The organism is Fluviicola sp. (assembly GCF_039596355.1).
Classification (GTDB): Bacteria; Bacteroidota; Bacteroidia; order Flavobacteriales_D; family Crocinitomicaceae; genus Fluviicola.
In genome coordinates, this window is sequence record NZ_JBCNJW010000007.1 from 173015 (window position 1) to 214466 (window position 41452).

Genomic DNA, 41452 nt, shown 5'->3' on the forward strand with positions numbered 1-41452 from the left:
GTCTCGACAGCACCCGCATCATCGGGGAAGCCATTGAAGAGTGTGTGGTCAAGCCCACTTGCTGGATCAACGCCGCAAGTGCCACGATTTACGAGCACAGCCTGGAGCGTCCGAACACGGAAACAGACGGAATCATCGGGAAAGGATTTTCTGTCAATGTCTGCAAAGCCTGGGAAAAGCAGTTTTTTGCGTTCAAAGACCTTCCTCTTCGTCAAATCCTGCTTCGAACCACTATCGTTTTGGGAAAAGAAGGTGGTGTGTACCCGGTATTGAAGAAACTGGCACGTTTCGGTCTGGGAGGCAAAATGGGCAAAGGAAATCAACAAATCAGCTGGATTCACGTCACCGATTTTTGTGAAGCACTGTGGTTTCTCTTTCAAAACAACCGGGCGAACGGTATTTACAACGTGGGCAGTCCGAATCCCGTAACCAACAGCAACTTTCAACGCGAACTCCGGAAAAGTCTCGGAATTTCCTTTTACCTCAATCAGCCCGAATGGATGCTGACTGCCGGGGCAATTTTTATCGGGACAGAAAAAGAATTAATTTTAAAAAGCAGGTTTATCCAACCCGAAAAATTGACCGGTCTTGGTTTCCGGTTTCAATTCCCTTCCATTGAGTTATGTTTGAGTGATTTACAGAAATAAGCTCTGCTTCTCCCAGTGTTTCCGGCTTTTTAACAAATGCTATAAAATTCATTATATTTTAATTCCTTTTTCATATTACGCCAACATTTTTTCAAAATAGTTCTACCTTCATGCAACGTATAAATTAATTATTTCGTTTCATTTAAAAGAATCAAATTTTGAGATTTATGAAATCACATGTTTCAGTCAAATTAACACTATTCCTGATTGGTTTTTTCCTATTCGCGGGACGGTCTTTCTCCCAGGAAAGAATTCCGGCAGAATCCATTACCTCCGAATGGACTTTCTTCAAAGAAGTCAAAGGAGTTAAGTTCTACCTGAAAGAAGAAAAAGCAACAGTTTATGAAGGTAAAGAACCTTTTACGTTTGTTTTGGTGAAGTTGGAAAATACCAATAACAAACCGGTGAAGCTGCTTTACAACCTGGCAGCTCACTACAACGAGGGCTGTAACAATTGTAACAACGCTCAGGAAGCACGCAAACCTGTTGAAGTCCCTGCAAATCAAACCGTGGAGGGAAGATACGATTCGGGAAATTGCCCGACATCGATCATGGTGTACAACCCGAACAACAAATTCACTTCCTGGAAACTGACTTCAATAGCTATCGAAAATTTAATTATCAATTAATCAGATTATGAAGCATTTAGTACGTTCTCTTTTCGTAGCATTAATTGGTTCATTTAGTGCTTTCGGACAAACTAACCTTTGTTCCATTACCATTACGCCGTCAGATACAACGATCTGTCCGGGTGATTCGGTACACGTTGTTGCAACTGCAAACCTGATCAACAGTAACCAGTCTTTTAACTTCAACGGATCGGTATTGCCTCCGGGATGGTCAGCAGGTGGAGCTTCCACGTTCTCTGCTCCATGTGGTGCAAACCCTTCCAATACACCCTATTACTGGGCCTCCACATCTACGGGAGTTCCGAATATCACAACTGCTGCTTTCGATATCAGCTGTGGTGGTTACATTTCATTCGATATGGTTTATTCCGTTCAGGGTGGTGCATCTCCATGTGAAGGACCGGATCAGTTGAACGAAGGAGTTGCTCTTCAATACAGTAACGACGGTGGGGCAACCTGGATCACGATCATTTACTATGTTCCGGACGGAACCACTTCTCCGACGATCCTGACAGGAACAACGAGTGTGGCATTCGGTCCAACGGCTTTCACCACATGGAATACCTATAATATCCAGATTCCTCCGGGCGCTCAGACAAGCAACACCCAATTCCGCTGGTATCAGCCTACTTCTTCGGGAGGATGTTGTGATAACTGGGGATTGGATAACATTTTCATCAACGCATCAGGAGCACCTTGCGGATCTACAGCTGTGCTTGACTGGAGTAACGGAATGGGAGATACCACAAACTACTGGGTAGTTCCTTACGGAGATACAACATTTACGTGTGATGTATACGATACAGCAGGAAACTACCAGTGTACTTCCCTGCCGGTTACCATCCACCTGTACCACGATGTATTGAACTACAACCTGCAGGATTACGCATATTCTTACTGTCCGACAACGAATCCTTCCGTTCAGGTTACAAATATTTCAGGATCAATTCCTCCATACTCTGTAAACTGGACTGATATTCCAAGTACGAATAACCCGCAAAGTTTATCGACCGGAGGTGCAGAACATGATACCATTACCTATCATGTGACCATTAGTGATGGTTGTGGCTTCACCAGACAGGATAGTGTGATTCTCATAGTCAATAAACTCCTCAATATCGACTCGCTCATTCCATACGATGCCAGCGCCTGTCTGAATGATGGTGCGGTAGTGGCTTACGTTTCAGGTATTACGGCTGTAAACAACCAACCGATGTATTCCTGGCATGGTCCGGGTGCAACGAACCCGAGCTTTGTAAACTCTACCGTTTGGACAAACCGTTCACCGGGGTGGTACTACTTCATGGTTTCGGATGATGTATGTACAGACAGAGATAGTGTCCAGATCAATATCAAGAACCCTCCAACAGCCATGATCAGTGCAAATCCATTGGCAGGTTGTGCTCCGTTCAATGTGGCTTTTGAAAACAACAGCCAGAATGCAACACATTACCACTGGGATTTCGGTGACGGAAACACATTAAACGTAAACGATCTGAGTACTCAGAACCATACTTACTCCGGAGACGCACAGATTATGCTGATTGCATATGACGACAGTAACTGTTCAGATACAACCTATGTAAGCGTAACAGTTCAAACATGTGGTTGTACAGACCCGATGGCAGTAAACTACGATCCGAATGCAGTTGCGAACGATGGTTCTTGTAGCTATCCTCAGCCGATCTTTAACGTTCCGAACATCTTTACTCCGAACGGTGACGGTGAAAACGATTTCTTCGAATTCACAGTAACAAATTACTCCAATATCGAGTTCCAGATTGTGAACCGTTGGGGGAACCCGGTATTCAGTGGTTCAGGTTTGAATCCGAAATGGGATGGTAAAGTAAACGGTGTATTATCCGCAGACGGAGTGTACTTTGTGACTTACAAAATCACATCCATCAAAGGAGACAAACAAGTTGAAGGTCAAACATTTGTACATTTGATCCGATAATCTCTCAATAGAAATATGAAAAAGCGCTTGAATAGTTTCAAGCGCTTTTTTTATTTTTGACTTATTCCCATTGATTGAGAAACCGATGTTTTTTATCCTTTCGAAAATTTTGTTGTTTACCATCAGCCCGTTTACGTGGCTACTGGTTGCTTTGTACTTTGCTTTCTTCTCCAAAAAAGCACTCCGGGCAAAAAGGGCAAAGTATGCGGCTATTTTTATTGCATTGTTTTTCAGCAATACGTTTGTTTTCAAGGAATTTTGCAGGCAATGGGAAGTATTCGGAACTCCACCTTCAGCGGTGAAACACCACGATGTAGCCGTTGTTTTAACCGGAATGGCAGAATACAATAACGATTTGAAAGTACTCAGTGCACGAAGAGGGATTGACCGCATCTGGCAAACGATCTCACTCTACAAAGCAGGAAAGATCAACCGGATCCTGATTACCGGAGACCACGGCTACCTGATCGACAAGGGCCTTCACGAAGCAACTCAGCTGAAAGAAGTATTGGTTCACTGGGGAATTCCGGAACACGTGATCATTACCGAAACGAAATCGAAAAACACCTACGAAAACGCCGTTGAATCGAAAAAAATCCTGGATAAACTCTTTCCCGGATCACACTCCATTCTGCTGGTTACATCCGGGAAACACATGCGCCGTTCGCGTGCGTGCTTTGAGAAACTAGGAATCACGTGCGACACCTACTCCACCGACTTGTATACCGGTCCGAAACGTTCCTATACGTTTGATGAAATGCTGATTCCGGATGTGAGTACCATGACCGAGTGGCACGGGCTTCTGAAAGAAATGATTGGTTACGTGGCTTATGACATTACAGGAAAAATCTAGCCTACTGCGTTACTTTGGGTTTCGATTCAGGGGTCATTAATTCCAGTTCGGCTGCCTGCATAGCTTCTTTCATTTTCGCATACTTGTTGTATTTAGCCGCATTACAAACTCCAATAATTGCCGGAGCAGGAAAAGCAATCCAGCCGGTGTAATCAAACCATTTGGCTTTTACCTTTAATCCGTCTACATGCTTTCGATCAATCGAATCCCGGTAGTTCAGGTATTGAAACGCGCTATGTCCGTTGATGGTTGTTTTTCGCACTCCGATTGTATCCGGAAACGGGTTATACAGGAAATCCCAGCCTTTTTTATCGTAATACGCCGAATCATTCTGGAATGACGGGCTGATGTGATTGAAATACAGGAAAGCTTCCCTGTTGCAGTCCACTTCCACCGGGTGTTCATCGTGGTTTCCCTTGCTCATGATGGCAGGAAGTCCTACGCGAACCAGGTAAGCAAATCCCATACGTCTGCTTTGCAGGTAATGACCGTATTCATGTTGAAAAATGCGGTTGTCCGGATCAGGAGCACTGGATTTTTTGGTCAGGATGTAATTCCCGAAGCAAATTCCCGTCCAGCGTACATTCATATTCAGAAGCGTACTCCCATTGGGGTAGCTCACGGAATTCACCCGGCACAACACCGTGTTGTAGAAATGTGCCATGAAAAAACCGATTCCCGTTTGAGGTCCCTGGTAGGTAAACCGCGACCCGACTTCCAGGAAACGCTTCCCGGATGTCTGGTTGGTATCGGAAACAAACAAACCACCCCAGATTCTCAGGTCATTTTTTGCACTTTGATTCGCACGTTTCCAGGCATTTTTCCAGCGTTTTTCCTTGTTTTTCGCCAAACCGGAAATAAAACCGCTTACCCAGGAATCGAGAATAAAGAAATCAGCCTGCTCGTTTCCTGCATAGGAAGGAACAAACATCACTGTGCAAAGGAGTACCAGAAAAAACGATCTGACCTGTTTTATCATTCCATTCTAACGTTTGAAGTGTTATTTTATGATATCCGACTTAAAAATAATGTTATTTTAGTTTGAAGTTAACGACAGATCCATGAAACAGTTACTCTACAGCATTTTGATCGCTTTTCTCTGCTTCTCGTGCGGTGGTTCGAACACCCCTGAAAATCAGTCCGGAGACTCCGGAAAGAAGGAAAATTCTGAAGATCCGGCTGTAACAAAAGAAACACCCGAAGTTCCTGCCGATACGGTTAAACACAACGGCGTGGTGTATCCGTTGACAGCTCCACAGATCGCTAAACTGTCGAAACTCCTTCCGAAGAAAACGGTGAACCAAATCAAGGCATACGTGGATGCACTGGCTTCTGTTAAAACAGACAACGATTTTGCGCGCGTTTATCACAACGGAAAACCATTGTTTGAAACCATCGAAAACGACCTCTATACCAAATTCCCGGATGATGCCTACAACGCGATGGAAGCCATGCGTTTTATCGATAAGACCTTTGCCCTGCGTGCTTCCTGCGAAGCCGAATGCTCCGAATTTGTGATGGAATACAGCTTTACCGATCTGCAAAAACTGGCAGCTTACACCAAAGGAAAAGCAGATGATGCGTTCGTGAAACTGAAAATGATGGCTGAAGGAGAAAATGCCCGACACGATCCGTCGTGGCTCAATTTCTTTGAACGCACCTGGGATTATGGCGGCGGTTCACTGCTGGGAGATGGCAACAATGCACTTTTCCTCGAAGAATCGTTCCAGGCGATCCAGCAAAGCAACCTCTTCAAAAAAGACCTGATCCAGCTCCGGGAGCGCGTGATCGAAGATATGAAACACCGCATTTACATGTTCCCGAAAGCTGCAGTAATGGCTGAACTCGACAAAATCCTGAAAGGAAAATACCTCGCATACGATGAAGCACAGGAAATCCTCGATTTACGTCAGAAAATTGACCGGGACAAAGAAGATCCGGCACTTCAATTCAACTGCTCCGATCCGGAACAAAACTGCGACTGGGGAGGATAATCAAAAGCGTTCAAAAAGTTAAACGGGTCAAAGGCCTTTAAACTCAATTTGAACTTTTGAACTTTTGAAATCAATCACAATCCTCCCTTATTTACTGCCGGATATTCTTGATTGGAAGCTGGAATCCCAGTCCGCCGGTTCCCATAAACTGATCCAGTGGGCGCGCATGCCACGGATCCGTCTGATGCATGTACTGACATTCCAGGAAGAAGTAGAAAAACTTGTAAACGTGGTAATTCAGTCCTGCTTTTACCGCAAAAGCCGAGTTGTAAATCCGTTCGCTGCGTTCATTGGTCTGAATCGCTGAAAAACCAACCTGCAAACCAACAAACGGATCCAGTCTTTTGACCGGGAAATAACGCATGAAACCTGCCTGTACCTGTAAATGATCATTCACATACCCCGGCTTCGTCTGAGCACCGATAAACTGGTAAATATCTCCACGAAAACTGTACTTGTCATCCAGGTGATAATTCATATAGCCGCCCAAATACAGGTTCAACCCTTTCGTGTTCAACTGCCGGGAAGGATAAATACTCGCTGTAGCCTGCAGTAATCCTGCACGTTCACCGTCTGCAATGAGCTGTGCCGCTGACAAGAACGAAACAGCAGTAAAAACAAGGATCAATGCACTTATTTTCTTTTTGATTTCCATAGGTCAGCAAGTTTATAGTTCAACGTAAGTGATGTCAGCAAATGCCCTTCCAGCGAGCCACCTTTGTGCTGTTCGAAATGCACGCTTCCGTTTTCTTCCACATGGGAATGAATGTCTGTTCCCAAATGAATCATGTACTGGGAAGAAAGCGACACATCGAAGCGGGGAGTTAAATTGAAATGAACTCCCAAACCACCCTGAACGGCACTGCTCCAGCGGTCAATCTTGTTACTCCGGTTAGCCAGTTCGGTTTGCAATGTCCGGTCGAAGCAATGTCCTGCCAGGATGTATGGCTGTACTTTCGGAGTCGGATTCGGCAACAGGTAGAACATCACGCTCCAACCGATGTGCAAATCATTTCTGCGGGTGTATTGATTGGTTGCCGGCAGATAATCCATGAACCATTCGGTATTTACGCGGTCGGATAACTGGAGGCGAAATTGTCCTCCCAATCCCACTGCGGGGCGTTCATGATCTCCGTTGAATAAACTTAACGTGCTGCGTTGTCCGACAGAAAGCAAACCGCCTCTTCCGCCCCTGATGTTCAGCTCTTGTGCAAATGCCGAACAGGACAAGCTGATCAGTAATAACAGGCATCCTTTTTTCATACTAGGTTATTTCTTGTAGTAACGTTGTAAATGTAGTAATTAGTATGAAACTAAAAAGGGGACGCGATGCTGTATAAACCAAGAGGGGACGCGATGTATCGCGTCCCCTCCTGGTTTTTTATTTTCGTTTTATTTCTTCCGGAAATTAAAGTCCGAATTTCTCCATTACAGCATCGCTGATTCCTGTTGTGGAGTAACCTCCGTCGTGGTACAGGTTCTGCATCGTCACCATACGGGTCAGATCAGAGAACAACGAGATACAGTAGTTTGCACAATCTTCAGCACTTGCGTTTCCAAGCGGAGCGATTGCATCAGCATAGTCGTAGAAATCTCCGAAACCTTTGATTCCTGAACCAGCAGTTGTTTTAGTCGGAGACTGAGATACGGTATTCACACGTACTTTTTTCTCCAAACCATAGTGATATCCGAAACTTCTTGCGATAGACTCCAGCATTGCCTTGATGTCCGCCATATCCGTGTAGAACGGATAAGTTCTCTGAGCAGCTGCATACGTCAGCGCTACCACACTTCCCCACTCGTTGATTGCATCCATGTTCTTAGCAACTGAAAGCATTTTATGCAGAGACAAAGCGGAAACATCGATTCCTTTTTGGTAGAAATCGTAGTTCAGGTCCTGATACGGGATTTTTTTACGGATATTCACGCTCATTCCGATGGAATGCAGTACAAAGTCGATTTTACCACCTAACACTTCCTGAGCCTCTGTAAACAGTTTTTTCAGGTCGTCCATATTTGTAGCATCGGCAGGAATAATCTTTGAACTTGTTTTTTCAGCCAATTCATTTATTTCTCCCATTCGCATAGCGATCGGAGCATTCGTTAAAACAAAAGTAGCACCGTGTTCATGCGCTTTTTCAGCAACTTTCCAGGCAATTGAATTCTGATCCAATGCTCCGGTAATGATCCCACGTTTTCCTTCCAATAATTTTGACATAATCATTTGATTTGAGGACAAATTTAGAATTTAATTTCAAGCTTCCAAGGAATATTTCCGCGCCAGTACTGAAATCTGTTGAAAGACAAAAGAATAAGGGTTTCCCCTTCAAAGCGATTTAATCCCGGAAATTCAGTTTCAGTCCGTCATACGCTGCAAAAACGTTCGGAGGCAGTTCTTTTTCAATCTCTTCGTGTGTTCCGAACAGGTGTGAAATGTGTGTCAAATACGCTTTTTCGGGCTTCACTTCGCGGATAAAATCCAGTGCTTCTTCCAGGTTGAAATGCGAAATATGCGGTTCTTTCCGCAAGGCATTCACGATCAACACTTTTACGCCTTTCAGTTTTGCAATTTCCTCCGAACTGACCGTCTTGGCATCCGTGATATAGGCAAAATCAGCGATCCGGAAACCGAACACCGGCATGAAATAATGCATCACTTCAACCGGAGTGACAGGAATATCTCCCGAAACGCGGAACGGCTTGTTTTCGATATGAATCAGGTTCAGCTGTGGAATTCCGGGATATTTTTCTTCTGAGAAAGCATAATGATATTCTCTTCTCAGAGCCGTTTCTACCGCCGTGGAACAGTAAATATCCATGTCGCGGTTATCGATGAAATTGAACGCACGCACGTCATCCAGACCTGCCATGTGATCCTTGTGTTCGTGTGTAAACAATACTGCTTCCAGGCTTTTCACTTTAAAACGCAGCATCTGCTGACGGAAATCCGGGCCGGCATCAATCACCAGGTTGCGTCCCCCGATCTCGATCAGAACCGAACAACGCAAACGGTTGTCTTTCGGATCCGGAGAAGTACACACATGGCAATCACAGGCAATCACAGGAATCCCCTGAGACGTTCCCGACCCAAGCACTGTAACGGAAAAATTCATGACGGACGGTATCTGATTACACGGATTAATACTAAAATCCAGGCGATGATCATCAAGGTACCCCCGATTGGAGTAACCGGGCCAAAAGCCTTTTTCAATGATTCAAACCCGTGGATTTTACACGCTGTAAGTCCGTAGATACTTCCGGAAAAAAAGATGGTACCCAGAATCATCAGCAAAAAAATGGTTTTGCTCTGAATCTTGAAACGCGTATTGATTGATGGAATGATGAGGAATCCAAGTCCCTGGAAAAACTGGTATTTGGTTGCCGTATCAAAAGATGCAAGAATATCCTGACGTTGTTCTGTCATGTCTGAGGATCCAAAAACAACGTGATGATTCAACAATGTTTTCAATCCGTGTGCTCCGAAAGCTCCAAATACAATTGCCAGAATAATCAGAATTAATCCGGTAATGATCCATTTCCTCTCCATAAATTTAAAGATAGGGAAAAAGTCGTTCCTATTCCTTGATTTTGGAAATAATTTGAACCAATGAGTATTTAAAACGATCCGATCCCGTCTTGCCTTCCTGGAATTCGATCTTTACAATCAGATCATAGGTATAACCTGCTTCGAAGTGAAATCCTTCAATTTCCTGCTGCAATACTTCCCAGCTGTCCATCCCGATGGTTGCACCTTTCTGCACGGAATAACATTTTTTGGTTTCCTGTGCATTTTGAGAACAATTCACCAACTGCCCGCTCACGCGCATTTTGATCGTTTCGCCCGATCTGGCAGCAGTCACCTGTTGTTCCGCCTGAATTGTTTCTGTTCCTGTATACGAACCGGTCAACGAAATGGCTAAGCACAAAATCTTGAACATAATCTCTGAATTTATCTGATAAAGATACGGAAAGAAAGGTTGAAGGTTGTTTGTTTGTTAGATAATTAACTAAAATGGAACATTGAGAATGTATAATTGAGAAGAGTGAACTGAAAAGTTAAAAGGGATAAAGTGAGAAATTCCTGTCTTTTCAATTCTCCATTATTAATTCTCAATTAGTTGTATAGCAGAAGAACGCGCCAAATCGGTTACCTGTTCACCGGAAATGAGTTTGGCAAGTGCTTCGATCCGTTGTGCTTCATTCAACTGTTCAATGCGGGAAATTGTCTGACTGTTTTCGTGCGATTTTGAAACTTCGAAATGGAAATCTCCTTTCGCAGCCACTTGCGGCAAATGTGTAATCGCAAATACTTGCAAATGCTTCCCCATTTCCTTCAGCAGTTTTCCCATTCTCAGGGCCACTTCTCCGGAAACTCCCGTATCGATTTCGTCCAAAATCAAAGTCGGCAGGGATTTTTTTTCGCTCATCACCAGCTGGATTGCCAGCATGACGCGTGATAGCTCCCCCCCGCTCGCCGCACGTTCAATCGGTTTCAACTCCAATCCTTTGTTGGCTGAGAACAGGATCTGGATCGTCATTCCACCGTTAGCATCTGCTTTCTCCAGTTTGTTCAGCACAATCTGGAAACGGGAATGCTCCATTTTCATCTCACTCAACAGATTGAGCAGGTAAACTTCCAGTTTAGGAATCACCTTCGAACGCTTGTTATACAATTCATCCGAAAGCTGTTTCAATTCTTTTTCCTTCGCTTCAATTTCCAACGTGAGTTCGGCAATGCGTTCGTCGGAGAATGTAAAAGCATTCACTTTTTCACTCAGGGAATCGCGGTAAATGATCAATTCGTCCTGGGTTGAAACGTGGTGTTTTCCTAAAATTTTATTGTATTCATCCAGCGATTGAGTCAGGCGAAAAAGGGTTTCCGGATCTCCCTCCAACAGGTTCAACTGCCTGTCCGAATCACGGGAAATATCACCCAATTCGACAATCACGTCGTTCAGGCGCGTGGAAATCGTTTCCAGATCGGGATCTGCACTTTTCCATTTATCGATATGCGACTTCAGTCTTCTAAGAATATCCGTTGCCCCGTTTTCCTGGTCGATTGCCGCCATGACGGAAGCATAGGCTTCTTTCAGATCATCAATCCGTGAAAGTTTCGAAAAATCCTGCTCCAGGCTTTCGTAATTCACTTTATCGAGATCGAGTTGTTCCAGTTCATTCAGCTGGAAACGGATATAATCCAACTCCTGCAACTGCCCGGACTTGGCCTGCTCCATTTGTTCCCTGGAAACGCGCAAACGCTGAATCTGCTGGAAAAGGCGCGACACCTTGCCTGCCAGTTCCAATCCATCGCCGTAGGCATCCAGTAAATCAAACTGGAATTTCGTTTTTTTGATTTCCAGCGTTTCGTGCTGGGAGTGAATGTATACCAATTGTTCGGTGAGTTCCTTCAGCTGGCTCAATTGAACAGGCGTGTCGTTGATAAACGAGCGGGATTTTCCCTGGCTGGTAATTTCTCTGCGGATCACCGTTTCCGTTTCCCAGTCGATATCTTGTTCTCCAAACCATTCTTTGAAATGGGCATTCAGTTCAAAAACAGCTTCTACCACCGTTTTCTTTTCCGGGTTACGGATCACGGAAAAATCCGATCGCTCTCCCAAAATCAGGTTCAAGGCTCCCAGTAAAATGGATTTCCCGGAACCGGTTTCACCCGTAATCACATGCAGTCCCTTATGAAAATCCAGGGAAACATGCTCAATTAATGCAAAATTTTGAACAGAAAGAGATTTCAGCATCAGTTCAGGATTTCCTCGTATTTGCTGGAATTTGCAGGATCTAACTTCTTCAGAACAGTAACGATCTGCGTTTTTTCTTCAGGCTTCGCCGTTGCATATAAGTTCTTCAACTCATTCATTTTACAGTATGCAAAATTGATGATATTGATCGAGTTCGGTCGTGCAGAAGCAATTTTAGACAATTTATCCAAAGCGGTGTAAATGGCTTGTTTTGCCACGTCTGGCTTATCGTACAAGTGATCCATCCCCAAACGGTGATATTCATAATAGCATTCTCTCAGCGGCTCAAACAACTGTTGCATGGCATTTTCCACCAGCCAGTATCGGTTTTTCTTTCCTGTTTCGCTGGATTTCCATCCTTTCCCGGAAGAAGTCTGTGCGTTGGATACAATCTGCTGCGCTTCCTGGAAATACTTCGTTCCCCCCTGAAGCGAGAATGAATCGAAATCCAATGCAATGATGTAATAGGCGTAAAATGCCAATATCGACGATAAATTATCCCTGAACTGATTTTTTGCATACAATACAACCGTGTTACGCGAATAGGTAAATTCGAGGTTATCGTCCTGGAAATTAAACAAGGTCGTGTTGTAGGAAGAGTTATACACCGGGCGGCTCGACTGCACCTGGATGGAACCGGTAAAATCTCCGTTGTTGATGGTATTGATCTGCAGCTGCAACTGGCAGTTGATACGTTCTTCCACCTTGAATTTCTCTTCGGTCCATTTCGTGTTGTTCATCAAATCGGTTACCACCTGCTTGATTTGGTCAAACAATTCCTTTTCAGCCGAAGTAACCTCCGTTTTAATGTTCGTCACGATCGTAACCTGGCAGTTCAATTCCTGTGAGTAGCCTTTGGTTAAGAGCATTAAAAATAAAAGAGACAGAATTTTATTCATATAAATTATTCATCAATTCATTCAACAACGAGAAAGCCAGTTCTTGTTTTGACTGTAACTCAAAGCTACGTATTTTATTGCTTTTAAAGATTAATTTAACTGAATTCGTGTCGGTTCCGAAGCCTACCCCCGGTTCGCCCATTTCATTGAGTACGATTGCATCCAGTTTCTTCTTTTCAAGCTTCCCCTGCGCATATTCCAGTCCGTTCTGGGTTTCCAGCGCAAATCCGACTACTTTCTGTGCCGTTCTGTTTGCCGAAGCCCAGGAGAGAATGTCCGGGTTTTTCTCCAGGTCGATGTGCAGGGTTTCTGCTGTTTTCTTTATTTTTTGATCGGCTGCCACTGTTGGCCGGTAATCTGCAACAGCAGAGGCAAAAATTCCCCAATCAACCTGATCCCAATGGTGTTGAACCGCCTCCAGCATCTGCAACGCCGAAGTCACACGAACTACACGAATCTTTTCATGGGATGTTTTCAAATGAGTCGGTCCGCTCACCAAAATCACTTCTGCTCCTTTCGATGCAGCGGCTTCAGCCAGTGAAAAGCCCATTTTCCCTGAAGAATGATTCCCGATAAAGCGCACCGGATCGATGGCTTCGTAGGTTGGCCCCGCGGTAATCACGATTGTTTTTCCGGAAAAACGCGCATCGTACTGAAAGTGATCCTGCAGGTATCGCAGCAATACTTCCGGTTCAGCCATTCTTCCCTGCCCTTCCAGTCCGCTGGCAAGGAAACCGCTTTCAGCCGGGATCACCGTGTAGCCGAAAGATTCCAAACGATCGAGATTTGCTTTGGTAGTCGGGTGCTGATACATATCCAAATCCATTGCAGGAGCAACAAATACCGGACATTTCGCACTCAGATACGTTGCCATCAGGAAATTATCGGAGAAACCGTGTGCCATTTTAGCGAGGGAACTTGCCGTAACGGGAGCAAAGATCATCACATCTGCCCAGAGCGCCCATTCCACGTGGTTGGTCCATTCGCCTGTTTTCGGGTTGTAGAAGTCTATCCCGACGGGAGATCCGGACAAGGTTGACAGGGTTAGCGGTGTGATAAAATCAGAAGAGGCAGGAGTCATCATACATCTGACTTCTGCCCCTTGTTTCTTTAACAATCTCACGAAGGTCGCCATTTTATAAGCTGCGATTCCGCCAGTTACACCGACCAGAATCCGTTTTCCTTCTAAAGACATAGGAGTTTATTTACTCTTGGTTTTTTCTCGTATAGATTTGTCCTTCTTTCAACTCTTCGATTGCAACCGCAACCGGCTTCGGAAGTTTTTCGTAGAAGCGGGAGATTTCAATCTGCTCGCGGTTTTCAAAAATCTCTTCCAAATTATCTGTTGATGAAGCAAACTCCTGCAATTTAGCAGTCAATTCTTCTTTCATTGAAGAGCTGATTTGATTTGCTCTTTTGGACAATACTACAATTGATTCATAGATATTACCTGTACCTTGTTCCAAATCAATTGTATCACGCGTTACAGTTGAACGCTCAGCATTGTTGTTTTTGAAGCTCATTCTTCTTTTTATTTACTTGTTAGATGCGGGAATATCAATCTTTTTCAATCGTTCCATATACCCTTCGAATTCGCGAAGATAGTCTGAATTTGGAAATTCTACAAGAAAAACATTAAATCGTTCGATCGTTTTATCAATTCGATCTTCGATTTTTGAATCCACACTATTCAGCGCTAAATGAAATGAATTGCGGATCAAAATAACCCAGGCTTCTTCCCGGTAGCTTGAACGCGGATAATTATCGAGGAACGCTTCTGAGCTAACCACTGCCGCACGGTAGTTTTCTGTTTTGGAATACAAGCGTACATTCAGCATCTCTTTCGTTTCCAGCTTATAACGCAGCTTGTCCATGATCGCATTACACGTATCCAGGTAATCGGAGTTCGGATAACGGGAAACGAAGAACTGTAAATCATTCAAAGCAACTTCTGTTTCATGCTGATCCAATGACGCTTCCGGGCTATTCTGAACGGAACACAATGCAGAAAGGAACATCGTTTCTTCTGCTTTCGGGGAATATGGGAATTTGGATTCAAATGCACTCAGGTAATAACTTGCCAAATACCAGTCTTCTACTTCAAAACAAGCTTTCCCTAAACGGTAAAATGCAACTTCTCCCTGTGGCGTTCTCGGACTTCTCTGGTAAACCTGCTCGTAAAGCGCAACACATCTTTCATACTTTTCAGCATCGTAAAGCCGGTTGGCTTCTGTGAATTTCGCTTCGTAATCATCTGATTTCAGAATACGGTTATACGAACCACAGCTCGCAAGTGACAGGATAGTAAGAATTAAGAAAGTCCATTTCATGATGACAAAAATAGGAGAAATAGCATAACGGCAAGCTTACGGAAAATATTGTTTGAGAAATCTTAACAAAATCAAGACTCATTGAGAAGTGAAAATGTAACAGTTAAAAAACAGATGTCTGCCAGTTTTTCAATTGGTCACTATGAATTAGCAAATTAAGAACCTTTTCAATTTTAACTTCTCCCTTTTAACTTGGTCAACTTGATCAAACCAGTTTTCCGGATTTAATTTCCATCAGGTGAAGCAAGCGGTCCATATTCGGCGCTTCGTCTTCAAAATACGTACGGGTCTTCTCTATTTTGGTTTCCATCGAATCATCCCGTTCAAATTCGGGGTTGAACCGGAAGTAGTGCCACTTTTTGTGATTGCGCACCTGCTGCTCGAATTCGAGTCGTGCCTGTTCGGAGAATTGTTGTTCAAGATCAGAATCACTGTGTTTCCCGGAACCGATGCTTACAATAACGACCGAATCTTCCTGGTACAGGCAATCCGCATAGTGCATGGCCTGCAAAATCGGGTTCGGTGCAAACTGACTCGCATTCATCAGGCGTCTGTAGCCCAATTTAATGAATTGCTGCTCGTTCGGATTTCCCATACATGCTTTCAAAACAGAATCCAGTTTGATGGACTGCTGGGTAGGTCTGCTGTCGGAAAACTGGAACAATTCATCCGAATCCACGTCGTAGGTCAGAAACAGGAAATGTTTCCGCAGTGAGAACAAGGTATCGTCTTCATCAAACAAACGGGAAACCATTTCTTTGCTGTAGCCGTTGTTCTGGTATTTCAATAATTTTTCGAGTGCACCCAGTTCCTCAATAAGGGAAATCTGGTGTTTTGCCAGTAAACTTGCCAACAACACACTGTCTCCTGATGCGACTACCAAATCGATCCAATTGTAAAGGGAACGATCGATATCAACGGCGTGAATTCGACGCGAAAGGGCACTTAACCCGACAATCGGGACGAGCAAGGCGTCAGAACCTCCATCAGTGACTAAAACGATTCTATAGTTACAGGACATATAGCAATTTAGACAAATCACTTTGATCCCGCAAATTTTTAACACTCTTAGGGAAAATTTAATACGGTGTTTTTAGTTGATTATGTGGTTTATTGATTTAGATTTAACAAAATGAATATCAATAACTTATATATAAAGTTTAAACACTACTAAAAACCAGAGAGTTTTCTTGTTTCCCGCAGAGGAACGCGGATGCATTGCTTAGATTACATTCTCTACGTGGTCACTAATTTCCCGCAGAACTTTAATGAACCCAATCGAACGAGAGCGCAGATACTCATTGTTTAACACCTTATCGGGTTGCGCTTTTTCGAATGAAGTTGCAATTAATCACTCTTTACGTGCTTTGCACCTTTACGGTTTATTGAGTCTGGCGACTATGTGTTCTATGTATCTATGCGGTTTAATAATTTCACGCGGATTTCGCAGATGAATGATCATTTGGTTACATGTTCCAGGTGTGCGATGTACCTCTGTCGTTTATTCCTTTACCGCATAGAAACAAAAAAGCCCCCTGGAATGCAAGGAGCTTCTCGTCATATTTTTACCGGATGCTTATCTCACGCGGATTTGCCTTCCAACCTGCAAGAGTGTTGTGGGACGGATTCCATTCAGCTTGCACAATCTCGAAACAGTCGTGTTACTCTTGGATGCAATCTGGGAAAGGGTATCTCCGGTTCTGATTTTGTAATACTTTCGTGCGGCTACAGCTTCTGTTCTTGCCTGCACTGCCGCAATCGATTCTCCGGAGATTTCTTCGTCGCTTGGTTTTGCCCCCGGCCTGAACAGGCGTTTGTGCACCAGCAGGTTTTCGTCTTTTAATTCCTTTTTCGCAAAATCAATGACTTCTTCCGGGTTCATTGGTGAATCGTAGAAACGCACTTCGAAGTGTAAGTGTGATCCGAACGAACGACCGGTATTTCCTCCCAAACCAATCGGTTCTCCTGCTTTCACTTCCTGATCCGGTGCTACCAAATGCTTGGAAAGGTGAGCATAGAATGTTTCCAGTCCGTTGTAGTGGCGGATAATCACCAGGTTTCCGAATCCTCCGTCGTTCCACTTGGCGTAACGCACACGTCCTGAAAATGCTGCTTTTACGGTATCTCCGGTACGCAGGTTCAGGTCGATTCCATTGTGGTATCTTCCTTTTCTGTAACCGTAGCGTGACGTCACGATTCCCGGAACCGGTTGTACATATTGTTTATGCAGATCGTCAACCAGACACAACCAAAGCGTGTCGTTCATGCGCGACAAATCATTGGTTCTTTCTGATGTAAAACACATATTATTGTCCCAGGTTTGAACCAGGTTCAGGTTTGTATCTGCCTGAATGAGGTTAAAAAGCGCTTCGTTCATGATTCCGTCGAACTCTTCGTCCATCAGGAATTTCCAGGTTCTGTTGGAGTAAAGAACCATTTTGCCTTTGTCAGTTTCTACGGTGTCGATCGGAGTCTGAGCCAATCCCGAAAATGAAACAAGTAGAAGGAAGAAATAAAGAATTTTGTTCATGTTTTATGCCTTGGTATTTTCTGGGTGTCGCAAAATTAACAAAAAAAAGACAATTTTTACTTGCGAAAAAACGTTAATTCGAACATTTACAAGTTCATATCTTTCAAATTGAAAAGGGAGAATTGAAAATTGAAAAGAATTTCCACTTCTTATTTTACCTTCTCAATTGTCACTTTTCGGGACAGATTTCCCGTCGACGTCCATGATGATGATGTCGTAGAACAAATCTTCGTTCGGTTTTACCAAATCCACATATCCTCTTGATCCGTAGGCTTCTTTGGCAGGAACAATAATGTATAATTTATCATACATCTTGGTATTGAGCAAGCCTTTTCTCAAACCTGGAATCAGGGATGCATCTTTCATCCCGAAACCAAACGGCGTGTTCCGCTGATAGGAATTATCGTATCTCGGATTGGATTTTGTCCCAACGAAATAATGAATCGCCACGTTGGAGTTTTCCCCCACTTTCGCATCCACCCGATCCGGGTTTTCTTCCAGACACCACACTTTTACCCCGTCGACTGTTTTCAGTGGTTTGATTTCCTTTCCGACGCGCAGCATCACGATATTCGGTGCATTGGGCGGGATGACTCCCGGGATTCCTTTTTTCCCACGCGCCAGTTTTCCGGGAATGTACACTTCGACGAAATCCCCTACCCGCAATTCTTTCATTGCCAGGTCAAATCCAGGTGTCTGCATTCCGAAACCGACCATGAACGGAAGCATGTCGCGCTGCAGTTTGTAGTTTCCATCAACTACTTCGCCATTTTCCAGCTTGGTTTTGAAATTGATCTCGTAAACCGATCCTTCTTTCACCTGCTCACCGTCTGATTTCTCAAACCACTGAATGCGGATGCCATTCGGGAACGTTTTCTTATCTGCGATTGTCTTTTTCGGTTCAATCAGCTTTTCAGCTTCTGAAAGTCCGCTTCCGGAATCGCGTGTGGTAGGTGCTTTTACCGTTTCTGCCGTATCTACGCCTGAAGTACATGCCGCAGAGAGCAACAGCACTCCGAGCAAACTAGTTGTTCCTTTCATCTTATTCTATTCCGATTAATTCAATATCTACGACCAGGGGTGAAAGCGGTGGAATTTTATTCAAATCGCCCACCAATCCATGAGCCAGGTGGCTCGGGAAAACCAATTTTGCCTTTTCTCCCACGTGCATCAGTTTGATTCCTTCGTGAATTCCGGATTCCATATCACTTTTATCGATCCGGAACACATCTACCTCATCCGTGGCTGTTTTATACACTTCTGTTCCGTCGAGCAGGCTGATTTTGTATTGCGTTTTTGCATCCATACCCGGTTTCGGCGAAGCACCGTCTGTTTTATTGAAAATCACGTAACGCAATCCCGTTCCGGTTTGTTTCACTTCCCAGTTTTCATGCTGTGCAAAATACAGGTCGATGTCCAGGTCCTGCTCAATGGCCAGTTCCTTATTCATTTCGGTGGATTTTTCCATATTCCAGTTGACCGGCTTGGGCTGTTCTTCCTCTTCTGTGCAGGAACACAACAGCAATACGCAGAAAAACCATTCTTTTTTTATCATACTCGGGGAATGAAATCTTTTACAAATGTTACAAATTTTTCGACTGTCTGTTGCAGGTTCTCGTCTGAAATTCCTCCGGAAGCATAGGCATGTCCACCACCGTTGAAATGGGTTTTCGCCAGTTCGTTGACGAAATAGTCACCTTTTGAACGAAAAGAAATTTTGATTTTCCCGTCTTTTTCTACGAACAAAACGGCCATTTTAATGCCCTGGATTCCCAAAATCTGGTTCACCAATCCTTCCGTATCGCCTTTCTGATAGTTGAAACGTTTCAATTCTTCCTCCGACAGGGAAGCATAGCCCACATGCAGATCGTTCAAACACACCAGTTTCTCCGAAAGCGCAAAACCACGCAACTTGATGCGGTCTACCGTATTCGTATCGTAAACGGATTCGTGGATGAGAAAATGCTTCACTCCTCTTCGAATCAGGTCTCCGATTACTTCGTGGGTAAATGCACTAACCGACGGAAAACGGAACGATCCGGTATCGGTCATGATTCCCAAATAAATTGCCGTTCCGGAGTTTACATCGATGTCGTCTAAACGCCCGATGTCTTTGATCCATTTGTAGACCAGTTCACAGGTTGAAGAAGCAGCTGTTTCGGAAATAACTACTTTACAGAAATCTGCCGGGTGCAGGTGGTGGTCGATCATCACTTTTACAGCGGGAGCTTCCACCAATGCTTTTTCCATCTTTTCGCCTACCCGAGAAGGTTCGTTGTAATCCAGGCAGAAAATCAAATCTGCTGTTCCCAATGCTTTCGCAGCTTCTTCCTGCCGGGTTTCAAAGTCTATGATTGCTTCCTGACCGTTGATCCAGTGCAAAAACACCGGCGCAGGATCCGGGTGTACAACCTGTACATTCTTCCCCCATTTCTTCAACAAATGAAACACCGCCAGGGAACTTCCGATGGAATCTCCATCCGGGGATTTGTGCGATGTAATCACGATTGACTGAGCCTGCTCTACGAGCTCCAGTATTTGATGTGCTGCTTGATCCATTGTGTAAAATTATGGATTATCCGCTCACTTTGAGACACCGGAGCGGCAGGAAGGGGAAAATTTCAAGAATCAGGTCTTTTCACAAGCAGGGAAATTTGGATAAGAAAGCAGGTCCCAGGTAATTTTCAACCAAACCAACACGCACGAAAGCGGCTTCAGAGCAAACGGAATGATTACATTTTCCTGCCATTTTCCGGGGAACAAATCGGTGCTTGCCACTACCGTGAACATAAAAACCAACAGGAGTAGGATCGTATTTTCCAGTTTGAAGTTTTGGGTAAAATACCAGATCGCAACACCACAAACAGCAATAATATAGGTTGGTGATTCTGCTTTGTGATTGAAAATAACGATCCAGATCAAGGTAGAAGCAAGCAAAAGCAGCTTGAATTTTTTCTCCCGGAAATGTTTGTAACGGATCAACGGAAGACAGAATAAGATACTTCCTCCCAGCAGCATGGTCGTTTGTGCTTCCATTCCAAACCAGGTCCCAACCCAGCCGTCCGCGTTCGGAGGATCGTTTTGCAACAGCAGAATCCAGCTTTTATACACTCGTTGCATTTGTTCATATGAAATGACCAGTAAGGGCAAAGCGGCAAGTAGAACAGTCCATCCGAGAGCATACAGAAAAGCCCTGATTTTTCCGGGATAGCAGAGGAACAATACGAAGGCGCAAACTCCAAAGAGCTTAATAAACATGGTTAACACAACACACAGGACAGCCAGCTCCACTTTTCCCCGTTCCAACTGAAGGTAGGCAAAGAGGATCAGCCCTGCGATCAACCCGTTACTCTGTGAATTTTGAATCGAGGTCAGTAATTCAAGCACCAGGAAGAGTAATGCAAACAGGGTTTTCCGGTTGTTCTCAAACGGTAATTTCCAGAATGCAAAAAAGAGTACCAGCACATTCAGCAGGTTCCAGATCAATAAGCCTAAGAAGTCGGGCATCCAGGCCAATAACCCCATAAACAGTGAAAACGTGGGACTGTATTTGTACAAATCCCAGTATTCCTGCGGGTATTGCTGATACAAATCTTTGTTTTCAATCAGGTGAAAGAACGATTGTTTGAAAATGAGGTAGTTGTTGTAGTGTGTGTATTCCATTCCTCCATCCACATATGTTTTGGGAGGCAGCAGCATATTTTGCAACGTGACGATGCAAGCCAACAGCACGCATACGACAGCAACAGAAACCATCGGTTTCTTAAGTGTTTGGAGAAAATTCATGTGTAGTCAGATTTTAGCCGGTTTATTGCAAACCAGGAAGTAATAGTATTGTGATCGACCTTTTTCTAAAAAGCCGAATCAACAAAAACAGGGTGTATTTTCCCACTTGAATGGATTTTCATCCACGTCCAGGGAATACTCGAACAGTGTAAAACAGTCCTGTCCCGATCATTTCGTCCCGGAACAGGAAACTGTTTTTAAGAAACTTGTTTTGAATTAAGGACTCTAATCAATTTCGTTTAAAAGTCCACTTGCCAGTCAATACAGAGTTGGTCAATGGCTCACCATAGACATCTCGCCAGATGACCTCAAAATAACCATCCTCCACAGTATAGGCTCTTCCTTTTTGAGTGTAAGCTCCTTCCAGATAAAGATCTCCATGTTTTCCATCAGCAATCAGATCACCTGAACAGATAAATTTACCGTTTACTTTCAGAAATAAATAATCATTAAACACGGTCGTGTAGACAGCTTTACCATGATACTTTTTCACATTTGCTTCTTTTTCTGTTACGGTACCATAATCTTTCAATACATCACCGTTATTAAACAAAAGTTGTATTTCGTATCTACGCTTTCCATTCTCTTTATGGCATCCTGAAAGAAACAAACAGATTGCAATAAAAGGGATTATTCCACATCTTGACATACTATTATTCTTTTCGTGTTAAAGTAAGACTACCGGAAAGGGTATCCCCGGAAGCGAAGTGAATCATTAAATGGTCTGAATCGTGATCCTCATAATCAATAGTGGCTCCTGTATTTACTTGGGCTTTAAAAATGCCGTTGTTAATACTCTTATAAGTTCCAACTTTGAAAATTTTAAGTGATTTATCCATTAATAGTTCCTGTCGTACCATGAAACTATAATTTGAAGAGTACAAGTAAGGACCTGATAGTTCTCCAATAATGGTGTCCTGATTTGTGTTAGTATTCAATACATAAACAAACTCAAATCTGCCTGGAGGGAAATCGTATAAAGCTCCTTTTTCTTTTTTACATGAAAATGAAAAGAGCAGGATCAGACTAAAACTTAACGATCTTAATGTATTTTGTTTCATTGTTATCGAATGCTAGAATAATCATCTTCCACCCGTGCGCTGGCCGCCATGGTAACAGAGTCGCTGACTACCAGGGAAGAATCGATCCGGGCAGAACCTGCCACTTGTAATCGCGCACTGGGCGTGGTGGTTCCGATTCCTACATTTCCATTTTCCGAAAGGACGTTTTCCTGCGCTGTTAGCTGATTGGTGATCAGCAAGGCTGTGAATGACAGCAAATAAGTGATTTGTCTCATAAGTTATTTTTTATTTCAATGAATGCCGGATGATTCGGTTTCAATAGTGGCTGCACAGGGATTCTCCGGCGTGAGATCCCCACACAATCGTTCGACGAAGCTCGCGACGAAGTCTGCCTGGTACGCGACAGCCTGTAATCTGCCGGTACGTGGTTGAGCAGGAATTTTACAGGAATTCCCGCCTGCTTTTACATGTCTTGTTCTCTGAATGCCGATTCAGTGCAATGCTTTTACGCTTTTGAGCGTAGTACATCGGTGGGTTTTTAGTTGTGCAGTCAGTATGCTGCTTTTCCATTTTCTATTCCGGTTTCGGAAAGGGTCTTTTAGTCGGTAACGTTTTCATTTTGCGATTCGTATTCAAGCTGTATCTTTTTTTAGCTGTTAAACCTTTCAATTACACAAAAATGTGTAATATTTCTCAAAAACGCAAATAAAAAGGTGTCTTTTTAGTTTTACAAAGATAGCTCCCGAACTTCGTAATCTTTTATGTGTAATTCCTCACTACCAACAAAAAAGTCCCGACGCGATGTGCGTCGGGACTTTTGAAACCAGTTTGCTAAAAGCGTTTAAAATCCGGTTTTGACAGTTCGTTTTGTTTCGATCACCACTCCAACGCAGGCATGCTTCTTTTTATCGCCGCCGCTGATTGAAACGTTTACAAATATTTTACGGGCTTTATCGGAATTGAACTCCAGGGGCTCAGACCCGGAAGTTGCCAATACTTTCTTCACTTTTTTGAATACTTCTTTGCCGTCTTCCGTTTTCTTTTCTGTCACCAGCTCGTAGATTTCGTAGTTCAATGTTCCTGCACTTCCTTCTCCCAACACGGTGGTGAGGCGGTAATCCAAACCCGGGTGTGCAATAAAGGACATTTCATATGATTTGTCGGAATCCACCGCCCCCACTCTGGATTGGGAGTTGAGGTTGTATTCATCTTTTTCTTTTTTCTTTTTCAGAAATGATTCTACCGGAGGGCATTGGGCAAAGGTGAATACAAATCCGAACAACAGGGCTAATGTGATACTTAGTTTCATGTCTAAAAAAATTAAGCAGTTATGATTTTTGTGCGTATTTCACCGATTTTCTTTGCCAGGGCATCGAAGCATTTTTGAGTCATTTTACAGTTGTCTCCACCGGAGAATGTCAATTTGCCGTTCGAGTTGCGCACTTCTGTTTCTCCCGAACTGCAATCCATTTGTTCGTATACTTTCAGAATTTCCTCTATGGACGCTGCGTATTCGTTCACCGCTTCATTGTCCTGGTAACTCACCAAAAACTCCAGCAGGTTTTCCGCCACCAGTTTCTGGTCTGCCAGTGCCTGATCCAGTTTCGGTGATTTCCCGAATCCTTTTGAGCTTCCGATCATCAGGTGCATGGATTCGATCCATCCTCCAACAAGCATCAGGGACAACTCGTCTCCTTTGTCAATTTCAATGAGGCGCTGGAAGGTACGGTTGTAAATATCATCGCTCAGTTTGAACAGGGAATCTGCATTTCCATCCCATTTTTTAGCCAGTTCACCCAATTCCGTCCCGAATACTTTTGCCACCCCGATATCGGAACCCAATTTTTCCAGTTTCCCGAAATAGCTCAGGTATTTGTTGGTTTCATTGAATGAAGTCAGGTATGCCACATCTGCCGTGTAAATACCGAAGTTCAGCGCTTTCTGGGATGAACTGGTGTATTTATCAGCCAGGTTCGGGTCGTGAAGGATTTTCGTACTCTTCACCGCATCCATTTTGGAAATCAGGGCAAATTGCTCGGACGGTGAAGGAATGTTGTAGTTTACATGAGCAGCATCAACCGTTTCGGGTTCTTTTACCGTTTCAATCTGCTGTTTTTCCTCACCGGAACCGCAGGAATAGGCAAACATCAACAAGACGCCAACGAAGATTAGTTTGTTTTTCATCTTTGAGTATTTAGGTGCGAATCTATTAATTTTCAATCAATAAGAAATTTGTTTGTGTATTTTTTTTGCGAATCGTGAAGATTTTATATGATATATCAAGTAAAACGGAACCTGACCATTGAATAATTGAGCATGCAAAATTGAAAAGTAGTCGGAATACTCTGAGACAAGAATCAGGACTACATCTTGACTCCAAAGATTGTCTCTTTGGATAGGGGCGAATATCCGGAGTGCTTGTGGGGAAGACACTCCGGCTCCAATTGCTCGCCATGAATAAAAGGTGGTGGTTGGATAACGAAAAGACTTCGTTGATTGTGAATGGTGATACAAAGATCGGTCACAGCAACGTAAGCTATTTACGGTTGTCTTTGGCATGAAAAATAAATGTCATTTTTTAGATTAAATGGTCTGAATCCCTTGCTGTCACTGGGCAAATAGACATCCAGCTGGGGCGGGACAAGCTATATCTATCCGTATTTTTCGAGTCGAAAAAATGCCTGAAAAACAAAAAAGACCACTCCATCCGGAATGATCTTTTTCTATGTCATAACAAGCGGATTTTAACGATTATCCGACCAGTTTTTTCGTCTCTGCGATAATTTTTGCCTTCAGTGCATCCGACACCTGAACCAATGGAAGACGCATGTCCGGTTTCATCCAGCCCAGTTCTTCCAATGCAATTTTAACTCCCCCCGGGTTTCCTTCTGCAAAAAGCAGCTTTGTTACCGGAAGCAACTCATAATGGTATTTTCTAGCCGTTTCAAAATCTCCGTTCAAAGCACTCGTCACCATTTTACTGAAATGTGAAGGGAAAGAGTTCGCTACCACGGAAATAACTCCGTCTGCTCCGGCCGCAATTAACGGAAGTGTAATTGCATCATCTCCTGAAAGTACCAGGAACCCTTCCGGTCTGCAACGAATGATCTCCATGATCTGTTCCATGTTTCCGGAAGCTTCTTTCATCGCAACGATGTTTTTCACTTCTGCCAACTCCAGGGTTGTTTCAGCCAATACATTCGACCCGGTTCTTCCCGGAACGTTGTATAGAATGATCGGCAAATCGGTATTGTCAGCCAGATGCTTGTAATGTGCCACATACCCCGCCTGAGTGGGTTTGTTATAGTATGGCGCTACTGAAAGGATTCCATCTACTCCCTGCGGAACTTTGCGGATGTTTTCAGCAACTGCCAGCGTATTGTTTCCTCCTACACCGTAAACGATCGGAAGCTTCCCGTTGTTTTCTTCCAATACTGTTTCCAGTACCTGCTTCTTTTCGTCGCTATTTAAAGTCGGGGACTCACCGGTTGTTCCCTGAACCACCAGGTAATTCGTACCACCTGCAATCTGCTCACGCACCAATTTGCGCAACGCCGGAAAATCAATTGACATATCTGCATTGAAAGGTGTCACCAATGCAACTCCGGCTCCTTTAAATAGACTCATTTCGGATGTTTTTTATATGATAAAAAGTGTGTACAAAAGTAGAAAATAAATTTCTTCTGATGACCTAATAAATAAGATAAATAACGATTTGTGAAATAAAAATATATTTTGTTAAAAAACAATAAACGAATCTACTTAATCACTTTTACCACTTCCATCGTAAATGGATCCAACTCCACCAATTGACCATTTCTCTCGACTACAATCGTACTTTTCTTATACTTTTTGTATTCAATCATACGTTCATATGCCAATTGTAAACCAGCCATGATTTTGTCAGAAAACTCTTTTTGTTTTGGACTCATAGTGTCTTCATTAAAGCATAACGTTCTTCATCGATAATTTCGCAATCCCCATTTTCTACACGAAAAATAAATCTTGGCTTACCTTCAGTATTATCATATACCTGAACAACATCGCAAAGCTCAATATAAATATCGAATAAATTTCTAACTCCTGCAATATATCTACGTTCGATCACTTCTGTTGGAATATTATGTCCTCCTTCTGAAACTCTTTTTGCAACCCTGTTAATAGCATGTTCTGGTGTACTCAACCAAAAATAAAATAGGACAACCTGATACCCCAGTTCTTGTGCTCGCCCAACCAAATGACGATAACTTTTCGTTGATAAGGTTGTTTCAAATGCAAAAGACACGCCATCAGAAAGTAATTCCTCTATCCTCAAAAGCATCATTCTACCAGCTTGAATAGCTACACTTTCAGGATTGAAAGGAGATAGCCCATATGCAATAATATCGGCATTCACAAACTCATTGATTTGTAAAACTTCGGGCAAAATGGTCATAGAAGCAGTTGTTTTACCTGCTCCATTCGGCCCGGAAATGATATACAAGTATTTATTTGTCAAATTTTCCATTAACCACTTTCACGAAATCATCTGAATAAAATCACTTTCGGAAATAATCGGAATCCCCAGCGAGCTGGCTTTTTCCAGTTTTGCAGGTCCCATATTTTCTCCCGCCAGTACGTATGTTGTTTTGGCTGAAATCGACCCCACGTTCTTTCCACCGTTCTTCTCGATCAGTTCTTTGATTTCATCCCGGCTGAATTGAGAGAACACTCCCGACACCACAAAGGTCTTTCCTTCCAGCGTATTGGAATCCAGCGCCACTTCTTCTATTTCGAACTGCAATCCGGCCTGCTTCAAACGTTCAATGGTCTGAATTGCCCGCTCATCCAAAAAGAATTGCTGTACCGCTACGGCGATCTTCTCCCCGATTTCGTCCACCGCGATGAGTTCTTCATAGCTTGCGTTCGCAATGGCGTCGATATTCTTCAGGGCAAAAGCCAGTTTCTTGGCAACAGTTTCCCCCACAAAACGGATCCCAAGCGCGAACAATACGCGCTCAAACGGAACGGTTTTCGAGTTTTTAATCCCGATCAGCAGGTTGTTTGCCGATTTATCTGCCATGCGATCCAGGTTTACAATCTGGTCAAACGTAAGGTCATACAAATCTGCTACACTGTTTGCCAATCCTTTTTTGTAAAGCAGGTCGATGGTTTCCGCTCCCAGGCCGTCAATGTTCATCGCTTTGCGGGAAATGAAGTGTTCCATGCGTCCTTTTACCTGCGGCGGACAAACCAAATCATTCGTACAGTAATGCTGCGCTTCTCCTTCCCTGCGGTGCAATTCGGAACCACATTCCGGGCAGTGTTCAATGAAAAGGACTTTTTCGGCACCGGCATTGCGGGAAGCTTCGTTCACCCCCACAATTTTCGGGATGATTTCTCCTCCTTTTTCCACAAATACTTCGTCGCCCAGGTAGAGATCCAGTTTTTCAATCTGATCCGCATTGTGCAGCGAAGCACGTTTCACGATGGTTCCTCCGAGCAGTACCGGTTTCAGGTTTGCAACCGGCGTAATCGCTCCCGTTCTTCCCACCTGGTAGGTCACTTCTTCGAGTGTGGTTCCTACCCGTTCAGCCTTGAATTTATATGCAATGGCCCAGCGCGGAGATTTTGCCGTGAAGCCCAAATCGGCTTGCTGTTCGTAATTGTTGACTTTGATCACAATCCCGTCGATGTCGAAAGGCAGGTTGTAGCGTTCTGTATCCCAATAATGGATAAACTCCATAATTCCCTCAATCGATGACGTTTTAAGAATATAGCGGTTTTTCTCCTGCGGCGTTTTGAACCCCCATTCGTGTGCTTTTTGAACACTTTCGAAATGCGATTCCATCGGTAGATCATCGCCGTAAACTCCATACAGGTAACAATCCAGTCCTCTTTCGGCAGCCACTTTCGAATCCTGTGATTTCAGCGTTCCCGAAGCAGAGTTGCGCGGGTTGGCAAAAACAGGTTCTCCCAATTCTTCCCGCTGACGGTTCATCGCTTCGAAATTTGCCTTGGGAAAGAAAATCTCTCCGCGGATTTCAAAATCGTCCGGGTAATCGCCTTTCAAAGACAAAGGAATCGTACGGATTGTTTTTACGTTGGCAGAAATGTCTTCTCCCTGTGTTCCGTCTCCGCGGGTAACCGCCCGTGAGAATTTCCCGTTCACATAGCGGATTCCAATCGCTACTCCGTCGTATTTCAATTCGCAGACATATTCAATCGGGCCGGAAGCCAGTTTTTTCAGGCGTTGTTCCCAGTCGATGATTTCTTCTTCAGAATAGGTATTGGAAAGCGACAACATCGGGAAACGATGCACCACGGTTTCAAACTTCTTGGTGATATCACCACCCACCCGTTTGGTAGGACTCAAATCCGAAGCAAATTCCGGGAATTGTGTTTCCAAATCCTGGAGTTCCTTGAGCAACACGTCAAATTCGTAATCCGAAATGGTGGGATTACTTTCTACATAATAGTTGTAATTATGCTGGTTCAGCTCATTGGTCAGCTGTTCGATTCTTTTCTGTGCTTCAATTGGATTCATAAGGGAATTTTCAACAACCAAAAATAGAGAAAATTGGATTCCGATACCGCGCACTAAAAATATAGCTGGTGATTATTTCACGCAGATCAGGTAGATTTCCGCAGATAAATGATTTAAAAAATCTAAACGAACGATGTGTTCTATGAGCCTTATGTGGTTTCATTTCCCCTTCGCGCCTTTGCGGTTCATTCACTTAACAATCTCTATCTGACTGAACAATCCCCGGAGTTTTTCAACGAATAGATTCCCATATTCAATTAATTGCTGATATTTGTAGCAATTGTCTTGAACTGCCACATGAATAATTGGGAATCTTGTTTTACTACGAATGAACACGGCCGTGCATTTACCTGCTCTAAATGCCAAAAGGTCTTCAAACTCTACATCCCAACAAAACTCGAAATTTTTGCCTGTCCTCATTGCGGTACGATCCACAGTAAGGATCATTATGAGAAATACAAGAAACTGCCCAATCAGAACGCAGTTTTCCTGAAGTATTTCAAAATCGGGACGACGGGAACCTGGGAGGGTATCAAATACACCGTTATCGGGCAGGTTTGTAAGCGCGTGATCAACAAGTATTCCGATGTGTGGGATGAAGTTGTGCTCCTGAGCGAAACCGGGGACATTTCGTTCCTGAATTGTTCGTACGGAAATTACACCTGGGTGAAGCCTCATTACAACATCCCTGCACAGCAGCTGCTCACAAATATCGAGTCGACTTTTGAGTTCGAAGGGCGTCACTATGAATTTCTGCAGGGATACAACTATCAGTCGAAGCATTGCGTGGGAGAATTCCCGTACAACCTCGTTGATGTCAAAAAGATTGACTGTACCGATTACATTTCCCCGCCCTATATGATTTCACTGGAGAAACATCCGGGTGGAAAAATCGATACCTTCTTCGGACAGCACATGACCCGCAAGCAGGTTTCCAAAATGTTTGACGATTACCGGATCGAATCACAGGAAAAAGAAGGAATCGGGATTGCACAACCTGTTTTAGGAAATGTCAACGTAAACTTGTTTACCAAAATAGGTTTTGCCGTAATATTATTCCTGGTGATTGCTTCGATTTTCAGCGGAAATACGCGATCGTACCGTCCCTTTATAAACATGGGAATTGATCTGCCATTTGCAGAGGCATCCATCGGGAACCCCGAATTTGTGAGTAAATCGTTCTATCTGGATAGTTCTTCGACGGGGAATTACCTGGAGTTTTCCAGTTTTGTCGATGTGAGCAATGAATGGGTAGAACTTGGACTTACGCTTGTCAATGAAACCAGCGGTGAAGAACGCGAATTCGGTGTGGTATCGGAATATTATAGCGGTGTGGACGGCGGTTACTCCTGGTCGGAAGGAGACAAAAAAGGAACCGTTGGCTTATCGGAGGTTCCCGGAGGAAAATACCATTTGAAAGGAACGATCTATTCTTCGATTACCAGTAATAAAACCATTATCCTGAACGGACGCTATGGCGGACCGGAATTGTGGAATACGATGATCCTGATTCTTCCCATCCTGGTGCTGATTGTGATTCTGAATATCCTGAAACGCAATTACGAGCAAATGCGGCGCGGTGAACGGGACAGCTTGTTTTCGGCGGGATAATAATTAAGATCATTCAAATAAACCAGGTAGTATGAGAAAATATAGGTGACGATGAATATTAGTCAGTGTGTTGAAAGGGGGCAAAAAGTTCAAGGCATGTTTTTGAACTGCTCAACTCCTTAAACCTGTCGAAATAACCAACGTGTTCAAATCACCGGAAATTTCATACACAACAAAATAAATGAGTAACAAACGAAAGAAATATGTTTAATTTCTTCAAACAACATAAATTTACCTCCATCGTGTTGGGAATGACGCTCATTCTCTACCTGTGGGCACAACTTAGCAGTTTTAAACTGCTGAAATCTGAGTATGGAACCAAGTATGCACCGAACACCACTCACGGAAGTGTGCATCATAAATAAAGACGAGTTATGAATCAAATTGTAAATTGGAACACTGTTTTGGCCTCCCTGATCTACGCAGGATTGGGAATTTTTGTCTTGCTGTTGTCATTCATCATTATTGAAAAACTGACTCCGCAGAATTTATGGAAAGAGGTTTGGCAAAATAAAAATGTAGCCCTTGCCCTGCTGGGAAGTGCCTACATGATTGCCGTTGCCATTATTATTGCGTCTGCCATTCATTGATATGCATTATTTACTTCTGTTTACCATTTTCGTTATTTCCACCTGCGGGTTGATTTATGAATTAGTTGCCGGAACCCTTGCCAGTTATTTGCTGGGAGACAGTGTGACGCAGTTTTCGACTGTGATCGGAACCTATCTTTTTGCGATGGGAATCGGCTCGTTTCTTTCCAAATTCCTGCGGAAGAACCTCATCGAGCATTTCATCCGGATTGAGATTATCACCGGGATCGTAGGAGGACTGAGCAGCGCCGTATTGTTCATCAGTTTTGGCTACAGTGGTTATTTCCGCATCATTCTCTACGGACTGGTATTGCTCACCGGGGTGTTTGTAGGACTGGAAATCCCGCTGATCATGCGGATTCTGAAAAACAAAGTCGGGTTCCGCGACCTGGTTTCAAAAGTGTTCACCTTCGATTACATCGGAGCGCTCATTGCTTCCATCGCTTTCCCGATCGTGTTGGTTCCGTATCTGAACCTTACCCGGACTTCCGTGCTGTTCGGGATGTTCAATATCGGGCTGGCGCTCTACCTCATTTATTACTTCCGGGAAGAGGTCAGACGACCTACGTTACTGTTTATTCAGGGATCCGGGGCCGCACTCGTGCTCACATTTGCTTTCGTTTACGCCGGCCGGATCAACCGCATCAGCGAAACGGAAATTTACGGGGAAAGCATTATCTATGCGACCAACTCCAATTACCAGCGCATTGTACTTACCCGCGACCGGAACGCTTACAGCCTTTTCCTCAACAACCACCTGCAGTTCAATTCCCGTGATGAATACCGCTACCACGAAGCATTGGTACACCCGGTGTTGTCGCATTGCAGAAAACCGGAACAAGTCCTGGTTTTGGGTGGCGGCGATGGATTTGCCGTGCGCGAAATCCTGAAATATCCGCAGGTGAAACACATTACACTGGTCGATCTCGATCCGAAACTGGTGTCCATTTTTTCGAAAAACGAGCTGATGACCAAGTTGAACCACAACTCGTTAAACAACCCGAAATTGCAAGTGATTCAGGCGGATGCATTTGAATGGCTCCGAAACAAGGCCGATAAAAAATACGATGCCATTATCATCGATTTCCCGGATCCGTCGAATTTTTCCGTTGGAAAACTGTACACGCTTTCGTTCTACAAATCGTTACAGCGCGTGATGACTAACCGCACCATTGCGGTAATGCAGAGTACTTCGCCACTTTACGCAAAAGAATCTTTCTGGTGTATCAACAGCACGATCGAAGCGTCTTACCTGCAAACACTTCCGTATCATACCTATGTTCCTTCCTTCGGTGAATGGGGCTACATTTTATTCGGTTACGACCTGAATAATTTAAAAACGTACCCGCTTCCGGCAGGCTTGAAGTATTATTCCAACCAGGAATTCAAGTCCATGAAGTTTTTCCCGGAAGACATGCGTGTGACAAAAAAGATCGTGAACCGGCTGGACAACCAGGCGCTCATTCCGTTGTTTGAAAAAGAATGGGATTCCTTATTTGACTGATATGGAAAGACGCACTTTCATCCGGTATGTGGGAACATTGGGAACCGTTGCGCTGCTGATGCCGGATTTACTTGCCTGTTCCAATTCGAAGAAGAAAATGGTTACCAACAGGCTCGGAGCTCCGCTCGACCGGGGACATCTGCTTCGCGGAAGCATGGATTTCGCAGCCAATTATCCTGTCGAAGAACTGGAAATTCCGGTCCTCATTGCCGGCGGTGGAATCAGCGGGCTTTCCGGTGCGTATCATTTGAAGAAAAACGGATATTCCGACTTTTTACTGTTTGAATTGGGAGAACAGACGGGCGGAAATTCCGGTTTCGGACAGAACGCCCATTCGAAATACCCGCTGGGGGCGCATTACCTTTCGCTTCCCAATCCGAATAACCGTCCGTTGATTGACTTCCTGAAAGAACTCAAGTTACTCGAAAAAGAGGAAAACGGACTTCAGTTTTACAACGAGGACTTTCTTTGCCACGCACCCGACGAACGATTGCTGTTTAAAGGTGTTTTCCACGAAGGATTGGTTCCGGAATACGGTGTCAGTAAGGAAACACATGCAGAGATTCATCGTTTTTTCAGTGAAATGCGGGCATTGAAAGCCGCAAAGAGTGCAAACGGAACGGATTTGTTCAACATCCCGATTTCACAGGCTGCTATAACGCCGGAACTCGAAAAACTCGATCAGATTACATTCAAAGAATACCTGACTCAAAACAAGTATGAATCGGAGGAATTACTCTGGTTCCTGGATTATTGCTGCCGGGACGATTTCGGTGCAGGGGCCGACAAGGTTTCTGCCTGGGCAGGAATCCACTACTTTGCCGGGCGAAAAGCGAACCCGGGAAATACCGACCCGACAACCGTGCTTACCTGGCCCGAAGGAAACGGGTATCTTGCCGGAAAACTGGAAGCCCCGGTACAGGAACATATCCGCAGAAACGTACTGGTTTATTCCATCGAAGAACAGGCTGAAAAGGTGCTTATCGAAGCAGTTGATCTCGCAGCGAATAAGAAAATCCGTGTTACAGCGGATCAGTGCATTCTCTCTGCACCGTCTTATGTTGCAAAACATATTTTAAAATCACCGGGCTGGCCGCAGGAGTATTTCGACGGAATCCGACACAATCCGTGGCTGATCGGGATCGTGGTTCTGGATCAGATTCCGGAAGGAAACGGAACGCCGCTTGCCTGGGACAATGTAAAATTCGGAACCAAAGGTCTGGGATATGTTTCGGACCGGCACCAGGAGTTTTCACAAATCAAAGACAAACATGTCATCAGCGTTTACCTGGCTTTGGACAAAACCGATGAACAAACAGAACGCCACCAATTGTTCGGCATGACTGATGAAGACATGTGCCGTTTGGTCATTTCTGAGCTTGCTTCCATGCATCCCGACATCGAACAACACATTGAAAGCATTAGTTTCCAGCGCTGGGGGCATGGCATGGTAACTCCTTATCCGGGCGCACTGGCCAAATACCAGGAACATCTGAAGCTCCGGAAAAATGCGAAACGGGTACATTTGGCGCACACCGATTATTCTTCCTATTCCGTATTTGAGGAAGGATTTGACCTCGGTTTGCTCGCCGCAACAGAAATCTTGAAACATGAAGCCTAAACTTTGGATAAAGTCTGCCGCGTTTGATTTATCGTGGTTCATTGCTCCGATGGCTATTCCGCCGTTGATCGTCTTTTTTCTGCCCGAACAGTTCACCAATCAACAGAAAACAGAAATCTTTCCGTGGTCATGGATTCTGATCGTGCTTTCCATCGATGTGGCGCATGTGTACACAACGGTCTACAAAACGTACTTCAAACCGAGTGCTTTCAAAATACACCGCCTGAAACTCTGGGCTGTTCCTTTTTTGGTCTGGGTTGCGGGCGCATTGATTTACGGTGTCAGCAGTAAACTCTTCTGGTCGCTCCTGGCCTATTTTGCAGTCTTTCATTTCATTCGCCAGCAATACGGTTTTTTCAGGCTCTATTCAAAACGGGAAACCAGTTACAAATGGCGGAAACGGGTGCTTTCGGTTGCCATTTATGCCGTAACAATCATCCCGATCCTGATCTGGCACGTGAGGGGACAACAGAATTTCAACTGGATGACTGCCGGTGATTTCTGGTACATCAACCTGCCGAAACTGGAACCTTACCTCAACGCATTGATGCTCATCGTTCTGGCGCTTTATTTGTTTGTCGAATGGAAGGAAAAACAGGATTCCGGCTATTTGAATACGCCCCGTATTCTGTTAACGCTTTCGACCTGCTTCTCATACTACGTCAGCATTGTACTCACTAACAACGATTTCATTTTCTCCCTGGTGAATGTCATCGGACACGGAATTCCTTACCTGGCCCTGGTTCATTACAGCGAGAAAAAAGAGTTGAACGCGGAATCACCTCCACTGTTGAAGATCGTTTTGTCCAAATGGGGCTGGATTTTGTTCTACGCGATTGTGTTTGCTTTTGCCTACTTCGAAGAAACGCTTTGGGATGTCTTTATCTGGCGCGAAAATACCGTTCCTTTCGGCTGGCTCTACGGCACTTTCAAGCAGTTGAATGATGATCAGATCATCAGTTTGTTTATTCCTTTGCTCATTATGCCGCAAGTAGTCCACTACATTCTCGACGGATATATCTGGCGTAAGAAGGATTACCAAATTTTACAACACTAACCGGAGGGTGGAAAGGGTTTAAAAGTTTAAAAAGTACTTTTGACGTTGTTGAACTGTTTCAACTTTTGAACTAATACATACTGAACGTGTCGAAATAGGAACTTTTGAGCAAAAACCATTTCATCAACAGAAGATGCTGCTTAAAACATTCTCTGCCCACTAAAAGTCAGCATCTGCCTTGATCGTCAGGATTTCTTTAGTAATTGGATGCTTGAATTGCAGGAACTGAGCGTGCAGGTGAAGCCGTTCCCCTTTGGTTCCATACAGATCGTCTCCCAAAATCGGGGACTTCAAGCCCAAACTGTGCGCGGCATGTACCCGGAGCTGGTGGGTTCTTCCCGTAATCGGGTAGAAATAAACCAATGTCTGATCTCCTCTTCGCTCCACCACTTCCCATTTGGTCACAGCACGTTTTCCGTGTTCATAACATACCAACTGTCTCGGACGATCGTCCAAATCCACACGTAACGGCAGTTCGATCATTCCGGTTTCTTCCGGAAGATTTCCTTCCAACAAGGCCACATAGCGTTTCTGCACTCTCCGCTTGATAAACTGCTGCTGCAGTACCTGGTGAACTTTTTTGTCTTTGGCAAGCAGTAACAATCCGGAGGTCGACATGTCGAGGCGGTGCACAATGAGCGGCCCCGTTGCATCCGGGTATTTTTCCTTCATGCGCGTATAAACGGAATCGGAGATTGTTTTTCCCGGAACGGATAAAAATTCCGCTGGCTTGTTAACAACCAGCAAATACTCGTCTTCGAAAACGATTTCCAGTTCTTTGTTCTCCGCCGGATTCTGCAACATCGGATTTGCATCCGTTTCGACTCCTTCCAGCATGTGCCCAAGAATCGGTTCACATTTCCCCCTGCATGCCGGATAAGTCTGCTTGTGCACCCGCACTTCTGATTTTGGGGAGGCTCCCCACCAGAATTCACCCAGGCAGACCGGTTTGAAGTTGTGCTCAAATGCAAACTGCAAGAGCTTCGGCGCGGCGCATTCTCCCGCTCCTGCCGGTGGTTTGTGGTCGATGGTATTTTGAAAAATGCTCTGAAGGCTTCGTTGTTCTTTCCGCGAATTCAAAAAATAGTACGAGTCGAAAATGTCTTTCTGCAACGCATTCGACATGTTCTTCCGTTTTTCTTTCAGAAACTCCAGTTGCTGTTCGAAAGCTCCCAGTTTTTCTTCCAGTAAACGGATTGCTGTTTTATTCGAATCGGTGAAGTCTTTCAAATAATACTGCTCCCGGATGGATTGTTTCCGAAGATCTTCCAGGAATGCTTCCAGGGCTTCTCCACCTAGTTCCAAAGTGGCTTTTTCACGCTGTTGTTTGCGGTCTGCTTTCCCTGCCTTGATTTCCTGTTTTAAATTTCGCAGTGCCGTCTCATATCCTGATTTCGCGGTTTCCAGTTCCAATCTTGCCTGCTGAAAGGCTTCACTTTTTTCCAGTTTCCCGATTTCCAGGGTCACATCGTTGATCAGCACTTCTTCTTTGATGAAAAATCCCTGGGAATCCAGCAGATCGAATACCGGGGGAACAAAGTAGGCATGATCGTTCGAATCGGCCAGTTTCCCGGAGAACGCGGCTAAAAAACCCAATTCTCCCTGTGCATTTTCAACGACCAGTACTCCGAACATTTTCCCGATTACGAGACCATCCTGTCCTTCCTGCAATCCAAAATTGTGCTCCCAGTCGGTTTGCGTTTCCAGGTATTCCTGTAGCTGCTTCATGGCTTTTTTTGCCAGTTCATGCGGTTCGTAGTAAAACGGAAAGGTGAACTTTTCCGGTCGGGCTACGAGCGATATATCCGAATGAAAGGGGATGAATTTGGAATTTGCAGACATGTTTTTCTGGAACTGGAGTGCAAAGATACTTTATAATTGAAAAGGGAGAAGGTAAAAGTGAAAAGCAGCTACTTAGGAAGCGGTTCAAAATGGACGTAATTCCGCAATATTACGTCCACGATATTTCAGATTGTCAAACAAGACTTTCACTCTAAAAGCTTTGAATTTACTGTTTTTTTGCTGTATAAATAGCACCCACTTCTCCCAACAAACTACGACGCAATTCCGCAATATTACGTCTGGAAGAGAGAGTTGTTCTCTTAATCGGAGAAATCGATTTTCAGATGTGTCCCATCACAATACGGTTTATTCGAAGATGCCCCGCAACGGCAAAACGCCGTCACTTTCGTCACCTTCTGCTCTTCCATTCCGGCATGTTTCACCGTAATATTTCCATAAACCAATAAAGGGCCTTTCGGCAGTGTTTCCACTACATGAGAGACATTTATCACTTCCGATTCACTGGTTTCAAAACGGTAGCTCAACGCTCCGCTGGGACATTTATCGATCTGATTTTTGATTTCCTCCGTTGTAGCTCCGTCCACTTTAATCCATGGTTTCTGTCCCGGCTGAAATACCTTGGGCAGACCAGTTGCTTTTTTCCAGCAAACGGTGGAATGAATGCACGTATCCGGTTTCCAGATGATGGTTATTTCCCCGTTGGAATACTCTTTGACAATCGGTTTTTCTGACATGCGTGTTGTTTCATTGAATCTGTCCGAAAGGTACGAAATTAACAGGTAATATCATGCATTCCATACCGCTTTCAGCATGCGCTGTTTGCCCTGCAAATCTTCCCGGATCTCTACCGAAGTAAATCCGGATTCTTCCACCATCTGTTTCGTTTCCCGGGCATAGTTTTCATGCAGTTCAAAAAACAGCAATCCTCCCGGAGCAAGGGATTTTGAAGCATAAATGGTCAGCGATCTGTAAAACAGCAAGGGATCGTCATTCGGAACAAACAAAGCCAGATCCGGTTCAAACTCGGTCACATTGCGGTGCATCTCTGCTTTTTCCTGCCAGGGAATGTAGGGCGGATTGGAAACAATGACATCTGCCTTTTCCGACGAAACCGCATTCAACGCATCTTTGTTTTCGAAATGAACCGCTAAATGCAGCGACTTTCCATTGTTCCGGGCTATTTCCAGTGCCTCATCAGAGATGTCATAACCAAAAACCTCAGAGTTTATATAGCGATTTTGAAGCGCCAGTGCAATACAGCCTGATCCCGTACACCAATCCTCCATTTTCAGGTTTTCCCGATTTTGCAGACTTTCATCGATCCAGGCCACGAGTTCTTCTGTTTCCGGACGGGGGATCAAGACTCCCGGCGCGACCTGTATTTTCAGATCATCGAAATAGGTAAACCCAACGATATACTGAAGAGGTTCTCCTGCTTTCAAGCGATTGAGAACTTGCTCCAGCTGCCGCATCTGATCTCCGGAAAACTCCCCGACCTGGTTAGACAGAATCAAAGCGCGATTGAAACCAAGTGCATCTTCCAGTGTGAGGTGGAATAAATTCCGGATTTCTCTCTCTGGGAATAATTCCCCCAACTGCTTTTTCCAATTTTCCAGTACACGCTTCTGATCCATGCTGCGAAAATATGCAAAAGAATGGTGAGAGCGAAGGGCTTTTTCCCGGTCAAAAGGGACAATCTACCGGAGAAAATTTCAAAAATTGCCGGAATTCGAAGACAAAATCGTGGGTTTAGTCCGGATTTCAAGGCGTTTCATAGAATTTATCAGGGTATTCGGCTATCTTTTTTTCAAAAACCGATGTAACATGTTAAATTTAGGTGCGTTAAATCTAAATAAATAACAAACACGTGGTTGGTATCAAATTCATTTTTCTCGGCATCCTCATCCTAAGCACTCAAACGATTCACGCACAATCGGATAGCGATCCGGAAGTTGAATTACCCGATTCAATTCCTGTCATCTCCAAAAAAGTACTGACAGTTCCTGAATTTCGAAAATACAATCCCGACACCATTCAGCTCGGTGAAAACGATCAGATCATTACAGATTCTTACACTGCACTCGGTCAACCGTATGTTTACGATGCATTGCACGCATTCAACCGCAGAAGAATGGATCATTTCGGTGGTTATCTGAATGATAAAATCAACGCCGGGTTAGCTGAAGTCCGCAGCAAAGGATTCCTGTCCGATTTAAAGAAATTGTACATTCAAATCGACCCTTCGACACTGACCGTTTACTGGAGTGCTGTCGTTGGCCCAAGCCAGGACGGAAGATGCTACATGCATGTCGATAGCCGCGGTTCTGCCGGTGGTGGATTGGCTGCGGTTCAAAAACAGTGTCCGCGCATGCATCGCCTGCACACAGCCATGATTCCAGTGAAACTACTTGAATTCAATGACAACGTATTGCAGTGTTACGACTGGCACGGTATGAAACTGGACACTGTAACCAGCATGATCAACATCCAACAGCATTTTTACAAGTACTACGATCCGCAAATCGGGAATACTATAGCATTGGAAGAACTGGCACAAAAGGAAAAAGAAAAAAATGCAGAAATGACGGTTGTAATGGTTGCAAAACCAGCTACTGCGGTGAGATACAAACGATACACGGTCAAGTCGGGAGATACTTTATCTCAAATCGCTGAGAAATTCCATACAACACCAACCAGAATCAAACAGGCAAACAACTTGCGGTCTTATTTGATCCGCGTAGGGCAAACACTGAAAATTCCGGGATAAACCACCTTGTTTTCCACACATCCGGTTTTACTAAAACACTGTTGAAATACGTACTCATTTTCAATGATTTGTATTTTCACAACCTAAAATGTGTACTAAAAATTTAGTACACTATTGGACTCCTATTTACCTTCAAAATTCAACCAAAAAACACATAAAATACTGATTATCAATACTAAAAGTTAACCCCGAAAAACACCTTGAAATGTTTAATTATTAACTTTTAATAGCTGTTTTGGTTAAAATTTACCTAAAAAGCCAGATTTGTGTCTATTTTCGCAACTAAATCGATATTGCTTATGAAAAAAAATATCTCTTTAGCTGTGTTTATTGTTTTGCTCTCAAACTTATTTGCCCAGGAAAAAGTTGTAATCTCCGGTTATGTTAAATTTAGTAAGGACCTCGAAGCCGTATTATTTGCAGATGTCATATTCCCGGAAGTCTCCCGCAAAGTCACGACCAACGAATACGGCTTCTTCTCCATTGAGCTGGAAGCCAGGCAAACCTACCAGGTGAAAATATCATCCGTAGAAGCAAAAACACTCCTGGATACGATCAGCGGGTTGCAGACAGCTTCTATTAATTTCCTGGTAGAAGAACTCAAACCCAAAGAAGAACTTCAGGAAGTCGTGATTGTCGCAAAACCAAAGTCGAATGGTCTTGACAACATTACCAATACCGAGGTGTCACTCGTTAAAATTTCGATCAGTGAGGCAAAAATGCTGCCTGCAATTGGCGGTGAAACCGATGTATTGAAAGTAGCCCAATTAATGCCTGGAATAAACCGCGGGGCTGAAGGAGGTACAAACTTCTTTGTCCGTGGGGGCGATGGTGACCAGAACCTGATTATTGTGGATGAAGCCACGGTGTACAATCCCGGACACCTTTTCGGTTTCTTCTCGGTTTTCAATCCGGATGTCATCAAGGAAATGTCGATTTATAAAGGTGGTTTCCCGGCAAATTACAGCGGTAGACTCTCATCCATAACCGATATCCGGGTAATCGACGGTGATAAAAAGACATTTCACGGAACCGGCGGTATTGGGATGCTTTCCTCCAGGTTGACGCTTGAAGGTCCGATTATAAAAGATAAAATGTCATTCATGATTTCCGGTCGGAGATCCTATATTGATCAAGTATTGAAGTTAACCGGAACCAATATTCCTTTTTACTTTTACGATTTGAACGGGAAAGTGAATTATACTCTCGGGAAAAAGGATCAATTGTTTTTAAGCAGTTATTACGGCAATGACATCCTCCGAAAAAAGGATACCGGTGATAGTACTTTAGGTGGAAATTTCGGCTTTTCCTTTACACTTGGGAATTTTACCCAAACCTTGCGATGGACTCACGTCTTCAACCCCAAGTTATTTTCATACCTGTCTCTTATTTACACGCAATTCAAGTACAACATCCAGGGAAGTTTTGTCGATTTGCAAACCAATGATTACCAATACCGAGGTGTCACTCGTTAAAATTTCGATCAGTGAGGCAAAAATGCTGCCTGCAATTGGCGGTGAAACCGATGTATTGAAAGTAGCCCAATTAATGCCTGGAATAAACCGCGGGGCTG

The 41452-nt window shown here is 44.0% G+C and carries 43 protein-coding genes (1 of these 43 only partly in view); 13 read left to right on the plus strand and 30 right to left on the minus strand.

The genetic code is table 11. The features are described 5' to 3' along the window. The 4 genes from ABDV94_RS14025 to ABDV94_RS14040 form a co-directional block, all read left to right on the plus strand. Positions 1–647, plus strand: partial view of a TIGR01777 family oxidoreductase gene (locus ABDV94_RS14025; protein WP_343747828.1) — the 3' portion only. 274 nt of this gene lie to the left of the window's left edge; only the last 647 of its 921 coding nucleotides appear in the window; the start codon falls outside the window, past its left edge; the stop codon is at positions 645–647. Positions 648–814: 167 nt separating this feature from the next. After that, on the plus strand, positions 815–1276 hold the full coding sequence (locus tag ABDV94_RS14030; RefSeq protein WP_343747829.1) for a hypothetical protein: 462 nt from the start codon (positions 815–817) through the stop codon (positions 1274–1276). Positions 1277–1283: 7 nt separating this feature from the next. Continuing rightward, positions 1284–3233 (plus strand): gliding motility-associated C-terminal domain-containing protein, encoded by a 1950-nt coding sequence (locus ABDV94_RS14035; protein WP_343747830.1) that lies wholly within the window; start codon positions 1284–1286, stop codon positions 3231–3233. Positions 3234–3318: 85 nt separating this feature from the next. Then, positions 3319–4086 (plus strand): YdcF family protein, encoded by a 768-nt coding sequence (locus tag ABDV94_RS14040; protein ID WP_343747831.1) that lies wholly within the window; start codon positions 3319–3321, stop codon positions 4084–4086. A 1-nt stretch (position 4087) separates the two neighbouring features. On the opposite strand, the gene ABDV94_RS14045 is transcribed toward ABDV94_RS14040, so the two are convergent. Continuing rightward, positions 4088–5065: a hypothetical protein gene (locus tag ABDV94_RS14045; protein ID WP_343747832.1), complete on the minus strand. Its 978-nt coding sequence runs from the start codon at positions 5063–5065 to the stop codon at positions 4088–4090. Between the two features lie 82 nt (positions 5066–5147). On the opposite strand from ABDV94_RS14045, the gene ABDV94_RS14050 reads away from it, so the two are divergent. Continuing rightward, positions 5148–6080 carry a hypothetical protein gene (locus ABDV94_RS14050; protein WP_343747833.1) on the plus strand — a complete coding sequence of 311 codons (933 nt, stop codon included), beginning with the start codon at positions 5148–5150 and terminating at the stop codon, positions 6078–6080. A gap of 91 nt (positions 6081–6171) precedes the next feature. Here ABDV94_RS14050 and ABDV94_RS14055 read toward each other — a convergent pair whose 3' ends face one another. The 26 genes from ABDV94_RS14055 to ligA all read right to left on the minus strand — a co-directional run bounded on the left by ABDV94_RS14055 (position 6172) and on the right by ligA (position 28926). Then, complete coding sequence (locus ABDV94_RS14055) at positions 6172–6735, minus strand: hypothetical protein (RefSeq protein WP_343747834.1); 564 nt, start codon at positions 6733–6735, stop codon at positions 6172–6174. Continuing rightward, complete coding sequence (locus ABDV94_RS14060) at positions 6714–7343, minus strand: outer membrane beta-barrel protein (RefSeq protein ID WP_343747835.1); 630 nt, start codon at positions 7341–7343, stop codon at positions 6714–6716. Before ABDV94_RS14060 ends, ABDV94_RS14055 begins: the two co-directional genes overlap by 22 nt. Positions 7344–7488: 145 nt before the next feature. Then, on the minus strand, positions 7489–8298 hold the full coding sequence (locus tag ABDV94_RS14065; protein WP_343747836.1) for an SDR family oxidoreductase: 810 nt from the start codon (positions 8296–8298) through the stop codon (positions 7489–7491). A 118-nt stretch (positions 8299–8416) separates the two neighbouring features. Next, the gene (locus tag ABDV94_RS14070; protein WP_343747837.1) at positions 8417–9193 is read right to left on the minus strand and encodes an MBL fold metallo-hydrolase; all 777 of its coding nucleotides are present in this window, start codon (positions 9191–9193) and stop codon (positions 8417–8419) included. Further along, positions 9190–9627: a DUF423 domain-containing protein gene (locus ABDV94_RS14075; RefSeq protein ID WP_343747838.1), complete on the minus strand. Its 438-nt coding sequence runs from the start codon at positions 9625–9627 to the stop codon at positions 9190–9192. Before ABDV94_RS14075 ends, ABDV94_RS14070 begins: the two co-directional genes overlap by 4 nt. A 28-nt stretch (positions 9628–9655) precedes the next feature. Next, a complete protein-coding gene (locus tag ABDV94_RS14080) occupies positions 9656–10018 on the minus strand; it encodes a DUF4377 domain-containing protein (protein WP_343747839.1) in 363 nt (120 codons plus the stop codon). Between the two features lie 165 nt (positions 10019–10183). Then, positions 10184–11833: a DNA repair protein RecN gene (gene recN / locus ABDV94_RS14085; protein ID WP_343747840.1), complete on the minus strand. Its 1650-nt coding sequence runs from the start codon at positions 11831–11833 to the stop codon at positions 10184–10186. Beyond that, entirely contained in the window at positions 11833–12732 is a 900-nt protein-coding gene (locus ABDV94_RS14090; RefSeq protein ID WP_343747841.1) for a DUF4835 family protein, read from the minus strand. The genes recN and ABDV94_RS14090 overlap by 1 nt, the downstream gene beginning before the upstream one ends. Then, positions 12725–13927, minus strand: a complete 1203-nt coding sequence (coaBC, locus tag ABDV94_RS14095) for a bifunctional phosphopantothenoylcysteine decarboxylase/phosphopantothenate--cysteine ligase CoaBC (protein WP_343747842.1) — start codon at positions 13925–13927, stop codon at positions 12725–12727. Before coaBC ends, ABDV94_RS14090 begins: the two co-directional genes overlap by 8 nt. Before the next feature lie 10 nt (positions 13928–13937). After that, positions 13938–14255, minus strand: a complete 318-nt coding sequence (locus ABDV94_RS14100) for a DNA-directed RNA polymerase subunit omega (RefSeq protein ID WP_309280362.1) — start codon at positions 14253–14255, stop codon at positions 13938–13940. 12 nt (positions 14256–14267) lie between these two features. Next, positions 14268–15062 carry an outer membrane protein assembly factor BamD gene (gene bamD / locus ABDV94_RS14105; protein ID WP_343747843.1) on the minus strand — a complete coding sequence of 265 codons (795 nt, stop codon included), beginning with the start codon at positions 15060–15062 and terminating at the stop codon, positions 14268–14270. Between the two features lie 205 nt (positions 15063–15267). After that, the gene (locus ABDV94_RS14110) at positions 15268–16083 is read right to left on the minus strand and encodes a hypothetical protein (protein WP_343747844.1); all 816 of its coding nucleotides are present in this window, start codon (positions 16081–16083) and stop codon (positions 15268–15270) included. 555 nt (positions 16084–16638) lie between these two features. Beyond that, a complete protein-coding gene (locus ABDV94_RS14115) occupies positions 16639–17592 on the minus strand; it encodes a M23 family metallopeptidase (protein ID WP_343747845.1) in 954 nt (317 codons plus the stop codon). A 162-nt stretch (positions 17593–17754) separates the two neighbouring features. After that, positions 17755–18633 (minus strand): FKBP-type peptidyl-prolyl cis-trans isomerase, encoded by an 879-nt coding sequence (locus ABDV94_RS14120; protein ID WP_343747846.1) that lies wholly within the window; start codon positions 18631–18633, stop codon positions 17755–17757. 1 nt (position 18634) lies between these two features. Further along, positions 18635–19147 (minus strand): FKBP-type peptidyl-prolyl cis-trans isomerase, encoded by a 513-nt coding sequence (locus tag ABDV94_RS14125; RefSeq protein ID WP_343747847.1) that lies wholly within the window; start codon positions 19145–19147, stop codon positions 18635–18637. After that, positions 19144–20151, minus strand: coding sequence for a bifunctional oligoribonuclease/PAP phosphatase NrnA (locus ABDV94_RS14130; RefSeq protein WP_343747848.1), 1008 nt, complete (start codon positions 20149–20151; stop codon positions 19144–19146). Before ABDV94_RS14130 ends, ABDV94_RS14125 begins: the two co-directional genes overlap by 4 nt. 69 nt (positions 20152–20220) lie before the next feature. Then, positions 20221–21378, minus strand: a complete 1158-nt coding sequence (locus tag ABDV94_RS14135; RefSeq protein WP_343747849.1) for a glycosyltransferase family 87 protein — start codon at positions 21376–21378, stop codon at positions 20221–20223. Positions 21379–21607: 229 nt separating this feature from the next. Beyond that, complete coding sequence (locus ABDV94_RS14140; RefSeq protein ID WP_343747850.1) at positions 21608–22027, minus strand: hypothetical protein; 420 nt, start codon at positions 22025–22027, stop codon at positions 21608–21610. 4 nt (positions 22028–22031) lie between these two features. Then, positions 22032–22439, minus strand: a complete 408-nt coding sequence (locus ABDV94_RS14145; protein ID WP_343747851.1) for a hypothetical protein — start codon at positions 22437–22439, stop codon at positions 22032–22034. Between the two features lie 2 nt (positions 22440–22441). Further along, a complete protein-coding gene (locus tag ABDV94_RS14150) occupies positions 22442–22675 on the minus strand; it encodes a hypothetical protein (RefSeq protein ID WP_343747852.1) in 234 nt (77 codons plus the stop codon). A gap of 566 nt (positions 22676–23241) precedes the next feature. Beyond that, positions 23242–23709: a hypothetical protein gene (locus tag ABDV94_RS14155; RefSeq protein ID WP_343747853.1), complete on the minus strand. Its 468-nt coding sequence runs from the start codon at positions 23707–23709 to the stop codon at positions 23242–23244. An 11-nt stretch (positions 23710–23720) separates the two neighbouring features. Beyond that, complete coding sequence (locus tag ABDV94_RS14160) at positions 23721–24584, minus strand: hypothetical protein (protein ID WP_343747854.1); 864 nt, start codon at positions 24582–24584, stop codon at positions 23721–23723. Between the two features lie 567 nt (positions 24585–25151). Beyond that, positions 25152–26027 (minus strand): 4-hydroxy-tetrahydrodipicolinate synthase, encoded by an 876-nt coding sequence (dapA, locus tag ABDV94_RS14165; RefSeq protein WP_343747855.1) that lies wholly within the window; start codon positions 26025–26027, stop codon positions 25152–25154. A gap of 131 nt (positions 26028–26158) precedes the next feature. After that, positions 26159–26332 (minus strand): hypothetical protein, encoded by a 174-nt coding sequence (locus ABDV94_RS14170; RefSeq protein ID WP_343747856.1) that lies wholly within the window; start codon positions 26330–26332, stop codon positions 26159–26161. Then, entirely contained in the window at positions 26329–26907 is a 579-nt protein-coding gene (locus ABDV94_RS14175; protein ID WP_343747857.1) for a zeta toxin family protein, read from the minus strand. Before ABDV94_RS14175 ends, ABDV94_RS14170 begins: the two co-directional genes overlap by 4 nt. Before the next feature lie 9 nt (positions 26908–26916). Then, positions 26917–28926 carry an NAD-dependent DNA ligase LigA gene (gene ligA / locus ABDV94_RS14180; RefSeq protein WP_343747858.1) on the minus strand — a complete coding sequence of 670 codons (2010 nt, stop codon included), beginning with the start codon at positions 28924–28926 and terminating at the stop codon, positions 26917–26919. Between the two features lie 297 nt (positions 28927–29223). Between ligA and ABDV94_RS14185 the strand changes: the two genes are divergently transcribed. From ABDV94_RS14185 to ABDV94_RS14210, 6 genes are all read left to right on the plus strand, one after another. Continuing rightward, positions 29224–30537, plus strand: a complete 1314-nt coding sequence (locus ABDV94_RS14185) for a DUF4178 domain-containing protein (RefSeq protein WP_343747859.1) — start codon at positions 29224–29226, stop codon at positions 30535–30537. Between the two features lie 203 nt (positions 30538–30740). Further along, positions 30741–30902, plus strand: coding sequence for a hypothetical protein (locus ABDV94_RS14190; RefSeq protein ID WP_343747860.1), 162 nt, complete (start codon positions 30741–30743; stop codon positions 30900–30902). Positions 30903–30911: 9 nt separating this feature from the next. Then, a complete protein-coding gene (locus ABDV94_RS14195) occupies positions 30912–31127 on the plus strand; it encodes a DUF350 domain-containing protein (protein ID WP_343747861.1) in 216 nt (71 codons plus the stop codon). 1 nt (position 31128) lies between these two features. Continuing rightward, positions 31129–32631, plus strand: a complete 1503-nt coding sequence (locus ABDV94_RS14200; protein WP_343747862.1) for a polyamine aminopropyltransferase — start codon at positions 31129–31131, stop codon at positions 32629–32631. A 1-nt stretch (position 32632) separates the two neighbouring features. Further along, positions 32633–34252, plus strand: coding sequence for an FAD-dependent oxidoreductase (locus ABDV94_RS14205; protein WP_343747863.1), 1620 nt, complete (start codon positions 32633–32635; stop codon positions 34250–34252). Beyond that, positions 34242–35309, plus strand: a complete 1068-nt coding sequence (locus ABDV94_RS14210; protein ID WP_343747864.1) for a hypothetical protein — start codon at positions 34242–34244, stop codon at positions 35307–35309. Before ABDV94_RS14205 ends, ABDV94_RS14210 begins: the two co-directional genes overlap by 11 nt. Positions 35310–35468: 159 nt before the next feature. Here ABDV94_RS14210 and ABDV94_RS14215 read toward each other — a convergent pair whose 3' ends face one another. From ABDV94_RS14215 to prmC, 3 genes are all read right to left on the minus strand, one after another. Further along, positions 35469–37151, minus strand: a complete 1683-nt coding sequence (locus ABDV94_RS14215) for a pseudouridine synthase (protein ID WP_343747865.1) — start codon at positions 37149–37151, stop codon at positions 35469–35471. A gap of 260 nt (positions 37152–37411) precedes the next feature. Beyond that, positions 37412–37846, minus strand: coding sequence for a (4Fe-4S)-binding protein (locus ABDV94_RS14220; RefSeq protein ID WP_343747866.1), 435 nt, complete (start codon positions 37844–37846; stop codon positions 37412–37414). Between the two features lie 51 nt (positions 37847–37897). Beyond that, positions 37898–38746 carry a peptide chain release factor N(5)-glutamine methyltransferase gene (prmC, locus tag ABDV94_RS14225; protein ID WP_343747867.1) on the minus strand — a complete coding sequence of 283 codons (849 nt, stop codon included), beginning with the start codon at positions 38744–38746 and terminating at the stop codon, positions 37898–37900. Positions 38747–38979: 233 nt separating this feature from the next. Here prmC and ABDV94_RS14230 point away from each other — a divergent pair, with 233 nt between their 5' ends. Together ABDV94_RS14230 and ABDV94_RS14235 are read left to right on the plus strand one after the other, a co-directional pair. Continuing rightward, positions 38980–39879 carry a LysM peptidoglycan-binding domain-containing protein gene (locus ABDV94_RS14230; protein WP_343747868.1) on the plus strand — a complete coding sequence of 300 codons (900 nt, stop codon included), beginning with the start codon at positions 38980–38982 and terminating at the stop codon, positions 39877–39879. A 299-nt stretch (positions 39880–40178) separates the two neighbouring features. Further along, positions 40179–41354, plus strand: a complete 1176-nt coding sequence (locus tag ABDV94_RS14235) for a TonB-dependent receptor (RefSeq protein ID WP_343747869.1) — start codon at positions 40179–40181, stop codon at positions 41352–41354. Positions 41355–41452: the final 98 nt, after the last annotated feature.

What these genes read in the sequence shown, in the direction of transcription:
- ABDV94_RS14035 (WP_343747830.1), top strand. Translation starts at nt 1,284, where the DNA reads ATGAAGCATTTAGTACGTTCTCTTTTCGTAGCATTAATTGGTTCATTT.
- ABDV94_RS14235 (WP_343747869.1), top strand. Translation starts at nt 40,179, where the DNA reads ATGAAAAAAAATATCTCTTTAGCTGTGTTTATTGTTTTGCTCTCAAAC.
- ABDV94_RS14065 (WP_343747836.1), bottom strand. Translation starts at nt 8,298, where the DNA reads ATGTCAAAATTATTGGAAGGAAAACGTGGGATCATTACCGGAGCATTG.
- ABDV94_RS14210 (WP_343747864.1), top strand. Translation starts at nt 34,242, where the DNA reads ATGAAGCCTAAACTTTGGATAAAGTCTGCCGCGTTTGATTTATCGTGG.
- ABDV94_RS14175 (WP_343747857.1), bottom strand. Translation starts at nt 26,907, where the DNA reads ATGGAAAATTTGACAAATAAATACTTGTATATCATTTCCGGGCCGAAT.
- ABDV94_RS14205 (WP_343747863.1), top strand. Translation starts at nt 32,633, where the DNA reads ATGGAAAGACGCACTTTCATCCGGTATGTGGGAACATTGGGAACCGTT.
- ABDV94_RS14155 (WP_343747853.1), bottom strand. Translation starts at nt 23,709, where the DNA reads ATGAAACTAAGTATCACATTAGCCCTGTTGTTCGGATTTGTATTCACC.
- ABDV94_RS14170 (WP_343747856.1), bottom strand. Translation starts at nt 26,332, where the DNA reads ATGAGTCCAAAACAAAAAGAGTTTTCTGACAAAATCATGGCTGGTTTA.
- bamD (WP_343747843.1), bottom strand. Translation starts at nt 15,062, where the DNA reads ATGAAATGGACTTTCTTAATTCTTACTATCCTGTCACTTGCGAGCTGT.
- ABDV94_RS14135 (WP_343747849.1), bottom strand. Translation starts at nt 21,378, where the DNA reads ATGAATTTTCTCCAAACACTTAAGAAACCGATGGTTTCTGTTGCTGTC.
- ABDV94_RS14190 (WP_343747860.1), top strand. Translation starts at nt 30,741, where the DNA reads ATGTTTAATTTCTTCAAACAACATAAATTTACCTCCATCGTGTTGGGA.
- ABDV94_RS14200 (WP_343747862.1), top strand. Translation starts at nt 31,129, where the DNA reads ATGCATTATTTACTTCTGTTTACCATTTTCGTTATTTCCACCTGCGGG.
- ABDV94_RS14100 (WP_309280362.1), bottom strand. Translation starts at nt 14,255, where the DNA reads ATGAGCTTCAAAAACAACAATGCTGAGCGTTCAACTGTAACGCGTGAT.
- ABDV94_RS14050 (WP_343747833.1), top strand. Translation starts at nt 5,148, where the DNA reads ATGAAACAGTTACTCTACAGCATTTTGATCGCTTTTCTCTGCTTCTCG.
- ABDV94_RS14090 (WP_343747841.1), bottom strand. Translation starts at nt 12,732, where the DNA reads ATGAATAAAATTCTGTCTCTTTTATTTTTAATGCTCTTAACCAAAGGC.
- ABDV94_RS14130 (WP_343747848.1), bottom strand. Translation starts at nt 20,151, where the DNA reads ATGGATCAAGCAGCACATCAAATACTGGAGCTCGTAGAGCAGGCTCAG.
- ABDV94_RS14160 (WP_343747854.1), bottom strand. Translation starts at nt 24,584, where the DNA reads ATGAAAAACAAACTAATCTTCGTTGGCGTCTTGTTGATGTTTGCCTAT.
- dapA (WP_343747855.1), bottom strand. Translation starts at nt 26,027, where the DNA reads ATGAGTCTATTTAAAGGAGCCGGAGTTGCATTGGTGACACCTTTCAAT.
- prmC (WP_343747867.1), bottom strand. Translation starts at nt 38,746, where the DNA reads ATGGATCAGAAGCGTGTACTGGAAAATTGGAAAAAGCAGTTGGGGGAA.
- ABDV94_RS14120 (WP_343747846.1), bottom strand. Translation starts at nt 18,633, where the DNA reads ATGAAAGGAACAACTAGTTTGCTCGGAGTGCTGTTGCTCTCTGCGGCA.
- ABDV94_RS14080 (WP_343747839.1), bottom strand. Translation starts at nt 10,018, where the DNA reads ATGTTCAAGATTTTGTGCTTAGCCATTTCGTTGACCGGTTCGTATACA.
- ABDV94_RS14110 (WP_343747844.1), bottom strand. Translation starts at nt 16,083, where the DNA reads ATGTCCTGTAACTATAGAATCGTTTTAGTCACTGATGGAGGTTCTGAC.
- coaBC (WP_343747842.1), bottom strand. Translation starts at nt 13,927, where the DNA reads ATGTCTTTAGAAGGAAAACGGATTCTGGTCGGTGTAACTGGCGGAATC.
- ABDV94_RS14045 (WP_343747832.1), bottom strand. Translation starts at nt 5,065, where the DNA reads ATGATAAAACAGGTCAGATCGTTTTTTCTGGTACTCCTTTGCACAGTG.
- recN (WP_343747840.1), bottom strand. Translation starts at nt 11,833, where the DNA reads ATGCTGAAATCTCTTTCTGTTCAAAATTTTGCATTAATTGAGCATGTT.
- ABDV94_RS14115 (WP_343747845.1), bottom strand. Translation starts at nt 17,592, where the DNA reads ATGAACAAAATTCTTTATTTCTTCCTTCTACTTGTTTCATTTTCGGGA.
- ABDV94_RS14185 (WP_343747859.1), top strand. Translation starts at nt 29,224, where the DNA reads ATGAATAATTGGGAATCTTGTTTTACTACGAATGAACACGGCCGTGCA.
- ABDV94_RS14145 (WP_343747851.1), bottom strand. Translation starts at nt 22,439, where the DNA reads ATGAAACAAAATACATTAAGATCGTTAAGTTTTAGTCTGATCCTGCTC.
- ABDV94_RS14075 (WP_343747838.1), bottom strand. Translation starts at nt 9,627, where the DNA reads ATGGAGAGGAAATGGATCATTACCGGATTAATTCTGATTATTCTGGCA.
- ABDV94_RS14070 (WP_343747837.1), bottom strand. Translation starts at nt 9,193, where the DNA reads ATGAATTTTTCCGTTACAGTGCTTGGGTCGGGAACGTCTCAGGGGATT.
- ABDV94_RS14140 (WP_343747850.1), bottom strand. Translation starts at nt 22,027, where the DNA reads ATGTCAAGATGTGGAATAATCCCTTTTATTGCAATCTGTTTGTTTCTT.
- ABDV94_RS14150 (WP_343747852.1), bottom strand. Translation starts at nt 22,675, where the DNA reads ATGAGACAAATCACTTATTTGCTGTCATTCACAGCCTTGCTGATCACC.
- ABDV94_RS14215 (WP_343747865.1), bottom strand. Translation starts at nt 37,151, where the DNA reads ATGTCTGCAAATTCCAAATTCATCCCCTTTCATTCGGATATATCGCTC.
- ABDV94_RS14195 (WP_343747861.1), top strand. Translation starts at nt 30,912, where the DNA reads ATGAATCAAATTGTAAATTGGAACACTGTTTTGGCCTCCCTGATCTAC.
- ABDV94_RS14030 (WP_343747829.1), top strand. Translation starts at nt 815, where the DNA reads ATGAAATCACATGTTTCAGTCAAATTAACACTATTCCTGATTGGTTTT.
- ABDV94_RS14060 (WP_343747835.1), bottom strand. Translation starts at nt 7,343, where the DNA reads ATGAAAAAAGGATGCCTGTTATTACTGATCAGCTTGTCCTGTTCGGCA.
- ABDV94_RS14040 (WP_343747831.1), top strand. Translation starts at nt 3,319, where the DNA reads ATGTTTTTTATCCTTTCGAAAATTTTGTTGTTTACCATCAGCCCGTTT.
- ABDV94_RS14055 (WP_343747834.1), bottom strand. Translation starts at nt 6,735, where the DNA reads ATGGAAATCAAAAAGAAAATAAGTGCATTGATCCTTGTTTTTACTGCT.
- ABDV94_RS14220 (WP_343747866.1), bottom strand. Translation starts at nt 37,846, where the DNA reads ATGTCAGAAAAACCGATTGTCAAAGAGTATTCCAACGGGGAAATAACC.
- ABDV94_RS14125 (WP_343747847.1), bottom strand. Translation starts at nt 19,147, where the DNA reads ATGATAAAAAAAGAATGGTTTTTCTGCGTATTGCTGTTGTGTTCCTGC.
- ligA (WP_343747858.1), bottom strand. Translation starts at nt 28,926, where the DNA reads ATGAATCCAATTGAAGCACAGAAAAGAATCGAACAGCTGACCAATGAG.